Origin of the sequence: Marinilabilia salmonicolor (assembly GCF_003003035.1) — a bacterium.
GTDB classification, from domain to species: Bacteria; Bacteroidota; Bacteroidia; order Bacteroidales; family Marinilabiliaceae; genus Marinilabilia; species Marinilabilia salmonicolor_A.
Map to the genome: position 1 here is coordinate 173,015 of NZ_PVTS01000006.1, position 57,671 is coordinate 230,685.

The window sequence follows — 57,671 nt, forward strand, 5'->3', positions numbered from 1 at the left end:
ATTTCCCCGCGAAATGCTGGAAGAAGCCCCGTTGATTATCGACAACTGCAAAGTGCCGGTTTACAGCAACTGGGATTTTCTGTTCAATAATTTCATCGTGGGAGGAGTGGTCATCAGAGGCATACACCAGGGACGTGAAGCAGCCTCTATTATGAAGGAAACATTAAACGGAACCTACTGCAGACCCTGGTTAACGCACGGACGGGAAATTCTGGCGCTGGATTATCGTCAAACAAACCGCAACGGACTCAACTTTAACAGCCTTACACCTCCGGGTATATTACTTAATAAACCGGAAAATCCTTTCCAAAGATTCAAACAGGAAATTATAATAATTATTTCCGTCCTGGGTTTTCTGGTTATTGTGATTATTGTTCTGCTCCGGGTGCTCAACCAAAAGAAAAAAGCGGAGAAAGAACTGGCCTACAGCGAAAGCCGTCTGGAACTGGCTTTGGATGGAGCCAACGAAGGACTCTGGGATGTGGATTTTATTAATGGAGAAGTCTTTCTCAGTCACCGGTTTGCCCGCTTGTTAAAATACAATAATCCCAACGAAATCGGGTTTAACACCACCAATTACAAGAACTTTTTTCATCCTGATGACCATCAACAGGTTTCTGAAGCTTTTCAAATGCACAAGGGAGGGCTGGCAACCGTTTTCAGGTGCGAAGCACGACTCATCAACAACAGAGATCAATATGTATGGTTCTCCGTTCATGGTAAAATAACCGAAAGAGATCTGAACCGTGAACCTCTTCGCATGGTAGGAACCATCACGGAAATTCAGTCACAAAAAGAGTTTGAAAATCAACTCAGAGATGCCAAAGAAAAAGCTGAAGAGAGTGATCGCCTAAAATCGGCTTTTCTGGCAAACATGTCGCATGAGATTCGCACCCCCATGAATGCAATATTGGGATTTACCGACCTGATATTAAACGATCTGTTAGACAAAAATGAACGATATCAATATTTGAGGGTCATCAAAAACAGTGGCGAAAACCTCCTGAATATCATTAACGACATCATTGATATTTCCAAAATTGAATCAGGACAACTGAAAATCAAGGATGAGAAATTTGATCTTCACATGGTACTTCAAAATATTAAAAATATAGCAGAGAGCTTATTGGTTCAGAAAGATAAAAAGATCAGGTTTTTGCTTTCTCCCGGAAGCAGAAAAGAGGTATTTACCATCGTCACCGACCAGTACCGTCTTCATCAGCTTTTATTGAATTTGGTTACCAACGCCATTAAATTTACTACCCATGGCACCATCGAAGCCGGTTACACCATCCGGGATGAAAAAACCCTCGTTTTCTTTGTGAAAGATACCGGACACGGCATTGCTCCCAAATACAAAAACATTATTTTTGAACGCTTCAGGCAGGTAGATGAAACACCCGTGCGCAAATTCGGCGGAACAGGCCTGGGACTTGCCATCACAAAGAGCCTGATTGCAATGATGAAAGGAGATATTTGGTTTAATTCGGAACCCGGCAAAGGGTCAGAATTCTACTTCTCCCTACCATGCGAATTCAATCAATAAAGCATATGCAGATTTTTTACGAGCCCGAAATACTCACCAATGGTGGTGTGCTAAACGAAGAGGAATCCAAACACTGTATCAAAGTACTCAGGCACAAAGCCGGCGATCAGATTCATGTAATCAACGGCAGGGGAACAAGGGTTTTAGGCACCATCACAGAAGCCTCACCAAAGGCATGCAGTATCAAAATTGACCAAACAGAAACCGCAGAGCCGGATGCTCCGGCTTGTCACATTGCCATAGCGCCCACCAAAAGCATTGATCGTTTTGAGTGGTTTTTGGAAAAATCGACCGAACTGGGTGTTGACAAGGTTACTCCCCTGCTTTGCCATCAGTCGGAACGCAGACAGATAAAACTTCCCCGTCTGGAGCGGGTGATTACAGCAGCCACCAAACAATGTCTCAGGCTTTGGCGGCCTGAAATCGACGAATTAACCAACATTAAAAAATTTCTGGAAGCAGATCATCCCGGGAAATACAAATTCATCGCCCACTGCATGGAAGGTGAACGCAGGGAACTAATATCAGAACTAACAAAAAACAGCGCAAAGGAAGATGTCCTGATTTTGATTGGCCCGGAAGGAGATTTCTCTCCGGAAGAGGTAAACATGGCCGTTAAAAACGGATTTGTACCGGTGGTAATGGGCAAAAACCGATTACGAACAGAGACTGCAGGGATTGCTGCCTGTTTGTCGGTAAAAATGGCTGAATACTATAAATAATCCTGCAGCGTTCGCCCGGCAAGATAATCTCTGATTTCGCCTGATACGCGTAACGACATATCTCCTAAAAGACACTCACCAAAAGGACAAGTGGGACGATCCATCGGGCAGGTCTGCACCGATAAAGGCCCTTCAATGGCTTCGTAGATGTTCAACAACGTTATTTCGGAAGGCAATTGCTTTAACACAAAGCCTCCGGAAGGACCTCTGTTGGACGAAACAAAGCCTGCTTTCGACAAGCGTTGCATAATTTTGGCAACATGATGTTTAGAACTTCCGATAAATTCAGAAATCTTCAAAACATTCAACACCTCATCAGAACGGGCAATTAAAACCATACTGTGCAGTCCTATTGAAGCTGCTTCGGTTAAGGCAACAATATTTGACATCTACATCTAATTATTTAGTGTTTGACAGTTATTGGGTAAGTATGAACCATTGTTCGAACAAAAATAACAATAAAAACGAAAAAACCCGCTTCAGAGCAATTAGCCTGAAAGCGGGTTGAGTGTAATTTATTTCATCAGTATATAATTAAACTAAGTAATTGATCTGATGGAACTCGCATGTAAGAACTTATACATGTTCTCTTATGGCAATCGTTGCCATGCTCGTTTCATTTGCGGCTGTTTTACTTCTCCAGCTGCAATGTTTTGGTCGTCTGATCACAAACTTCAGTGGGTCCGAAGTACTGAATGGGTCCGGGATAAACAAACTCGGTGTTTTCTCCCCATTCTTTACGGCTTTCGGCAAAAGTTTTAAACGGCTTACCATCCAGTTTAACCAGTGCTTTCTGAATCACAGGCTTCATGGCACCGTGACGACGCTCCATATTCATCAACATCGTAACAGGAACACCCCCGGCAATCCACTCATCAGCAGGAGCCGTGAGGTTTCGAACTGAAGCCATGTAACCGGTTTTTCCGTTGGCAATCAATACTGCAGCAGTACGTCCCAGCGAGTAAGTATAATCTGCATCGAAGTTTGACGGTGCAGCACAACGTCCTTCATATCCAAAGAAGTGAGACTGGCCGCTGAATTTTCCATTGAACTTACCTTCTTTCTTAAGCTTTTTAACTCTCGACTTAACCATATCACTGAGTAACTGCTCGGTATCAATCATAGAAACCTGAACGTTTCCGTGAGGGTCACGGTCAAGCAGCAACTGATTGGCAAAGCTGTTGGGCAGTCCGGTAAACACCTTGGATGACTCTGCTGAAAGCTTACCAGCAACAAACTCACGGCGCTCCTTGTTAGAATCCAGTGCATTCACTTCATTCTCGTACTTAGCCAGCATATCGTTCAACTCGGCAATCAAAGCTTTCATGGCAGGAATGAATTCAACCAAACCTTCGGGCACAAGTACCACACCAAAGTTTTCTCCCTTTTCGGCACGTTTCACCACAACCTCAACAATCTGGTCAACAACCTGATCGAGGGTCATATTTTTAGCTTCCACTTCTTCAGAGATAATGGCCACATTCGGCTGAGCCTGCAATGCACACTCCAATGCAATGTGAGAAGCAGAGCGTCCCATCAGTTTGATAAAGTGATAGTATTTCTTTGCAGAATTGGCATCACGCTGAATGTTACCAATCAACTCGCTATATACCTTACAGGCAGTATCGAAACCAAAAGAGGTCTCAATCATATCAGTTTTAAGGTCACCATCAATGGTCTTGGGAACACCAATCACCTGAACACCTGCATTCTTAGCAGCAAAATATTCGGCCAATACAGCGGCATTGGTATTGGAATCATCTCCACCAATAATCACCAGTGCTTTAATGTCAAGCTTTTTACAGTTTTCCAACGTCTGATCAAACTGCGACTCTTCTTCCAGTTTGGTACGTCCCGATCCAATGATATCAAAACCACCGGTATTGCGGTACTCATCAATGATATCAGAAGTTAGTTCTTTATATTCATTATCAGTTAACCCGCTGGGGCCTCCCAGGAAACCAAACAGTTTACTATCGCTGTTGAGGGTTTTCAAACCATCAAAAAGACCGGAAATTACGTTATGTCCACCGGGTGCCTGACCACCTGAAAGAATTACCCCAACATTCATCGCAGGAAAGTTCTTCTTCTCATCTGAAGCTTCAAATGACAAAATAGGCATTCCATAGGTATTGGGGAACATTTTTTCTATCTCGCCCTGATCGGCAACCGATTGGGTCTTGTCTCCTTCTACTACTTTCACACTGCCTTTTAATGCAGCCGGAACCTTGGGAGCATATTTTTCCCTGGCAATCTGAAGTGGGCTTTTAATCTTCATCGAATTTGATTTATAAGATTTTTAAACAAATATTCTTCAAAAGTAACAAATTGAAACTATAAAGCGCATTAATATTTAATACTTTATAACTTCTCTCCTTTCGGACTGCAAATTTGTCAATTTTTTTTCAGATTAGAAAAAACGGGAGGGAAAATTCCATGAATTAGTGCCTGTCTATAACAATAGATCGTTAGATTTTAGAAGTTAGAGATTAGATAAAATCGTAAGATGTTGACATTCTGTATTTTATCAAAAACACTCATTTAAACTTAAAGATTTAATTTCCAGAGCTTTGAAAAAGTTTAACGGACTATTGTATAAACTATAGACAAATTTTATTTCTGGTTATGTGTTTGTCAAGAAAGTGCCAATTGCAAGGCTTGCGACCGCGTGCCGCCTAAAGCTTTAGCGCCGTGCCGTCGGCAAGCCTTTGGCGACCGATGGGTGGGGCAAGCCGCCAAAAACAGAGTTTACTAATCGTAAATGAGTATTTTGGCGGCAAGCATAACAGCCTGCCCCGATCCTTCGGGGACGCAAGTGGTACTTTATAGACAGATTCTGTTAGAGTTTTTCTATAAACTAAGCAAAGTTTGTTTTTAGTCATGTGTCTGTTCAGAAAGTGCCAATTGCAAGGCTTGCGAAGCCGCCAAAAACGGAGTTTACTAATCGTAAATGAGTATTTTGGCGGCAAGCGTAACGACGCAAGTGGTACTTTATGAACAGACACTAATTATGTATAATCGGATGATAGGTTATATCCAGCACAACAGGATTTACGAGCCGCTGATAATTTTTGTAAGAGATCTGGATCAGCTCCGAGTGATTGCAGGCATTGAATGAAATGAATGGATCCTGTGTAAGTTCTGTGGATACAAACACATCCATATTGTAAAGATTCCCAAAGGGCGGCATTGCCCCTACTTCACAATCCGGAAAGTTGTCTTTGAATTCAGGCTCTGTGGCCAGTCTTACCTCTTTGGCTCCGGAAGCCTCCTTTAATGCTCTGGTATCCAGAGATCCGGATGCGGGAATAACAGCCATACACAGTCGTCCGTCTATTTTTATCATAACGGTTTTGGCTATCTCCTTTCCTGAAATATGAGCATAGGCAGCTGTTTTTTGAGCAGTATAGGCGCGTGAGTGAATGATTCGCCGGTATTCGACCTGCTCTCTTTTCAAATATTCTTCCAAATGTGTCATTGTTGGTCCTCCTTGTTGGTTTTGTTTAACTGAAGTTACAAAGGAATGAATGAGATGGCAAGACATTATTGGCTCGTAGGTCTTAGCTCTTAGCTCGTAGGTCAAGACCTCAATTCTCATCCCTCACCTCCCTCCCCTTGGATCGGGCTGCAAGGGCAATGGGGCCATCTTGGCCACCTCTATGGAAGGCTGTCCAAACTCACTGACAATTTTCCCCAAAATAAGGTAAATACCATGCCCCTTAAATGGCCATCGCTTCAGTGTTTGAGGGAAATGAACCGTATCAAAGAACTCTCCGGCGGCATCAATAAATGTGGCAAAATGCATTATTTGTCTGTTCACGGTTCGTACGTATTTGATGGTAACCAACTGGCCAACCATACGCACCTGCTTACCCACATGCTGTTCCAGATCCCCGGCTTTGAATTCGCCCCGGAATGAAGTCTGAAGCAGATCGAAAAGGGAACAACTGACAGGAAAACCCAGTAATTCAATCTCATCATAAGCATCTTCGATGTGTTTCTGCTCAAATTCCGGCAGCCGGTAATCGGGTGTCGCCGCATGAAAAAGTCGCTCTCCCTTTGTTTGCTTCCGTTCGCCGGCAAGCAACAAATGAGCTTCCCACAGCAATTCCGGCTTTGTTTTTCCGGTAAACCGCAACGCTCCCAGGCGTATCAAAAGAATCAATTGTTCCTTTGTTGTACCCGTTCGCCGGATAAAATCACCCAAATCATGATAATTGCCTTTTCTGTTATGTTCTTCAACAATCCGGCGGGCTGTTTTCTGCTCCAGGTCCCGCACATGAACAAATCCCATAAAAATATCCTTCCCGGTAATGGCTGTAGCATATTGCCCCCGGTTGACACAGGGAAGATGAAGGACTCCGCCCCACCTGCGTGCCTCATTCACATACAACCAGGTATCGTAAAACCCGCCAAAATTATTGATCACAGCTACCATAAACTCCAACGGGTAACGGGCTTTCAGATAGAGACTCTGAAAACTCTCCACTGCATACGATGCAGAGTGTGCCTTGGAAAAGGAATACCCTGCAAATGATTCAATCTGACGCCACACTTCAGCCGTCAGCGATTCGGGATATCCACGCTGCTTGCAATTCTCAAAAAACTTATCCACAATGGCCTGAAATGCAGATCTGGAACGATACTTTCCGCTCATGGCACGACGCAGCACATCGGCATCTGCCAGATCCAGTCCGGCAAAATGGTGACACACTTTAATGACATCTTCCTGATAGACCATCACGCCGTAAGTCTCTCCCAACTGCTCTTTCATCACCGGATGGGCATATTCAAAGTCATGGGGCTGATGGAAACGCCGGATGTATTCCCGCATCATCCCCGATCGGGCCACCCCCGGCCGGATAATCGAACTGGCCGCCACCAGCGTCAGATAATCATCGCACCGGAGTTTTTTCAGCAAGCCACGCATGGCAGGACTCTCGATGTAGAAACATCCGGTAGTCTCCCCACTGCGCAAAAGTTCTTTTACCTGTTCGTCCTGCTTAAACTCCTCCACACGGTGCATATCAATTTTCTCACCTCTGTTTTCATGTACAATATCGATGCACTCACGAATGTGCCCAATTCCCCGTTGCGACAAAATATCAAACTTCTCGAACCCGATATCCTCAGCGGTGTACATATCCCATTGAGTGGCCGGAAATCCCTTGGGTGGCAGATCCAGTGCGGTATAATCTGTTATAGGTCGATCAGAAATCAAAATACCACCGGCATGAATGGAACGCACATTGGGAAAATCGGCCATCTGCCGGCCCATCTGCAAAATCCGCTGTTCGGGAGAGCCGGATACGAAACCGGCAGGCTGCACCACCAACCGGTCAATCTCCTCTTTGGGCAGTCCGTAAACTTTGCCAAGCTCACGAATGGCAGCTCTGGACTGAAATGTAGAAATAGCCCCCAGCAGCGCCGTATGTTTTTGACCATAACGCTTAAAAATATAGTTCTGCACCTCTTCACGCTCACGCCAGGAATAATCGATATCAAAATCGGGAGGTGATGAGCGTTTAGGATTCAGAAAACGCTCAAAATAGAGGTTCAGCTCGATGGGATCCACATCCGTGATTTTCAAGCAATAAGCCACTACACTATTGGCTCCACTCCCCCGTCCCACGTGATAAAACCCCCGTGCCAGCGAATAGCGGATTATGTCCCAGGTAATCAAAAAATAAGCCGAAAATCCCAGTTTGTTGATGATCTCCAGCTCCTTCTCCACTCGTTGCCGGGCTTCCGAATGAGCCAACCCGTATCGTTCTTTCAAACCATCCAGCGCCAACTGCCGCAACAGATGCTCGTCATCGCGGCGACTACCGGTATAAGTACGCTTGTTCTTTATTCCGGAAAAATCAAAATCAAAGGACAAGTTCCCCTTCAACTGCTCAGTGGTTTTGATGATTTCGGGATAATCCTGAAAAGCATCCATCAGTTTACCCTCCGGTACCATCCAGTCGTAGGCCGATGCCACATCGTCAGGGGTGATGCGGTCGAGCAGCGTATTGCGGTCGATGGCCCGCAGATGCCGGTGCAATTCCAGCCCCTTGCGATCGGCAAAAGTAACGGGCTGCCAGACAATCAAACGATCCTGATGATATCGCCATTTGGAGGTAAGCAACTGTCGCTGCTGAAAATGGCGGATTCCGACATATTCATGCTCCCGAAGTTGCGATGGCTCCCGCTCTCCCCAGGGCCACACCACCACCGCATGCTCAAACACAGGCGGCTCCGCCGGCAATGGCAGGTGCTGCAACCGGGAGTGACTCAGAAAACGATTCAACTCCCCAAAACCGTCAAAATCCAGGGCAATACCTGTGTACAACCATCGGTTATCGTTGCGAAACTCTATGCCTGCCAGAGCCGAGACCCCCTGTTCCCGGCAGGCTTTCACAAACTCAAACATCCCGGAGGTGTTGTTGATATCGGTAAAAACAAGCGTATCAATACCCTTAGCGGCAGCCTGTGCTGCCAGCTCTTCGGGCGAAAGTGTCCCGAACCTGAGACTATAGTATGATTTTGCAGTTATCAATTATCGTGTTTCTTGTTGAGATTTTCTTGTTCCTCCTTCTTTTCCGAACGAGAAAACTTAAACTACCTTATACATAAAACAATATAGCAGGGAATACGGAAACAGGCTGAAAGCCTGAGAGCAACAGCCCTGGGCAACGCCCTGGGGTTGCAATTCCCCTCCCAACCCCGCGGTTTATTGGTCGCGTCGCGACCAATAAACCGCGGGTAGAGAGGTATTAAAATTTTCCTGGGGCGTTGCCCCAGGCTATTGCTTAAAGACCTTCGGCCTTTTAAAAACACAACAATATTATTGCTGCCAAACTATCGCCCCGCCAGGGCTGACCCACCATGAAAAGGAAAAATAGAACTATAAAAAGTCAGCCTCAGCTCTTTGCTCCATTCACCTCGCTCCATGCCCCTACACCGCTCTTCCCACAGCGCCTGCCCCATACCTGTGTCGCACATAATCCAGCGCCCGGTACAACTGCACCTGACGGGGTGTATCCTCAAACAGATCAAGTTGAGGGGCCCCACTCACCAGGTGTGAGAGCTTCACTCCTATAAGGCGTATCATCACACGGCGCGTATAGAGACGCGTCAACAACTCCTTGGCAATGGGAATAAGCAAATGGTCGAAGGATGTGTAAGGAACTGTTTTTTGAAGCGTGCGGGTATCAAAATCGCTATACTTAATCTTGACTGTGATACACCCGGTCAATTTCTCCCCGGCGCGCAACTGATAGGCCAGCTTTTCAGTCATTTTAACCACCAGCCCCATCAACATCTTCATATCTCCGGTATCCTGCTCAAAGGTGCGCTCACTGCTAATGGATTTCCTCTCCGTGTAAGGCTCCACCGGTGAAAGATCTATGCCATTGGCCCGTCGCCAGAGTTCCAGCCCGTTCTTCCCCATAGCATGATGCAGCATCTCGGGAGGCATGCGTCCCAGCGTTTCAATACGCTCAATGCCCATCGATCGGAGTAACTTGTAGGTGGCAGGCCCGATCATCGGTATTTTACTGATGGATAGTGGCCACAAAAAGGGTTTTACCTCTTCAAAAAGCACCTGTTTCTCCCCGTTCGGCTTGGCCTCACCTGTGGCAATTTTCGAGACGGTTTTGTTTACCGACAATCCGAAAGAAATGGGTAAGCCCGTCTCCCGGATGATCTTGTTGCGCAATTCATGACTCCATTTCAGACAGCCGTAAAAACGATCCATCCCCGTAAGGTCGAGGTAGTGCTCATCAATAGATGCTTTCTCGTACAGGGGTGCCGACTCATCAATGATCTGTGTCACCATACGTGAGTAACGGCTGTATTCATCCATGTCGCCACGCACATAAAAGGCATGGGGACAAAGACGACGGGCCAGCTTCATGGGCATGGCGGAATGCACTCCAAACTGCCGGGCCTCATAACTACAGGCTGCCACCACTCCCCGGTCGCTCATCCCCCCCACAATTACCGGCACCCCGTTAAGACGACTGTTCATCAACCGCTCCACCGATACAAAAAATGAGTCCAGGTCAAAATGTACAACATGCCGATTATCAGTCTTCATTGATTCTTTTTGATTATTTATTAATCTTTTAGTCGATTACAATTTAAGCATCAAAAGGAAGATATGAAAGGAAAAAGAGGGATTTATTAAGTGAACAGAGAGAAAGAATGAGGCTGGAGGCTGGAGGTTAGAGGTTGGAGGCTGGCAGTTAGAGAAGGGAGGCCATTTCAGGAATGTTCGTTGGCCCCCTCCGGGGACCCGGATTGCTCACGTTCAGGCTACCCCGGGATGCCCCCGGGGTTACTCATATTTGCCCCCTCCGGGGACGTAATCCATAACTAAGACAAACTCTTTAAAAGAAGTGAAAAACATATGGTATAATGGTGTCTATTTGTTGCATTGTAAATCTCACGTCCCTGAAAGGGGCAAATTTGAATCGAAGATCGACGATAGTCAATAACCCCGGGCCAGGAAGGCAAAGCCGGAATGAGCCCGGGGTTAATCGACCGACACCACATGGTCTCTGAAAGAGGCCAACAATAACTAAAACAGCGAACAATCCCGATTAAAACACCTCTCCTCATGTCCCTGAAAGGGGCAAATTTGAATCGAAGATCGACGATAGTCAATAACCCCGGGCCAGGAAGGCAAAGCCGAAATGAGCCCGGGTTAATCGACCGACACCACACGGTCTCTGAAAGAGGCCAACAATAACTGAAAGAAAGAGAACAATCCCGGTAAAAACACCTCTCCTCACGTCCCTGAAAGGGGCAAATTTGAATAACCCCGGGCCATGAAGGCAAAGCCGGAATGAGCCCGGGGCTTGAGCAATGGCATTACACGGTCCCCGAAGGGGGCCAACTACTAATCATTCAGAAAATACCGATAATCAATATCTACCCCACTTTCAATAAGAAGTCGCTCATACTCCGCCCTGAAGGTCTCCTTTTTATGATGAGACTGCTGATTTTTAATATATTCTATTATGCCATCCTTATCTTGATATCCACAGGTAAGTGCGCAGTATCCAACTCCCCAGCCGTTAAAAAGTGGAAAGCCCCCCTGGTCCTTAATCCAACTGGAAGAAGCTGTTTTTATATCTCGAACAAAATCGGCAAGAGCAATGGAGAGATGTAAATCTGTCAACAAATGAATATGATCTTCAACACCATTGATCCGGTATAAATGAGATTGTTTCTCTTTCACAATTCCCCATATATATCCGAATAGTGAAGAACGGCCATCTTCAAATAATACCCGCTGACTATTCTTGGTGCGAAAAACAAGATGATAATAGATTTGACGATAACTGGACATAGGAATAAGATTAAGTTAATTTCTAAGGTTATCTTAAAGATAGTAATTTCTAATGACTTAATTTGTTGGCCCCCTCCGGGGACCCGGGTTCTTGTAGTCATGCACACCCCGGGATTCCCCCGGGGTTACTCATATTGGCCCCCTCCGGGGACGTAATCCATAACTAAGGCAAACCCTTTAAACAAAGTGAAAACAAACTTTGTAAAAAAGCATCCATCTGTTGTATTGTAAACCTCACGTCCCTGAAAGGGACAAACATGAATCGAAGATCGACGATAGTCAATAACCCCGGGCCATAAAGGCATCGCCGGAATGAGCCCGGGGTTTATCGACCGACACCACACGGTCTCTGAAAGAGGCCAACAATAACCGGAAGAAAGAGAACAATCCCGGGAAAAACACAACAACCAAATCTCTTTCTGTCACCCCTCCGGGGCTTCATCTTTTATATTGTTACATTCTCTACCATACTGTCGCCCCGCTGGGGCTGGAGCAAATACATCGATAATTGCGGATGTTTTCAGGAGGAATCTCCTTACCAAAGAAAATAAACAGCTCACATCATTTTTTCCTGACTGAATGTTACAGCCCCGGATGGGGCGGCAGTTTGGCAGATAGATTGTTCAAGTTAAACGAAATAAGCCCCGGATGGGGCGACACGTACAAAACATTTTTCCCCTGATACAAGTTTGATTGACCGAATCAAAAACATTTTTCCTCAATATTAGCCTCAGCCTCAGGGCTCAACCTCTTCCATCCTCTACCGCCCCGGCCAGAAAGAAAATCCCGGAAGCCTCCCACACAAAAAAAGGGACAGCGCCCGAAAGCACTGCCCCTCACAAAAACTATTACGGGAAATAATAGCCAGATTAAAAATCTTTGCTTATTCCATCCACCACATGGGCGTATCCATAGCATCGCCTCCCATATTAAATATAGCTTCATCCAAGTTAAATGAGTTTACACTCGCCTCATTTAAAAGGTAACTCACTCTGGCGGGTAAGTCAGTACTCAAATCAACAATCGGATCAAAAGTAAATTCCTGTTCAAGAGTTTCAAGTTGATCCTCATCATTATAGAACTGAGTAGTCACAGTATAAGTCTCATTTGGTTTTATCAACGTTGTTGGATATCCGGTGCGACGAAGATCGGTCCATGCTTCATAAGGTTGCATATATAAGGCAATGTATTTCTGTGTCATCACATTTTCTTCGGAAGCCGGAGGAAGATTATCCAGATAAGACTGTATATCAGTCCCGTCAACTCCCCACTTTCTCATAGAAGCTTCAACTCCCTGTTCATACCAGGTTTGATCCCACCCGTTAAGTTCACTCATGATAAAGCATACTTCTGAATACTCCATATATACTTCTCCATAAGTAGATGAAAGAACTTTATCACCAGGAAGAGATTCATGAACATAGGTTCTGACAGGACCGTTTCCACTTGCCAAAGGTACACCATAATAAAACCCATCTCCATTGGGAGCAACATAGATTGGCAAACGAGGATCTTCCATACCAAACGGACCACGATTACCTTTTAATAGTTCCACGAAAGAATAAGAAGGTGCAAAGTCGGTTCGATTTTCAACATAGAAAGCCCGATACATCGGGGCCCCATTCAATGCAGAATTTTCAAAGTTAATTACAGCATTATCCCCGTTTGACTCAAAAACACCGGCATCAAGAGCCCCGGTAATGTGCTCATTAGCCAGAGTCGGGTTAGCACTCTTTATCCGGTTAGCAATTCTTAGTCTAAGAGAATTGGCAAATTTTTTCCATTGAACAGCATCGCCGCTAAAAAGATTATCTCCGCCAATCATATTTGCATTTTCAATAATCATTGCCTGAGCCTCGTCCAACTCTTTCAGTAAATCGGCATAAATATCAGCCTGACGGGCATAAGAAGGAGAAAGTACATCAGCATCACCTTGCAATGCCGTGAAATCACCATTTCCGGCACCATAAGAATAATAAGGAATATCCCCCCAAACATTAGTTGCAAGCTGAAAAATATATGCAAGCATTATTCTTGAAGCGGCAATTTGATTGTCGTTAGGTGCGTCAAGCGCAGCATCAACTTTAAGTTCAGGATCGGTATTTATATCAATAATCGATTTTAGATCACGTGCATTACCATAAATATCATCCCATCCGGCTTTATTTACAGTTTCACGATACTGAAAACGATCTTCTTCGGTATAGTTAACCTGATTCCAGTATTGCACCCAGAGGAGTGCCATACGTCCCGAGAACCATTCATCACGGGTATCATTCATAAGCTGCTTCTGAACGCGGCTCATCAATCCGGCAGTAGGAGGCACTTCCGGTTCATTGGGGTTCTCAATGTAATCAACTTCACAAGCCGAAAACAAAAAAGCTCCCAATACTAAGAATGTTATATATTTTGAAATTCTCATAATTTACTTCTTTTAATGTTTAAAATGTAATTTGAACATTCATCCCATAAGAACGGGTTGCGGGAATCAAGCCGCCTTCCATTCCCTGAATATTACCGGATCCTCCTACTGTTGATTCCGGATCAACACCTTCCTGATCCAGTCCCCAGACAAAAAGGTTTTGTCCGTAGAAAGAAACCCTTGCTTTTTCAACAAAATCAGCAAATTTCGGCAAAGTATAGCCAAATGTCACCTCCCTTAACTTCACATAAGAGGCATCAAAAAAGCTTGTGGCACTAGGCGTTCCCATACCATGGTAATGATAAGCACCATAATCTTCGGCAGCAATTGTTATATCATTAGGTTCTCCTGAAGGCAATACACCGGGCACAACAATTCCATCTTCACGTATTGTATTTCCACCAGATGTAGGTTGTGCAGTAGCTTCCAACATACCTGAATACATCCCCCACATATGAGAAAGCGAGTAGTAAGTTCCTCCCTGCTGAATATCCAACAATACACTAACATCAAAATTTTTATATTTAAAAGCATTCCGGATTCCCAAATTGTAATCAGGCAAAGCAGAACCAATCTTCTTCAAAGCTGATCTCTGATAAAATCCGGTATCAGGATCAACAATTTTATTTCCACTGTCATCATACACATAGTCATAGCCCCACAACATCTGATAAGGATCACCAACTGAAGCATTCAGGTAAGCTCCTCCAAAGGGGGCAGCAGCAATCTGAAGTTTATCAAGACCGGCAGGAAGTTCAACAACTTCATTGTCATTTTTAGAATAATTGACACTTATATCCCATTGGAAATCGGAAATTTTCACGGGTGTACCATAAACTAAAACTTCAACCCCCTTATTCTCAATTTCTCCGGCATTAATAACCTTTGAAGTAAAACCGGTGGATCCACTTATCTCAATTGGTACAATCTGATCCGTAGTATTTCTCTTATACCAGCTAAAATCAAATCCGACTCTGTTTGCAAGGAAAGCTCCCTCCAATCCAAACTCTATCTCTGACGTAGATTCAGGTTTCAGATCAGGATAATTGAGGCGTCTGTTATTAGAAAATTGCCGGGTATTATTAAAGGCATCACCAACAAGATAGGTTTGGATTACACGATAAGGATCGGTACCATTACCTGTACGTGAGATATTAAACCTTACTTTGGCAAAGTTCATCCAATTAACGTCAATAACCTCTGAAGGAATAAAACTAAATGAAGCAGCAGGATAAAAATAACTATTATCTCCATTTGGCAAAGTAGAATCAAAATCTTTTCGGGCAGTAATATCAACATATGCTAAATTTCTATACCCTACACTTGCCATAGCAAACCAGCTGTTAACTTCACGTTCTTCCTTATATGTCTCAACAATCGGCATGTTATTGGAGTTATTTACATTCCACAAACCACCAACTGCCAATCCTCCATCGGTCTCGGAAGTAACCCTGTTATATTCAGAAACTCGTCTATTAGCTCCCAGCGTCCCCATTAAATTCAAGTCGCCAAAATTGTCATTGAAACTAATCTTTCCTTCATAATTGGTTTCAACAAACTGGCGGGTACTGGATTCATAAGCCGACAAAGCCTGTGATCCCGGAGCCACACGCTCCCTGGTATTAAAGGTATAAGTATCCAGATAGACATTTCCTTCAGCACTTAAATAATCAGTGATATTAATTTTCAGCCCAGCGGTTCCATAAATCCGTTTTCTGTCATCATCTGAATAGTTTTCATTAACAGTCCAGTAAGGGTTGTCTGAATACAAAGGATTTGGATTATTTACCGAAATTCTATTCCAGGTTCTTTGAGTGCCATCAGGATTTTTATAATTACTGAGTTTATCCATATCCAGCTGACGCTGTCCCCATTGAAAGAACTTCTGAAAAACTGAATTATCATGATACCCGAAAATAGGCCGGCCTTTTGTATAGGTATCAACATAATTAACGGTTGACTTCACTTCCAAAACTTCATCAAAGAAACTTGATGAACCATTGATGTTAAATGTGTGCTTATCCTGGCTGGAATTAGGGATGGTACCTGTCTTATTAACATTGCTATACCCGACCCGCAAAGCAGAATTTTCACTGGAAGTACTTACAGAAACAGAATTTTGATAAGCAACTCCTGTTTCAAAGAAATCTTCCACATCATTTTCAGGAGCTTTCCATTCTCCCGTTTGCGGGGTTGATGTAATCCCCTGTTCGTAGTCAGATATACCCCACCAATGCAAAACCTGTTGCCCTTCATATCTGGGGCCCCAGCTTTCATCGGTATCATACGACACCGTTTGATATTCTACTCCGTTGATAGTGGTAGAACCAAAACCACCATATCCTCCACCATATTCTCTTTGCAAAGGAGGCAAAACTGAAATTTCCTCAAATGTAACACCCGAATTAACTTCCACACTAAAGTCTTTCCTTCCTCTGGTACCTGACTTTGTGGTTATCATTATCACACCATTCTGTCCACGGCTACCATACAGAGCAGAAGCAGCACTACCTTTAAGTATATTCACACTTTCAATATCATAACTATTCAGGTCATTGACCATTGATCCATAATCAATTCCACCACCTCCTGATTGAGTGCTGGTAGTATTAAAGTTTTGATTATCCAACGGCACACCATCAACCACATAAAGCGGCTGATTGTTCCCTGTCAGCGAACTTGCTCCACGAATCAAAACATTTTGTGAACCGGCAAAATTAGATCCTGAAATCTGAACACCTGCCACCTTACCTGCAAGGGCAGAGATCGGACTTGAATTATTTGCAGCAGTCAACTCCTCTGCATTTACGTTCTGAGCCGCATACCCCAAAGATTTCTTCTCTCTTGAAATCCCCAATGCAGTTACCACCACTTCATCCATGGCAATGGCCTCATCAACCATTGCTAGATCAACGGTGGTTTGTCCGCTGAGAGCAATTTCCTGAGTCTGCATACCAATAAAGGAAAAGACCAAAGTTTCTGAACCTTCAGGTACATTCAAAGAATAAGCACCATCAATATTGGTAACTGTACCAATAGTAGTGCCTTTAACGAATACGGAAACACCCGGAACAGGCTCCCCGGTTTCACTTCCCGTAACAGTTCCACTTATGGTTTGGGCTTGTGCCAGAACAGACCCCAGCCCAATTACCATGAGGAACGAAAGTGCTAAAAGTACTTTCTTCATAGATTAATAGGTTTAAAATTAAAAATATAGGACAATGAAATCAAATTACAATTTCTGAAAACAAATGTCAATTTTCATCAACAATAATGTCAACAATAAAGTCTCTAAAGCTCTTGACAAAACAATAAGTCGTGGTTATTGTTTGTTACAAAATTAGGCTTTTTTTCAACAACTCAAAATATTAAAAGTATTTTTTACAGCAAAAAACAATTTATAAAGCCTAAATTCCTCCAAATAATTACCTTTTTGCTGAACCACCCCTTCATTTTTTCACTCCATCAATCTGTTTAATACAAATAATTGATCGCCACCCCCTGTTTTTATATGTTTCGTTTAATTTTTTCATTAAGCCTTTATTTCAATTACTTACAAAATTTTTTGGTTTCATTTTATTACCCCTGAAAATGAAATAAAGAAAAGCAACAATCCTCTCAAAACCTCAAAACACCTAACAAAAGTTAAATATCCTATAAAGAGTAATAGCAGAAGAAATCAGCAGATAGGTGTAAGCTCATCTAAAATAATAGAAGGAAAGAAAATCTCTAAGATTAAAACCCGGGAAGGAATGATCAATAGATCTTTAGACATTAGAAGCTATAGGTTAGATAAAATCGTAAGACATTGACATTCTGTGTTTTATCAAAAACAATCATTTAAACTTAACGATTTAATTTCAGATCTTTGAAAGACAACCCCTGCCCAGGAAGGCAAAGCCGGAATGAGCCCGGGGTTAATCGACCGACACCACATGGTCTCTGAAAGAGGCCAACAAAAACCGAAAGAAAGAGAACAGCTCCGATTAAAACACCTCTCCTAACGTCCCTGAAAGGGGCAAATTTGAATAACCCCGGGCCATGAAGGCGAAGCCGGAATGAGCCCGGGGATAATCGACCGACACTACGAGGTCTCTGAAAGAGGCCAACAATAACCGAAAGAAAGAGAACAGCTCCGGTAAAAACACAACAACCAAATCTAATTCTTTCACCCGTGCCGGGGCTTTACCCTTTATCCTGTCATATACAAGCTACCATGCTGTCGCCCCCCGGAGCTGGAACAAACGGATTGAAAGGTAGTTTCATCACCATACTTTTCCTTTATCCTGGGAGAAAAACAAAGTTCATTCGTTTTGCTGGCGAAAACGGGACAGCTGGATGAAGCGGAAGTTTGGGTTATCAGTCAACAAAAAAGCACCGACAAAAGATCTTTGCCGGTGCTTCCTATATCAAAATGAACATCACTTTACCAAAATCAGGCAAATAAAACGTTTGTCGAACGGAACTAGTAAAATCAGTTTTTTCTACTCTCCAAAAACATCAATACAACCATATATAAATCAAAAAGGGACCGTTTCATTAAAACTGAAACGATCCCTTTCCTTAATCAAATATCGAAATAATTAAAAAATCACACTATTTGGCAGGTTCTTCTTTAAAGATTTCTTAGACATTTTATTTCCCTGAATTGAAAAATCAGGACCGGATACTACATCTTCGGTTCTTTCCTTTAAGGTAGAGAAAACAGTAAGACCTCTATAACTTCCTGCTTCTACACTAGCTGATTTCGTTTCTTCCTCAACAGGTGTGAATACCAAGTCATAATATCCATCAACCCAGCCACCTGCGGCTTCACTATCAATTAAATATCCATCACCTACACTAGACTCAGCAATAATAAGGTTGCCTTGCATGTTGAAGGTAAAATCAATCACTGAGGTAGTACTAACACCACCGGCATCAGTAGTGTAAAGAGTTGCATCATAAACGCCACTACTCAGTTCAAAATCAGGCAAAGTTTGTGGAGCAATAGACAACATACTGTTTGCAGCATCAAAATCAGCAATGATTTCAACGGCATAATCAACACCAGTAATAATCAAAGAGCTTTCATCGCTACCTTCTGAAATTGAAACTTCCATTTCTGTAGGACCATCACCAAATTGAGATTCACCAGACATTATAAAATCACCCATAAAGTCCGATTTACTATAAGAAACAGCTTCTTCAGAGTAATAAAAGATCTCAGAGAATTCGCCGAGGATGGTACCATCTTCATAATGGAACATCAGTCCTAAAGAATAAATGGTTACACCTTTTGAATTAACTTCAACAGAAGTATCAATATCACCGCTGGGTGAAACGTAAACCATTTGTCCCATATACTCTAGGCCGGTAGCCTGATTTTCAGGAATTATAACCTTGCCATCTTCTTCGTAATAGTAAAAAGCAAGTCCGTAACCGCCAGCATATAAATCAGAGAGATAGAATAAGTTTTTGTATTCACTCTCCTCATTATCAGGATCAGCATCTATTGCTGCGGAAATAGATTGACTCCAAACATCACTATAAGCATTAGATTCATATTCTCCTACTTCACCAGGAATCTCTTCATATTCGACATCATTGAAGTCTTCAATTTTTAGGTTAGCAGCAATGAAAGCTTCCTTGGTCATATAAATAATAGTTGGACTTGAAGCTCCATAAGCAGCACCATTATTATATCCAGCTTCACTGAAATATAAAGATGATGCTGGAAATGTAATTACATCTCCATTTTTCCTCCCAAGTGGATTTGCATCTTTATCATCAGAGATATTTCCAAACAATGATCCTATAGAAATCATTCCATACCCCCAGTCAACACCAATCTCATGGGCAAACATAAAAACTTCTCCTGTTGCATTATCAATCTCAATTGTAGTAGTATAATCTTTACTTTCATCAAAATCGCCTGGATCGTTATACGGATATCCGTCATGAATTCCATCTTCATCAGTGCCAGTAGCTACGTCATAAACATTTTTAAACCTATAACGTACAGCCCCTGAGACTTCTGCTTTTTCTGCCTGAACATACATTGGATAAGAACTTACTCCATATCCTCCGGAAAATGCGCCATCCACATAAATCATTGGCTCATCAACAGAAACCCATTGAATCCTTGTAGCATTGGCTTCAACATAGGGTATTTGAGAAGAGTAAGGATTTACAAATTCATCTCCTTCAACAGCAAGTTTCAGGTTATATGTTGTACCTTCAGCAGCCGTCGGAAAAGTAACTTTAAAATCCACTTCTGTCTCGCCATCTGCAAAACTAACTGTTTCAGGAACCTCGAATACATCATCATCATTTATTTCCTGAACAATAGGAACCTCTACTGCACCTGAAGAAACCTCACGCGCTATAGTAAGAGTCATCTCTGTAGCTTCAGTTGGCTCCAATTCTATCAATTGGGGATTAGATGCAGGAAAATAAACTCCCTGACATCCTTCCGGCACTTCAGGACTTGGAGTAACCGAATCTTCAAAATCATCACAGGCACTAAATGTAAAAACTGCCAGGACTGAAATTGCTATAAAAATTTTATTTAGTTTCATATTTGAATATTCTTTAGGGTAAAACATTAAAGATCAGCAACCGGTTCCGGAGCAGGAACAGAAGGATTATTATCGCCTTCTGACAATCCAGGATTGGCCTGAATCTCTGACTCAGGTATTCTCCACAACAAAATCGGATCATCCGGTGCAATATTAAACACCATGGTAGCATTTGGAAAACCACCACCTCTACGATCAACACCTGTTTCTAACCGCATAACATCAAACCAGTTTAATCCTTCTCCCCACAATTCAATGCGACGTTGACGGAAGACTTCTTCCTGAATTCCATCTGGAGAAGTGGCCTCACAAACATAAGCTGGATTTCGGTAAGCTTTAACAAATTCCTCCAGTGTAGTCTTTCCAGCATCAGGAGCTCCACCTTTTGCCTGTGCTTCGGCTTTAATCAAATACATCTCCTCAATACGCATCAAAGGAATATCACTGGCATTAGTTGAAGAACCAGCCTCTTCATTATACGGTGCAAATTTCACTTGAGTAAAAGGGGCAAAATCATAATCAGCAATTATTCCTTCATAAGCATTATTAAGATTCGGAGATTCTTGATATTCATCTAACCACCAACCTTTTCTAACATCATCCTCTTCAATAGTTTCATAAAGAGCTTTATTGATTTGTTTTCCTTTCGAATACCAGGCATATCCATAATTTAGAGATCCCATATGAGATAACCAGTTCACAATACCTGAAGTAACAACATCGTCAGTTTCTGCTATTTTAATTCCCCACATCCAGTTTGGCTCGTCCATGGTCCAGAAAGAAGGCTTGCTAACATCAGAAATCCCGGCAGGACTAACACCATCCGCCATGGCATTTTCAATTGCCTTAGTGGCATCGGCGGCAGCTTCAGTCCATTTCTCCATACTTAAATTAATACGTGCTCTAAGGCCATAAGCAACATATAAACTAAAGAATCGTTTATCCTCAGCCTTTTCTGTTATAACAGTTCTGGTTATTCCAGACTGTTTTGCACTTTCCAGTAATTCCAAAGCTGCTGAAATGTCAGAACTAATTAAACTATATACTTCTTCTACACTGCTGCGAGGTGTTCCATTTTGGGCAGCAACTTCAGCATTTTCATCAGTTATAATAGGAACACAAGGCTCTTGCTGATGCCCAACATATTTAAACTGATATAGTTGGGCCAAAACCCAATAATTGAAAGCCCGGGTTGCCAACCCCTGTGCCAAATAGAACTGAGAAGTAGGATCCTCAACATCAGCTGGAATGTTAGCAATAACATTATTAGCTGCATAGATCATTGAATACATATCGTTCCAAATAATCTGGCTCTCATAGGAAGTATAGTCTCTATCGGAGTAATCCAGGCTGTTACCTGTCCAGTTATAACCATTATCTTCACTCACCACATCATAACCATTGGCATCAGTGAATAACATAACAGAGGGATACCCGAAATCATTATGACGCTCAGCACCAATTGCATCCTCATTGGGCATATACTGACTAAACTGAGCAAAAATGGCATTCACCCCAGCAACAGCTTTATCGGGATCCTTACTCACAACTTCCTCCTTCTGATCAGAGGTAATAATGGATCCTTCCGGTTGCGTATCAAGTTTATCCTCACATCCAACAAACAGCGAGATGACAGGAACCATTAACGCAATAATATATTTTTTATTCATAGTACAAATCATTTAAAATTATTAGAATACTAAGCTAAGACCTCCTGATATTGTTCTGATTGGAGTATAACGCGCAGTAGTTGCAGCGGTAAAACTCTGACGGGGGTCTAACCCTTTACGACTTGTAAGTAAAGCAACATTATCGGCACTAAAATATATACGAAGCTTCTCAATATTAAATGTGCTAACTAAGTCGGAAGGAAGCGTATAACCAATTGTAATATTATTAATACTTAAATAGTCTGAACTGGTTAAGAATCTAGTAGAGGTTGAGTTCGCATACCTGTCATTAGCATCCAGTCGAGGCACATCTGTGTTTTTGTTATCGGGCCTCCAGGCATTGTAAATATCTTTATGCCAGTTATTTCCCGCAAAGCTTGAAGTCCCACCATGCATCAATCGAGCATAACCTGAATCGTAAATATCACCACCCAACTGATACGAAGCCTGAACAGAAGCATCAAAACCAAAGGCTTCAACTGAAGTTCCAAGACCTCCATAAACGGTAGGCAAGAGATCATCAGTCATTACTTTGTAAGACTGAGCTAATGTATAATCAGCTGTCCTTATCCGGGTACCTTCTTCATTTTCGGCCCAATACAACGCCTCTCCGGTTTCAGAATCTACACCGGCATAATCTACCAGATACATATGATACATAGACTCACCCTCTCTGTAGATTCTGGATCCATCAATCATTTCCCCTTCAAGATCAGGATGCAATTCATTAATCTTATTTTTTACAAATGTGGCATTGGCATTAACATTCCAAACCAGGTTATTTCTGTTAAAAATATTGTAGCTGAGATCAACTTCAATACCGGAGTTGGTCATTGACCCAATATTCATAGGAACAGATGTATACCCATTACTTCCGGCAACCGGTTTGTAATAAAGCATATCGCTTGACTTTCTTCCGAAATATTCCACAGTCCCAATTAATTGGTTGCGAAGCATTGCGAAGTCAAGACCTACGTTGTATGACGTTGAAGTTTCCCATGTGATATCCTTATTCCCTTTATAACTTAAAGCACCATCAGAGAATACACCATCGGCACCAGACATTCTGAATTGATCAAGATAGGCATAATAGTTACCAATATTATCATTACCCTGCTCGCCATAAGAGGCTTTCAATTTGAGCATATCAAGCCAGTCAGCTGACAAAAAAGGTTCCTTGGTAATAATCCATGCAGCACTCGCAGACCAAAAATCACCCCATCTATTATCGGGGTGGAAACGACTTGAAGCATCACGGCGATAAGCAACATTACCAAAATAAGTTTCCTTATATGAATAATTCACACGGCCAAATATTCCCTGTGTGGCATAAGTATCTAAAGCGCCACCACCATTGACATTATCAATCACATTATTAACATAGTAACTTTCAGGGTTATATAAATTTTGTCCGTTAGCATAAATGTACTCCGTTCTATAGTCATAACCGTCATATCCTATAGTAACATCAATACTATTATCCTCTCCGATTGTCTTTTGATAACTTCCAATATACTGTTGGTTAAATCCAACTGTCCGGGTTTGTTCTTGATAAGCAGTACCTCCATAAGAAGCACTTTGTCCCATATAAGCATTTCCTAAATCACCATATCTGGTATTATCCACATTCAAACCATACCTGGCAATTAACTTCAATCCTTGAACAGGACTTAATTCTGCATGCCACGAACTGTTAACAATATCCATCAAATAATCTGTCTTATTGTAAGTCAAGTCACCAGCAGGGTTAGCGATTGACATGAAAGATCGTGAATAATTTGTGCTCACACCATCACCATAATCATAAACTTTACGCCCATTATTAATCATAATTTGGCCATTTTCGCCATCACGAACATACAACGGATAGACTGGCGCGATATAGTTGGCAACAAAAAAAGCGTTTCCGCTGGAACTGGTATTGGTTTGTTCCTCAGGATAATCGCTCTGTACATTGTTATAATTAACATTAGCACCAACTTTCAACCATTCAGTAACTTCATGGTCTCCTTTAAAACGGCCAGAAAACCGTTCAAAACCGGAACCTGAGATTACTCCCTGGTCATCCAAATAACCGAAAGAAACATAATAACTCTGTTTTTCGGTTCCACCGGAAATTGAAATATTATATTCCTGCCGTGGATTATTTTGGAAAGTCTCATCAGCCCAATCATCGGGGGTATAAAAATACTCTCCATCGCTATACCCCAAAGTAGCATGTGGATTTAACTTTCCATTCGCTCCAATTAATAATTCCCCATCAGGAACAGTAAACACGGTATAGCCCAATCCACCTTCAGTTTCAGATGTTATTGTTGAATTGGCATAAATATTAGCATCAACCGGTGAATAGCCAAGATTATAGATTCCAGCATTATAAATAGCTCTATAAGCAGTTTCCATATAATTTTTGGAACTGGTCAAAACATCATAGTTTTCAACCGCGCGTGAATTAAAACCATATTTAACATTCAAGTTAACTTTAGCTTTACCACTACCCTCTTTGGTGGTAATCATTATAATACCATTGGCCCCACGAGCGCCATAAAGAGCTGTAGATGCGGCATCCTTCAGAACAGTCATTGACTTAATATCGGAAGTATTGATAGAAGACAAATCTCCATCAAACGGAATTCCGTCAACAACATATAACGGATCAGTACCGGCATTAATAGAACCGACTCCACGAACCCTAACTGTTGCTTCAGAACCGGGCTGACCATTATTACTCAACACCTGCACACCTGCAACGGCTCCTGATAATGCTTGCGAAACATTAGAAACCTGACGTTTCTCAATTTTTTCAGAACTAACCTCAGCTGCAGAACCGGTAAATGAACCTTTGGTAGAAGTACCGTAAGCTACTACAATTACTTCATCCATAGCAAATGATTCATCAACCATTCCGACATTTATAGTGCTCTGCCCTTCATAAATAACCTCCTGGGTTTGCATTCCAATAAATGAGAAAACAATAGTTTCTGCATCTTCCGGTACATTTAATGAGTATGTACCATCTACCTGGGTAACTGTACCCACAGTAGTTCCTTTAACAAAAACGGAGACACCGGGTATCGGCATACCGTCTTCACTTCCCGTAACAGTTCCTGTAATAGTTTGTGCTTGTGCTAAAACACTACCAAGCCCAAAAACCATGAGGAACGAAAGTGCTAAAAGTACTTTCTTCATAGATTATAGGTTTAAAATTAAAAAATAGAACAATAAGAAAACATTCCAATTTAGGAAATGTTTCCAACTTTTATTAGAATTTAACACATGATTTTTATCACAAAATTCTGCTCAAAAGCAGAATCATGACCTTTATCAGGTCTTTTCAAACATTTCGTTAAGGCGAAGGGAGGTTTTGGCAAGTTTCTGTCACAAATATATAACTTTTTGCTTTCAAAAAATAACCTAACCTGTTTTTTTTGATTTTTATCACAGTTTTACCCCCTATTCTGCCAAACAGATAGTCGTTTTTTTAACTATTATTCAGACTACACCCCTAAAAAATGGGGTAACATAACACAAACAAGCCTTTTTATCTTGAGTCCACCCTACATAAACGAAGCTTGCACAACAGCAGGTATGTTTTTTTTCTGCTGTAACCCTAAAAAAACAAACAATAGAAGATTTGGTTTAAATGTTAGTGAGATTTTGGTGAGTAGTGAGTAGTCAGTAGTCAGTAGTCAGTAGTCAGTAGTCAGTAGTCAGTAGTCAGTAGTCAGTAGTCAGTAGTCAGTAGTCAGTAGTCAGTAGTCAGTAGTCAGTAGTCAGTAGTCAGTAGTCAGTAGTTTGTTATCAGAAGAGTAGTTGATGTTTGAGAATTTGGAGGTTGGAAGTTGGAGGTTAGAATACGGGGTCTGTCAGCTCTTAGCTCACCTCTCACTCCTCAACTCTCAACTCTCTCCCCTCACATTCCCCATCTCATCGAAAGCCATTCGTTTTGAAAAAAGGATACTCAGAACAAGCGTTAACGTACATCCCACAAATATGGCCAACATAATCATCACCTGATATTTAATGGCAACGGCGGGGGAAGCTCCACCAAGAATTTGTCCGGTCATCATGCCGGGAAGTGAAATAAGTCCAATTACTGACATCGTTGCAAGTAACGGATTGAGGCCTTTTATTAGAGCATCCTGTATAAAAGGCCTCAGAGCAAGTCGGGAACTCCCGCTATTGGTCAGGAGAAAGTAATACAACTCTCTGTCCTTGTGAAGTCCTTTAAAGAAGGCCGTTAAACCGACTATATTATGATTAAGAGAGTTCCCAAGTACCATTCCCGAGATGGGGACAAAGTAACGGGCATCAAAGAAATAACCGGACTTTATAACCAGTCCCAGGAAGAATCCGTCAATAATAGTCATGGATATTAACCCGGCAATGATAAAAGGAAGCAAAAATTGCTTCCAGGAGATTCCCACTCTTTTTACCACGGTTGCTCCTCCAACCATAACCATTATTAAAACCCAGGCAGTGTTAATCCATGCATTGTTTTTCTCAAAAATCCATTCCAGGTAAACAGCGACCAAAAAAAGTTGGACAATCATCCGGAGCACACTTATTATAAGATCACCGTTTAACGTTACCTTATAATAACGGAATATCAAAACCGGAATAACCAAAATTGAAAACCCTAAAAGTAAATCCCAAAGTTTTATATCAATCATAGCAATTTATTATAGTTCTTGGCTCTTAGCTCATTCCTCAACCCTGTACCCCTAACCTCACCTCCTGCTCCATGGCTGCCCCCCATTCATGATGATGACTGGAAGAAATAACCGTTTTATCTTTAAGTCCACTGACAACTTTCAATAGTTTAAGGATGGCATCATCATCTAAGGAGGAAGTGGGTTCATCCAGTAAAACAATATCCCGATCCAACGAAAGACAAACCGCTATAACCACCCGTTGTTTTTGTCCTCCACTCATTTCATCGAAGGGGCGCACAAACATTTCCTTTTCCAACCCCAGCTGCCCCATAAGTAATTCAACGTCCCTTCGTTTGGATGAAACATTCAACATCCTGGTCAGTTCATCCCCATTGGAAACAGGTAAATTGATGTTTTGGGGAACATAAGCAATCTGTGAGCGAATATCTTTCACGGTATCTCTTCCCAGTTTCATCCCTCCCACTTGCACCGATCCACTATGAGGCTTCACATATCCCTGTATGATTTTCAGGACTGATGATTTGCCGGTACCCGAGTGGCCTGTAATACAAACTTTACTTCCTGCCTGCACAGAAAAAGAAAGGTTTTCAAAGATGGTTCCGGTTGAATATTTCAAAGTAACATTGTCAAATGATATCATATTATAATGTGTGGTCTATAATTATTTACAACAATCAGAAATACCGAACATACAAATATTTAGTGTCTTACTTCTAATATTCGTGTTTTTTTTGGCAAAATATTTTTAAAATGGCTACGCCATTTTCTTTGACGTCCACGAATTCTTGCAAGCAAGCGGCATAGCCGAGCGTCACGAATTAAACGAATTTGAGTCGCACTTGAAGTGCGACTTTAAACGGCTTCGTCGTCAAGAAAAGCTGGTTTTCAGCTTTTAATTCGTGGACAAACAAAGTAATAGTTTTTCCCTGACACCTTTCTAGAAAATATAATCTCACCTCCCTGACAGGACTAATCTCAAACACTCACGCCATCCTCAGCTCTCATTTCTCAACCTCAACCTCAGCCTTAACCTTAGCCTCAACTCTCAATTCTCAAGCTCAGCCTCAACCCCCAACCTCCCTCCTGCCCATTTTTATTTTCCCCGCCTTATGTTTATCTTTGCACGTTCGAAAAGACTTTAAACAGATAACTAATGATAAAAATAACATTACCTGACCAATCGGTACGTGAATATGCGGAAGGCATCACCGGTGAGGAAATCGCCAGGGATATCAGTCCCCGCCTGGCCAAAGAAGTACTGGCCATCACTGTGAACGATCAGTTGTACGATCTTCACCGACCGATTAAAGAGGACGCCAATATCAAACTCCATAAGTGGGAAGATGCAGAAGGCAAACATGCATTCTGGCACTCATCAGCCCACCTGTTGGCCGAAGCTTTAGAAGCGCTCTACCCCGGAATCAAATTTGGTATCGGTCCCGCCATCGAAAACGGTTTTTATTACGACGTGGATCCGGGCGACCGGGTAATTACAGATGCCGACCTGCCAAAGATTGAGAAAAAAATGCAGGAGCTGGCCCGCCAGAAAATGGAGTATCAGAGACGCGATGTCACCAAACAGGAAGCCATCGAGTTTTTTGAGAAGAAAGGTGATCCCTATAAAGTGGAACTGATCAGCGAGCTGGAAGACGGTACCATCACATTTTATGAGCAGGGAAATTTTACTGACCTTTGTCGTGGACCTCACCTGCCCAACACAGCATCCATCAAAGCCATCAAACTTCTGAGTATTGCAGGAGCTTACTGGCGCGGTGATGAGAAACGCAAACAGCTTACCCGTGTTTATGGTATCACTTTTCCAAAGCAAAAATTACTGGAAGAACATTTGCAAAAGCTCGAAGAAGCAGCCAAGCGGGATCACCGGAAATTGGGGAAAGAGCTGGAGCTTTTTGCCTTTTCACAACGCGTAGGACAGGGACTGCCATTATGGCTACCCAAAGGAGCTAAACTGCGCGAACGTCTGGAAAATTTCCTGAAAAAAGTCCAGTTAAAATACGGCTACGAGCAGGTGATCACACCACATATCGGACAGAAAGAGTTGTATGAGACCTCCGGTCACTATGCAAAGTACGGAGCCGATTCTTTTCAGCCTATTCACACACCCGCCGAAGGTGAAGAGTTTCTGTTGAAACCCATGAACTGCCCGCACCACTGCGAGATATACAACGTTAAACCCCACTCCTACCGTGACCTTCCGGTTCGTTTTGCCGAATTTGGAACGGTTTACCGCTATGAACAAAGTGGCGAGTTACACGGTTTAACACGGGTACGCGGCTTTACCCAGGACGATGCCCATATTTTCTGTCGCCCCGATCAGTTAAAAGATGAATTCAAGAAAGTGATTGACATCATCTTTTACATTTTCAAGGCGTTGGATTTTAAAGATTACATCGCTCAGATTTCTTTACGCGATCCCGACAACAAGGAAAAGTACATCGGGTCTGATGAAAACTGGGAAAAAGCAGAGCAGGCAATTATCGAAGCTTGTGATGAAAAAGGTCTGGAAACAGTGGTTGAAACCGGAGAAGCAGCCTTTTACGGGCCTAAACTGGACTTCATGGTGCGTGACGCCATAGGACGGAAGTGGCAGCTGGGAACCATTCAGGTGGATTACAACCTGCCCGAACGGTTCAATCTGGAATACATCGGTCAGGATAATCAAAAGCATCGTCCCATCATGATCCACCGGGCTCCTTTTGGAAGTATGGAACGTTTTGTGGCCGTATTGATTGAGCACACAGCAGGAAAATTCCCGTTGTGGCTGACTCCTGAGCAGGTAGTTATTCTGCCCATCAGCGAAAAATTCAATGAATACGCAAAAAATGTTTCAAATTTCCTGAATAATTCCGATATTCGCGCCGTATTAGATGAGCGTAATGAGAAGATAGGTAAAAAGATACGCGATAATGAATTAAAGCGCATCCCTTACCTGTTGATTGTTGGTGAGAAAGAAGCAGAAAACAACCAGGTATCTGTACGCAGACAAGGTGAAGGAGACCAGGGTGTTATGTCGCTCAAAGAATTTGCTTCCTTCATTAAAAATGAAGAGCAGAAACTTTTGGAAGAAATAGAAAAGTAAGACCTCAGCAAAAGAGGTTACAGAATAAATTAACCAAATCGAATTGTTTAACTAAAAGGGATCTTTAAAACAGGCAATATTCAGAAGATGATTAAAATTTAGGATGATTACCCTGATTTTTTCGGATCAAAGCGAAAGTTTGCATTTTTAAAGATTACCTAAAAGTAAAGGAGGGTTTAGATATAGGAAGACCAAGAAAAAATACCGGACGCAACCCCAAAGATGAACTCAGGTACAGGACAAATCGTCAAATCCGGGTGCCTCAGGTACGACTGGTAGGCGATAACCTTGAGAATCCGGGGGTTTACCCGACACAGGAAGCCATGAAAATGGCTGATGAACTGGAATTGGACTTGGTGGAGATTTCACCAAAGGCTGATCCTCCAGTATGTCGGATCATTGATTATCAAAAGTTCCTCTATCAACAAAAGAAGAAACAAAAGGAACAGAAGCAGAAAGCAGTTCAGGTTTCGGTTAAGGAGGTCAGATTTGGCCCCAACACCGATGAACATGACTACAATTTCAAGCTGAAACATGCGGAAAAATTCCTCAATGACGGCGATAAAGTGAAAGCTTTCGTATTCTTCAAAGGACGAAGCATCCTGTTTAAGGAAAAAGGCGAGATTCTATTGCTCCGCCTGGCTCAGGACCTTGAAGAGTTAGGAAAAGTGGAACAGCTGCCCAAACTGGAAGGAAAACGCATGACCATGTTTCTTTCGCCCAAGAAGAAAAAGTAGTTGTCTATTTTTTGAACTAAATATATAGAACAATGCCAAAAATGAAGACGAATTCCAGTGCGAAAAAGCGTTTTTCAATCACTGGAAGCGGAAAAATCAAGCGTAAGCACGCTTTTAAAAGTCACATTCTGACTAAGAAATCGACTAAAAGAAAGCGTAACCTGACTTATTTTGGTGAGGTACACAAAGCTGACACAAACAACGTGAAGCTTCAGCTTGCCATGAAGTAAGTTAGAGGTTAGGGATTAGAAGTTAGAGATTAGACATTAGAAAATGCCAATTTCCGTGAAAGCTTCTCAAATCTCAATAACCAGTTGCTTACAAAATTATTTTTAATCATTGAATGAATTAGCAGGAAGAGCCCGCAGAAAGGGACGCTAACCATTCTAAAAAACAGTAAAAATGCCTAGATCAGTAAACACTGTTGCTTCAAGAGCACGAAGAAAAAAGGTGATGAAACTCACCAGAGGGTATTTTGGCCGTCGTAAAAACGTATGGACAGTTGCCAAAAATGCCTGGGAAAAGGGTATGGTTTATGCCTACCGTGACCGTAAAGCCAAGAAAAGAAACTTTCGCTCATTGTGGATTCAGCGTATCAACGCTGCTGCACGTCTCGAAGGCGTATCTTACAGCCGCCTGATGGGAATGATGAAAGATCAAAACATCGACATCAACCGTAAGGTTCTTGCCGACCTGGCTGTTAACCACCCCGATGCTTTCAAAGCTGTGGTGAAAAAAGCCATGAACAAGAACTAAACGTTCAGATAACATTTTTAAAGCCCGCAATTATTTTGATTGCGGGCTTTTTTTGTCTCTCTGCATTTCGTTTCCCCTGCCCCTCTGCCCCTCGTTTCCGAACGAGGGGCTTTCCTTCCGTCGTCTCCTGACGACAAAACTCAGGATATCAGCACACCGCTTTCTAAATAATTGATATCATTCGGAATTCTCGTCAGAGACAAGGGGTTGCAGCCCCCTCGATCGGAATCGAGGGGGAGAGAGCGGATTCGGACTTATATGTGAACTTTGAGTACTTTCTTTTTATCAAGGAAAACAAAATTTCACATAACATAGAAATTGAACTAATGAGATAATTCCCTCTTTAGTTCAACATATAATGGATTAGTAGAAAGTACATAACCACCCTCTTCAATTTCCATATTAAATTCTGTTTCGATTGTCAATTTCTCTTTTATTTTTTGAGAGAGACTCACAAATTTATTAAAACAAATTTCAGGTTCTCTTTCTGCAAACATAAAAGAAACACTTTCAACCTTTCCGGTGGATGTCGAAATACATTGTACACTACACTTGCTTTCGATAAGTTCATCAATCTCCTTCGGATTGAAAATTTCTTTGATAGAATTAATTATTAAACTTTTGGGTTTATAGTTGAATACTACAGGTTCAGGAATTTGTCCCGCAGCAGTTCTTGGACGAGGCAACTCATTAAATTCCCCATCAAAGTTTACATACTTATAAATTGTATCATTATCAAAAACAGATATCGTTTTTATTAGTGTATCTCCTAAAAAATGACTCTGACTTTTTGTGGTAATTCCAAATATAAGAACCAGGACTATTATAATTGAAGTTCGCATAAATGATGTTTTTTAAAAACAGTTTGATATATTAATAATATGGTCTATTGCATGAGGATAGCTTAAATTCGAACTTAAAGGTGAACTATACGAGTTGGTATATTGATTAAACAATTTAAGCCATTTTTGATAATCAGTTGAAGTTATGCTAAAAGGATTTTCCTGAAGAGATTGAATCCATCTTGTATATTGATCTTTAACCGATTGCGGCGCAGAGCTTTCATAAAATGCCATACAACAATTTGCTGCAGTAATATCCCTATACAACTTCGCCTCAAACTCAATATTAACATTTCCCGCCGCGTTATAATACTGCGAAATCCCTCCGGCATAAAAAGCATCCTGAAAAGCATGAAAAAACTCCTCTTTCAGTTTGCCTGATGAGATGGCATCATTGTTCCGAAAAGAAAAAGTTTTAGATGCGGGATCATAACCGGCAAAACCACCTAATGAACTATCCATCTTGAAATTGAATTTCTTTCCTTGAGCCACCAGTTCATTGTAGATGTATTCATCTGAACAGACTCCTATCAACTCATCCAATGCATCCTCCAATAAAAGAGTCTGAGACGGAAGTAGCATATTGTTTAAGGCAATACTATTGGTAAGTGGTTGTAATGAAGCTGAAGGCAAATATGCTCCTCCTCCACCTCCTAAAGTCCCAAATTCGGAAGAAGGTCGGGTAAACAAAGAACTACCACCACCTGCAGAACTAAAGGCTGCTGTGAAAACATACTGATCTTCGGAATGACAAACCCTCTTGGTAGAAGAATAACCGGCATAAGAGACTTCTAAATTGTAACAATACCTTATATGTAAAATTGTTACACTTTTCAACAGATTAGATGATTGATTTCTACTAGGCAAAAAACAATTTTTCACTTCTCCCTCCTCATACTTCCATCCATTGGCAAAACTACCATCCAAATGATTGAAAACAATCAAACCCGAGAAATCAGCTCCACGGTAATAATAATCGATGGAATCGATGCTTCCACCCGAAGCCAGGTATTCCTGATCAGGAATTACGGTCATCATAAAGCCGCGGGTGGTTCCGGTTTCTTCGTTGGTCTGAACCACAAAGCGGGTGCGGGAAGGCAAATCTTCATCTTTAGGACCAGACTGGCCACTTTTTAAGTCACCTATGCCATTTAAGGCCTCGATGTACGCCTCTTCATCCTACACACTATAAACGGGAACCTCCACATTCCTGATATGCTCAATACGGCGGGTCAGGCCACTTTCCCAGTCGCCAAGCAATGGAAGAGTCTGCTTTGGGCTGCCGGTGCTCTTGGTCTGAGATTTAAACTCCATTAGAACATCTCCACCTGTCTGACTGTAAAACCAGTCACACGCCGAGGAGAGGGACTCATAGTCAGGAACCACTTCTTCCTGAGCAGGATCAACTATTAATTCATCTTGTTCACAACTGATAAAAAACACGGAAAGAAAAAAAGAACAGGCCACACCTGTGGCGGAAAGAATCTTTTTCATGGGTATTAGGGTTTTAATTCAACAATAATGAGTAGTAAAATAAAGAAATTTTGAAATAAATTACAAGTTTTGGTTTTACCGATTAATTAATTTTTACCTCATCCTTTCTCTCACTGCCGCATGAGGTAATTTTCTTCGGTCCAAATCCAATAACAGAGATTATACATAAATCTCACACCATCTGTTCTGGTAGAATTTCCCATTCCCATGAACCATCGACCAAAATTCTCTATTTTCGGCCCTTAAATTTTCAAAAACAGAGAAATCCTATCCATTTGACATTCTCCCCCAAAAGAGCAAACTTATGTCAAATTATTTTTTACTAACAACCGAAAGCAACAAACATAAAACAACTAAACAACAACTACCTTCAACCTAAAACCCAAAACAATGGCAAATACATATCACCAAATGTATGTGCAGACTGTATTTGCAGTCAAATACAGAGATGCAGTCCTGGAAAAGAAATGGAGAGGAACCTTTTTCGGTGTTATGGGAAACCTAATCAACGAAAAAGGTTGCAAGAACATCATTGTCACCGGAGTGGAAGATCACGTGCATTGTTTTATTGGTCTCAAACCAACCTGGGCTGTTTCCGACCTGATGAAGATAGTTAAGGCAAAATCATCCAAATGGCTCAATGAAACCAATTACTTAGTTTCTGTCCATAAAGTCCCGTTTACTGCGTTACGCCATTAGCGGAAATTGCTCATTAACTCAAGTAAACTCCCCATTTCCGTTAATGGCAAGCCTTGTAAACGGAACCTTCTGAACAGAAACAGCGAACTTGAGAAACTTTACTTAGTTTATTGACGGACTCTACTTAAGCCATCGTTTCGAATGGCAAACAGGTTTTGGATGCTTTACCTACAACCAATCTCACATCCACCGGGTTTACCGATATATCCAAAACCAGGAAGAACATCACCGGAAAAAACAATTTCTGAAAGAATACACTCAATTACTGCAAGCTTTCAAGATAGATTATGATCCCAGATATATTTTTGATGAGTTGAAATGATGTCCTATGTCCTATGTAAAATTTGATTTAATAATTACCTGATTTCCATTAAAGCTCCATAGGAGCGAACCATATTATAATCCTGGAATTTATTCCAGGGGATTCCGGAGGATAAAAACCAAGCCCCAATAGCCACCTACCCTTTGCCCCCACTTATCATATTTTGTTATCTTTGTGTTTTGTCAATCTAGTAATCACAAAAACCTTACAATATGAAGATAGCATTGATTGGATACGGAAAAATGGGGAAAGAGATTGAAAAAATTGCTCAGTCGCGCGGTCATGAAATTGTGTCACGCATTGACCCTGTGGCCACAGGAGAGGACTTTGGCGATGGCAATTTTGAGAAGGCAGATGTGGCCATCGAATTCACCATTCCCAAAGTTGCTTTTTCCAACTATCAGAAATGCTTTGAGTACAACAAGCCGGTGGTTTCCGGAACTACCGGATGGCTGGATAAATTGCCCGAAATAAAAAAGGCATGTGAAAAGGACGGCCAGACGTTCTTTTATGCCTCCAATTTTAGTGTGGGAGTAAATATCCTTTTTGAACTTAACCGTCACCTGGCGAAAATCATGAACGATCTCGACGATTATGATGTGGAGATGACTGAAGTGCACCACACCCAGAAACTGGATGCCCCCAGTGGAACTGCCATCACCCTTGCTGAAGATCTGCTGGAAAATATCGATCGGAAGAAAGAGTGGAAACTCGACAAAGGAGAAAAAGAGAGCGATCTGGTTATAAGGGCAGAACGAGAAGGCGACGTGCCGGGAATTCACACCGTAAAATACGAATCGGAAGTGGATGAAATAACTATTCATCACAGTGCCAAGTCACGTCAGGGATTCGCTCTTGGCGCGGTTCTTGCTGCGGAATTCGCAGCTAAAAACAAAGGCTTCCTGGGCATGCGCGACATGCTTAAATTCTAACAATACAACACAGAGGCACAATGTCATACCGGCATTGTGTCTATGCGTTCAACAAAAACATAACCTACAATGATAAAACTGCAGAATGTAAAAAGGGCAAGTTGGATAAAATTCAGTTTAGCGGCCCTTTTATTTGTTTTATGGGTCATCTGGTTGGAGAACTTCTGGTTTTTACTGGGACTTCCTGTTATTTTTGACCTTTACATCACAAAGTTTATCCCCTGGGATGCCTGGAAAAAAACCAAGGACGGCAGCAAACCACCAGCATGGAAAGAGTGGCTCGACGCACTGGTTTTCGCTCTGGTTGCAGTTTATCTTATCAACATCTTTTTCTTTCAGAACTACAAGATTCCAACCTCCTCGCTGGAAAAAACGCTACTGGTTGGGGACCATCTTTTTGTGAGCAAGATGAGTTATGGTCCGAGAATTCCTCAGACTCCCCTCTCCTTCCCGTTGGTTCAGAATACGTTTCCGATCATCAATACCAAATCGTACAGTGAAAAGCCACAATGGGATTACAGGCGCCTGGCAGGTTTTGGAGAGGTCGAAAGAGGAGACATCGTGGTCTTCAACTTTCCTGCAGGAGATACCGTGGCATTTCTACAGCCCAATCCATCCTACTTCAACATCATCAGACAATACGGTCAAAGCCGCCTGAGAGGATCAGAAAATGGAGACTATCAAAATCTTCCGGAATACCAGCAACGCCTGATGGAACGAAAACTGGGTGCCGATTTTGTAAAAAACAATCCCAACGATTTTGGAGAAGTAATTGGTCGTCCTGTTGACAGACGCGACAACTATGTAAAAAGATGCGTAGCACTTCCGGGCGACACCTTTAAAATCAGGAATAATCAAATTTTCATCAACGGAGCATTGTTTGAGGAACCAGAAGGTGTTCAGCACAATTATCACATTATCACCGATGGAACCACGCTGAACAAAAAGTTTTATGAACGTTTGGATATCAGCGATCCGGAGCGGTATGCCGGACGACAGGGCCCTTACTACTCGCTGCCTTTGACACAGTCCATGGTGGACGAAATAAAAAAGATGCCTTTCATAGAACAGATTGCCATTGCCGAATCGGAACCTGACAGTTCCGGAATGCAGGTATTCCCCTACAGCAAAAACTTCCCCTGGAGTCGCGACAATTACGGTCCGGTTGTGATGCCTCAGAAAGGAACTACTGTTTCCATTTCGATGGAAAATATTCTTTTATATGAACGAGTAATCCGCAACTACGAAGGGAATTCACTGGAGGTAAAGAATCAGCAAATATACATAAACGGAGAACCGACTGAAGAGTACACCTTCCAGATGGATTACTATTTCATGCTGGGTGATAATCGCCACAACTCAGCCGATTCGAGATACTGGGGGTTTGTGCCCGAGGACCACATCATCGGCAAGCCGCTTTTGGTTTGGCTCTCACTGGATAAGAACAAGTCCTTTCCGATGAATATCCGCTGGAACAGATTCTTCAAATACGCAGGAGAATAAAATGATCCGACTGATTTACACAATAACGCTTTCAGTATTCATTATTTTTGCTGCCCTGTGGTTCCACATCATCTGGATACCACTGGCAGCATTAATTTTGTTATGGCTCAAATGGAGATACCGACACAGGTATGCCACATTGAAAAGTGATTTTGTACGAAATCATCCCAAGGTATTCACTACCCTGTCAGCTCTCTGGATTGCAGGGATAGGCTTAGGAATAGGACTTTTAATATATCGCTTCGGCGTGGAACTTATTTCAGTCCCTTCCGCATCCATGGAAAAAGCCATCAATCCCGGCGACTACATCATCGTCAATAAATTGATACCCGGACCGAGAAGGTTTCCTGAAGACCCGGAAAAATACTTCCGGATGAAGGGAACGTCGGATCTGAAAAGAGGTGATGTCATTCTTTTCAATTTTCCGGAAGGCGATACCATTCTGGAGAACAGACCCGATGAAAGCTATTACTACCTGAAGCGTCACTACAACAATTTTGACCGGCTAAGACAGATTCGCAAATGGGGCAACCTGGTTCCGTTGAAAGTCAAGAACCGTCCCCGTTTTGTAAAACGTGTTGCAGGGCTGCCCGGAGATACCATTACCATTTACAACGGAGTGCTGTTGATAAACAATCAGGAAGCCTATCTTGCCGGCACGGTCATAAAAAAATTTCGTTGGGACAATACGGAAAAGGCTTTTAAAAAAGCTGAACAACGCAAGTGCTTTCTAAACCATTATCAACAATCCGGCAATCTCATTGTAGAGATGACCCGGGAAGCTTTTCAACAATTACCGGACAGTATCAGTCAGCATCTGAATCCTGCCTTGCTCGAAAGAAATGTTCCGGACATTCACACCTTTCCCTTTGATAAATCAACCGGCTGGAACACCGATTTCATGGGGCCGGTAATTATCCCGGGCCGGGGAACTACCATTGATGTCTCACCTGAGAACATAAATATTTACAAACGTGCCATTACCGTTCATGAAGGGAACAGCTTATCGCTTAAAGAGGGACAGGTCTTTATTAACGGCAGGCCCCGAAAGAATTACACTTTTAAAATGGATTATTACTGGGTGATGGGTGACAACCGGCCAAAATCCTTCGACAGCCGATTTTGGGGGTTACTCCCCCAAAACCACATCATTGGAAAAATACCTGAAAAGTTTATACATTTAGGGGGAGAATGAGGGATGAGCAAAGAGAAATGAGTTTTAGGGTTTAGGTGCTCCTCTAATCACATCCAATAAATCATTCAACCGGACACTCATGATTTACAACATAATAAACCATTAAATACCACAACCATGCGCAAACAGTCATTTTCACTTTGGGGCTTTGTTATAGCGGCTCTGATACTTGTTTTCTTCTCTGTGCAGAATGCCGGTGAAGTTGCCTTTAAGTTTTTTATATGGGAACCCTACCTTCCCTTATCGGTATTGCTCATTGTGGCTTTCCTGCTGGGATTAATTGTGGGTATGATCTTCTCATTCCGTTCTTCCGGAAAAAAGAAAGAAAAATCCAAAGAAAAACCAATTGAACCTCCAAAGGAAGAAGATATCAAACCGGAATGGACGGAAAACACTGAGAAAGAGTAAAACTGAGAAAGATTACCCTATGTTGGAAACACCATTGCTTTGCCAGGCCTGCTTTGGGCCTGTGGAATATTTTGCGCAATTATCAAAGGGCAAAGCCATTATTGAGAAACATTCTCACTACACCAGACAAACATACCGGAACCGCTATAACATCATGGCGGCAAACGGTTCTTTATCCCTTACCATACCGGTGGAAAAGGAGAAAAACAGAAAGGTACATGACAAAGATATAAAAATTGCCTATCACACCCCCTGGCAACACAACCATTGGCAATCGTTGGTCTCTGCCTATAATTCGTCTCCTTTCTTTCAGTTCTATGCCGACGAGATTGAACCTTTTTTCACAAAAAAATATTCCCGTCTTTTTGATTTCAATCTGGACTCCACAAACCTAATCTGCGATTTACTGGGAATTGATGTTGAAATCAACTTCACTGAAGAATTTGTGAACTCGCAATCAGACGAAATACTGGACCTGAGAGAACATATCCATCCCAAAAAAACAATCAATCCTATACTCACCGGCACCTCAACAGTTCCTTACAAGCAGGTATTTGATGAGCGCCACGGGTTTCAGCCCAATCTGAGCATTCTCGATTTATTATTTAATAAAGGCCCCGAAGCGTTTTTGGTTCTTGAGGAAATGAAAGGGGAATAGAGTTTTGGGTTCTGTGTTGTGGAGTAAGTGGTGAGAAATGAGGGATGAGAGTTGAGCTATGAGCTTCTGCCTTCTGCCTCCTACCCCCTATCCTTCCCATCCATTTTCTCCCACAGTTCCACGCCCTGATTTACAATTTCTTCATGATCAAAAGCCAGTGGGGGCAACTCCTCAAGCGGAAACCATCTGGCATCCGATGCGTCATCAGCCCCTTTTACATCAGCAATCCCCTCCAGAGCCGATAAAAATGCCACAGTAACCGTTCGGTGACGGGGATCCCGCCCGACTTTTCCAAAAGCACCAATCTGATGAACTTTGCCCCCTCGAAGGCCGGTCTCTTCTTCCAGTTCACGAACAGCAGTGGTCTCAATGTCTTCATCCATTTCTGCAAAACCGCCCGGCAAGGCCCACATATCCTGAAAAGGGGGTTTCTCCCGTTTAATCAATAAAAGTTTTGCTTCCTTCAGAGAACTACCTGCCAATGCGACCACATCGGCTGTGACGGCAGGACGGGGATAATCGTAACAATATTTTTGTTGCATCAGACGAAATTATGACTTATTCGGAGGTTTGAATGATTCGTTTTATAACTCTTAGATGGTGAGTATAAGCACGTTCCTCTTTATTGTAAATGCCCTGATGATCAAAAGCATCAATGCGAACGGAACCACTGGCATGCAATATGCGCCCCTGACCAAGACACAATCCAACATGCACAATTGCTCCCTCCTCATTATCGAAAAAAGCCAGATCACCGGTTCCCGCTTCTTCCACAAAGCTCACAACTTCACCATAATTAATTTGCTGAGAAGCATTCCTGGGCAAAAACACACCGCCGGCTTTATATACATTCTGAACCAATCCGCTGCAATCGATGCCATAAAAAGTTCGCCCACCCCACAGATATGGGGCATTTAGGTATCCACGGGCCACTTCTTCCAAGTCAAAGCGTCCGGAAGGCAGCGTTCCCTGCCAGAAATATTCGTCAGAACCGATTCTGATGGCATTGCGATCATCGCTGTTAAATACCACACGGCTCCCGGATGAAAGGAGCATAGGTGTAGAATCGGACTCCCGAATTACTTTTACAAATGGCTTTGTGACAATATGTCCTGAGGAACGATTCCAGTGCTCAACATCCCGCTCTTCCATTTTGGTAACCAGTTTGCTGTCAATCCAGCCCCTATAGCCGTCATAATGACATTGTATCTGAACCCACCCGGGCTGATGTTCCAATATGTCAAAACTTTCACCAAACAATATCTGGGTTTCCAGTTGAGCCCCTTCCGATGGCTCTGTGCGTACCGGAATAAATCCGTAAGTACATATGGATTGTGTCATTTATAATGAATTTTTAATACCGTGCCGTCTTTTAAAACAAAAAGCAGACCAAAAAGTAGAGCCAATGAACCATCGGGCTGAACCTTTTCACTATATTAGTACTTTAAATTAAGAAAATAAAGTCACATTACCGCAGCGCGGTTCATTTTTATCAACCGGCCCGGGAAACCAAGGTTTTACAAGACAAAAACAACAGATAGTATGTCAGGTTTTTTCTCTAATATCAAAGATAACGCTACAGCCATCTACCGGATATTAATATTTCTATCCGCCATTGCATTGGTGGTTTATATCCTGCCGCGTGAAGGAAAATTTCCTTATGAGTACAGCAAAGGGAAACCCTGGAAGCATGAAATGCTCATTGCCCCTTTTGACTTCCCCGTATATAAAAGCCAGAACGAATTACAGAACGAAAGAGACAGTATTCTTGATAATTTCCGTCCTTATTTCAATTTCGACACGCTCCGTAAAGCAGAGCAAACCAACAGAATCCGGATTGAATTTGACAATAAAAAGGATGAACTGACAGAAAAATATCCTTTCCTGCTGGATACTCCGGCGAGAAAAGATTCCAATCTCTGGAGCATCATCAAGGAAACCACAAAAAAGGAACTGATAAAAATATACAACAAAGGATTAATCAACCTACCTGAACAATACATCAATGCAAGTCCTGCTTTTGAGTTAATACTGGTCAGGAATAATTTCGCAGAACCTTCCGGACTCAGTGAATTCCATAATTATCAGAGTGCCTATCAGCAAATTACACTACACATATTCAGGCAGATGAAGGAGTTAACAGAGGTGGATCAGCAGGTGCTGGACAATCTGGTTTCCGACCTTCAGATTAATAAATACCTGGAGCCAAATATTAATTTTGACCACGAAAGAACAACCCGTGAAAGAGATAAGATACTCAAAAACATGAGCCTTACCAGTGGCATTGTGTTGTCGGGACAAAGAATCGTAGATACCGGAGAGATCATTGACGACAAAACAGTAAAAATACTGGACTCACTAAAGAAAGAGTACGAAACATCTCTGGGAAGCGGGTCGGGCTATTACTTCATCTTGCTGGGCCAGGTACTTTTCACATTACTGTTTATGGGATTGATTTATCTGTTCCTTTATTTCTTCAGACGAGATGTTTACAACAACCTGCTGTCCATATCCTTTATGCTGATCATGGTAATTGGAATGTTGTTGCTGGTAAGATTATCCAGGTTGTTCGATTTTTTTCCGCTTTACATCATCCCGTTTGCCATATTGCCCATAATCATCCGGACCTTTTTTGATTCACGGCTGGCCTTCTTCATGCATGTAATCACCATACTGATGGGGGCTTTCTTCACTCAAAACAGTTTTGAGTTTGTGTATATGCAGGTACCAATCGGGCTGATTGCCATTTTCAGCCTGTTCAGAATGGTTCGCCGCGAACAACTGGTGCGGGCATCCATTTTCATTGTACTTGCCTACTCGGGCTTCTACACAGCCATGGCTATCCTGCAGGAAGGGGATCTGCAAAACATCGATTTATCTTTGTACGGTCAGTTTTTCATTAACGGTGCCTTTATACTGCTGGTATATCCTCTTATTTATGTGTTTGAGAAAGCGTTCGGATTTATTTCGGATGTAACACTGGTGGAGCTGTCTGACACCAATCATCCTCTGCTGCGCAAACTGGCAGAGAAAGCCCCGGGCTCTTTCCAACACTCACTGCAGGTCGGAAACCTGGCCCAGGAGGCGGTATATCGTATTGGTGGAAATCCATTGCTGGTAAGGGCCGGTGCTATGTATCACGATATTGGCAAAACCGTCTCTCCCATCTTCTTTACGGAAAACCAGAATACCGGCTTTAATCCTCATACCAATCTGGATTATGAAAAAAGTGCCCAATCCATCATTCAACACATTGAAAAAGGAGTGAAAATTGCCAGAAAGCACAAACTACCCGAACAAATCATCGACTTCATCCGGACGCATCAGGGAACCACTAAGACCAAATATTTCTACAACTCCTATCTTAATGAAAATCCTGACAAAAAACCGGACATTTCTCAATTTACCTACCCCGGCCCTACACCTTTTACCAAAGAGACGGCCATATTGATGATGGCGGATGCCGTGGAAGCTGCTTCAAGAAGTCTCAAAAAATATACCGACGTGGAAATTGAGAAACTTGTGGAAAACATTATTGAAAGTCAGATTGATGAAAACCAGTTTGTCAACGCCCCCATCACATTCCGTGAAATAACGCAGGTAAAAGAGGTGTTCAAGCAAAAACTCAAGAACATCTACCACGCCAGAGTGGAATATCCTGAGTTGAAAAACCAGGATACCCCGCAGACTTCAGAAAACAGGGAACCGCAAACCCCTCCGGATGCGCCGGATGAGTAAAGGGGAACAAGAGATGAGAGGTGAGCTACGAAGCATGAGCTACGAGCTATGAGCTTAAGTCTATAAGACAGACAACGGGTTTGAATAGCTATCCAGGCAGAAGGCAGAAAAATTCAAACGGCCTTAATGCAATCTATATTAACTTTCACTATTGTCCGAAAAAAACCATTACAATAATTGTTTGGCAGGGTTGGTAGGGGTTGATTTTCGGCAAAGCCGAAAATCAACCCCTACCAACCCTCAATATCCTGCAAAAGCCTGTCATTGCGAACATAGTGAAGCAATCTCAATTTTTTAACCGGACACCAATGATTAACTTTATAAAAAAGTTACCAGTAATAAACCAAAGAAAGCCTCCTATAGATGAAAGAGATCATTTGTGACACGAATATTTGGTACGATCTGGGAAAAGGATTGATTCAAAAACCGAAGAATGTAAAACTGATAGCTACTTGGGTCAATATAATTGAGCTAGGTTTCTCCCATCCAGAAATAAAAGAAAAACTAAATCCAGATGACACCATTAATGCAGCAAAAGCAATATTGAACTATTCTGACGAAATTATAGAACAGAATGCATTTGCTTATCCTTGCGCAAAAGTTGAAAAAGGAGTAGAACTTAAATCACAACCTTCAATCCTTTCGATACTTAAAGACATAGCAGATACTGGCTTGCCAAGTAATTCGACATATCACACACATAAATATAGATATGATTACTTTATTGATATGAAGAATAATTTTGCTGATACATATAATAGAGAAAAGAGGAATATTCGTTCCAAGGAAATATACAATAGAGCTAGCAGAGAAAGTTTTAAAAAATCAGATTCAGCTCAGATTGAAGAACATGTTCTAGGTTTGCTATCTGATATTAGGGATTATCTTAACAAAGAGCAACAATTAGAGATCGTTTTCCCTGATGATGATAGTTTTCATAGAACATTAGAAACAATTAAGATTCAATTAGAATGCTTCATTTACACAAGACAGACTTTTGCAAAAAAAAGTATCCTTGAGAAAAATATGAAAATACAACCAAATGATTTCTTCGACTTGTTAAATTTGATTTATGTTGGAAATGATAAACTCTACTGGACAAAAGATAAACGCTGGATAACATCAATTAAAGAAGCGAAAATGGAAAAATATTTGTATAATTAATTACTACTGCTACACGCAATATAACCAATGGCGGGCCAGTAGTAGCTTGAAAATTTCCATGTTATGAATAAAAACACTTCAATATAGTTAGGAAATTATTTTGATAGTTTTATTCAAAGTAGAATCTCTGCTGGAAGGTTCAAGAACGCAAGTGAAGTTGTTAGAGCAGGATTAAGACTGTTGGAGGAAGAGGAGAATAGAATAATTGTGCTTAAAGAAGCTATTAAAGAGGGACTTGACAGTGGAGTTGCCTCTGATTTTGATCCACAGACACATTTGCAAAAACTAAAAGCACAGAGAAATCTAAATGGGTAGATATAAATTCACAAATAAAGTTGTTATGCGCCAACCGTGGCATCCACAGCACATTGAAAGTTTTGTTCTATCCTCTCCCATGCTCTCAACCAGATAAAGTCACAGCTGCCCTGAAAACCAAGAGCTAAGGCATACAGCCAATAAAAAGGCGGGAATTGCTTTCCGGTTTTCCAAAAACCAACACCCGCCTGTATTATTTATTGAAAATCAATAGATCTCGACATTACCTGATTAAAATTTCTCATAATCTTCTGTTCCAAAGTCACCCAGATCAAAGTCGGGAGTTTTGCCTTTCGCCCTGGCTTTCATCTGACTCTGAGAAACAGCGCAGGTTGCTCCCTCCTCTTCACCAGAGGCAACTGAAGCATTCGTTGATTCTTCAGATGCATCAGAATTTTCAGAAACATTAAAATGCTCCTGACGTTCATTCTCCGACAAACTAAAAACAGAGATGGCGCGTTCCAGACGTTCAGAAAGTTTTTCAATTCTTTGAGCAGCAGAGTTGATCTCCTCCGAATTGGAGGCATTTCTCTGGGTTACCTGATTCAATTGCTGGAGCGCATTGTTGATCTGCTCAACCCCTGTAACCTGTTCAAGCGATGCCACGGAGATCTCCTGAATCAAACCGGCTGTTTTTTCAATTTCCGGGGTAAGTGCCAGCAACATCTCACGCGATTCCCTCGAAGAATTAATAGTCATTGCTGAAACCTTGTTGATATCATTTGCTGCCTGCTGACTGCGTTCGGCCAATTTGCGCACTTCGGCTGCAACAACAGCAAATCCGCGACCTTCAACACCTGCCCGGGCTGCTTCAACAGCTGCGTTCAGCGCTAATATATTGGTTTGAAAAGCAATATCTCCAATTACTGAAATCTTGGAAGTGATCTCCTCCAGATATTCAGCCGCTTTTTCGGTAATTTCATTGCTGCTGTTCATATCCTCAGAAGCTTTGCGGGCAATGGATTCCGTTTGTTTGGCATTATCCGTATTTTGCTGAATGTTGGCATGCATCTCTTCCATGGAAGAGGAAACCTCCTCGGCAGCAGATGCCTGCTCGCTGGCACCTTCAGCAAGCTCTGTTGATTCGCGGGAGAGAGAAGTACTCGCCTCCACCATCTCTTTTGTTCCTTCGGTAATGTCGGCAATAATAATCCGCAAGTTCTTTACCATATTATCCAGAGCTACCCCTAATCGACCAACCTCATCTTTGCGATTGGTATCAAAACGGACGGAAAGGTTTCCTGCTGCAATTTTCTCTGCCAGACCAACCCCTTGAATAATAGGGTTTGCAATAGACCCGGGAAGAAAAAGGGCAAGAATTAACCCGACCAATAAAAGCACAATAAGTGCGGCAATAACCAGTGTTTGAATATTGTCAACTATACGCGCACTTTGATTTCCCATTCCTTTAATATCACCCTGCCCCATATCGGCAATGGCCCGGGTATCCCACATGATTTCCTTCCCAAGCTCGTATCTTTTTACTTCTGCCAACCGTGCCGCCTGATAATACTCAATAAAAGCGATGGAAGAAGAAACAAAGTCATTCAAAACTGAAGTTACGGAACCCGATAAATAAGCCGTATTGATATCATTCTGAAGAGTTCTGGCCAGCGACAATTCACTGTCGAGCGCCACAGATTCCCGATTGTAATCCTTTGACTGTACAATACCCCAAAGTCCCAAAGCTCTGTTGAAATATTGCTGATAACGGATATTTGACCTATAATTATCTGACAACTCCACCAACTCTTCTCCTGCAGCTCTCATTAAAATACGCTGGTCGGAAGCTCTTTTTTGAGCCTGACTGTAATCTTCATAAATATCAGCGTAAGCCTCCAGTTTATTCTTCAAAACACTAAACTCCTCACTGCGTGAGCCCTCCCCCTCTATTTCTATCAAATTATTCAGGGCTACCATCATTTGTGTGTAATAACGGTCAAAAACCTCATCAAAATAGGGTTGAGAAGAGAAATCGTATGAACGGGTCACTTCAGTAAGTTTTCGCCAGTTTTGATCGACTAAACTGGCCTCATTAACCGTAGGGATGTACTTATCTGACAAATCATTGACCCCACTGCCTATTTCAAAAAGACTGTACAAAGTGAAACCTCCCATCAAAACGGTCAGGATTACAACGGCCCCTATACTTCCTCTGATTTTGCTGCTAATACTCAAATCTCTCCAATTCATCTCTTGCGGATTACATTTTATATTATATCAAAAAATACGGATTGTGCCAATTTGTCGGCAATTAACATCAGCGGGTTAACGCAAATATCAAAAGTTAAGATTGATAATTTTAACCATAAATTTCATTGATGTTCATGATCATGGGTGTAGGATAAAAGGTTGATATTGCTTTGCTACACAGGATATAAACCTGTATTTCAACATCTTAGTCAATAGTCGGATCATTCTTTGCATTTACAAAAAACACCTCATCGGTTTTAGAAGAACCTAAGTACCTAAACACCGTGTTTGTGCAGATACACCGAAGTATTTTTTATCGAAAACAATGATTTCGAAAAATAATTCCTCAAAATTTTAAAAATTTTCCACCATTTCAAAATAAAAAGGTAAAAAAGGCTTATTTTCGCTCAAAATACCTTGAAACTACCTGCCTTATTCATAAGACAGGTCAGTTGTAAACAGGCTGAAAGACTGAGAGCAATAGCCTGAGGCGTTGCCAGGGGCTCTTGCTTAAAGACCTTTAGCCTTTAAAAAACGCAACAACAATACGTATTCCTTAAAAAAGGAAAAGCCTCACTTAAAGGAGGACTGCATTATTTTTTTATCAAAAGCAACAGAAAAATGAATACAAAAAAACTGTTTTCTTCGATTTTTTCAATAACCCTATTACTTATACTGTTTACCTGCCTTCCGGGTTGCAAAAAAAGTGAAGGAAAGAAAATCGGTTTCCTTTACAGTTCAAACATTACCATAAGGTTCAACAAAGAGAGCCAGTTTTTTAAAGAGCGGGCCGAAGAACTGGGAGCACAGGTTGTCATTGATCATGCCGCTGATAACGATGCCGTACAATATGAGAAGGCCATTCAGATGATGGAAGAAGGTATTGATTTATTGACACTGATTGCCGTAAATATCAACACCGCCGAAAACATTGTTAAGGAAGCTAAGGCAAGAGACATTCCCGTAATTGCCTACAACAGGCTGATTGCCAATTCGGACCTGGATGTTTACATCAGTGGAAATAATGATGAACTCGGAAAAGACATGGCAGGCTATGCCTTAAAACAAAGACCATCGGGAAACTATGTAATCCTAAATGGTGACCGCTTTGACCGAAATGCCGTGGAGTTGATGGAATCTATTGATAAAACCCTTAAACCACATATTGATGCGGGTAAAATCAACATCCTTTACAAAACTTATATTGAAAATTGGAATCCTGACCATGCAGCGCACGAACTAAATCAATTCATGAAAGCCAATCCCGAACCTATTGATGCCATTATATCCGGCTTTGATGGGATGTCGGTTGCCTGCATAGATGTGTTGGAAAAATATGATTTAGCCGGCAAAGTTATCGTTACGGGACAGGATGCTCAGATAGAGTCATGTCGTCGCATTGTGGAAGGCACTCAGCACATGACCATGTATCACCCGCTCAAAGAAATAGCCTACAAAGCCGCAGAAGTTGCAGTGGATATTCTGAACGGAGAAAAGCTGGACAAAAAACATGAAATATCCTACTCCAACAACGGTTTTAAAGATGTCCCCACCATTCAGATCAGTTCCATCCCCGTTACCAAAAAGAACATTGATGAAGTGCTGATTGAGAGCGGTTTTTACACACGCGAAGAAATTTATTAGCATTGTACCACAAGCAAAAAAGGACACTCCTTTTCCGGTGATGTTTGAAAAGGCTTAATCAAAAAATGAAAACGGATTGCACGATTGCAGTCCGTTTTTTATTTGAATACCGACACTTCAGGTACAGATTATTGGACTTCAGTAATTGTTTTCTTAAATTAAGTAGCTGATAAAATACTTTTGCACGCAAACACGAAACAAGTAAACGAAAATCAACAATGAGAAACCCTGTAATGCTCAAGATCTGTATTGTTTTCGCAATACTCATTTTTACATCCTGCACCCAACAGCAGAAAAAAAAGGAACTTCCGGTTTTTGTAAAAACAACGGAAATCCGGAAAATTGAATCGGTTCTGACAAAGAAATACCCCGCAAGAATCAAGTCGGCCTCCGAAGTTAAATTATCCTTCAGAGTGGCCGGCCCCATTTTAAAAGTCAATATTGAAGAGGGAGATACGGTAAATAAAGGAGATGTTATCGCACAAATAGATCCGCGCGATTACCGGATTCAACTGCAGGCAACTGAAGCAAAATACCATGAGGTAAAGAGTGAAGTGGAGAGAATCACCGCACTGTATCAAAAAAATAAAATTTCGGAGAACGACTACGACAAAGCCGTTTCGGGATTAAAACAGATTACGGCCAAATATGAAGCACACAAAAACGCACTGGAAGACACCAAACTGAGGGCCCCCTTTTCCGGGCACATCAGCAAAATATTTTTTGAGCAGGGAGAAACCGTGGATGCCGGAATGCCCATAATATCTATTTACAACAATAAAGCGTTTGAGATTATTGCCCACCTTCCTGCATCTGACTTTCTGAAAAAGAAAGACTTCACCCGATTTTCCTGTCAGTCTTCGTCCCTCCCCGGAGAAGAATGGCCGCTGGAATTGAGAAATATCGTCTCTCAAGCCAATCTTAACGGACTTTATCCTGCTTATTTTAGTTTAAAAGCAGATGCCGGAGAGATCATCCTTCCAGGGATGAGTGCGGAAGTCATAATAGAATACGAAACAGACAAAGAACCGATTTTTGAATTGCCATCCCCGGCCATATTTGAGCAATCGGGAAACGCCAGTGTTTGGATTTTTAATGAAGAGGACGAAACCGTCACCACCAAAACAATTGAGATTATAAAAGTGAATACATCCGGTACTGCAGTGGTTAAAGGGGACTTTGAGGGAACCGAAATCATTGTCACCGCAGGAGTAAACAGTCTAAAAGAGGGACAGAAAGTCCGCCGGTTACCCGAGCCGTCTGAAAGCAACGTGGGAGGACTGTTGTAATCATTTACTTTCTTAAAAAGAAAAAACAAACAAATAGCTCTGCTCAACCATGACAGAATTTGCATTCAAAAACAAAATACTCTTTTACTTTTTTCTGGTAGTTCTCGCAGTTGGAGGAATCATGTCCTTTCAATCGATGAGTAAATTGGAGGATCCTGAAATAAAAGTAAAACAAGCCCTGGTAGTAACCATTTATCCGGGAGCTTCGGCGCATGAAACCGAACTGGAAGTGACCGATGTGCTTGAAAAAGCCATCAAAACAATGGGTGACATCAAAAAGATAGAGTCCCGTTCGGAAGCTGACTACTCAGAGATTACCGTAGAACTGGATCCGACCATTTCACCGGATGAAATAGAACAAAAATGGGATATTCTGCGTCGGAAGGTACAGCGTGCAGCATCTCAACTGCCTGCAAAAGCCAATCCTCCCATCGTAGTGGATGATTTCGGAGATGTTTACGGGTTGTTTTATGCCATGACGGCAGATGGATTCTCATATGATGAGATGCATGACTACGGGATGCTCATCAAACAGGAAATAGAAAGCCTTCCGGATGTTAAACGGGTAAAAATTTTCGGAGACCGCCCCCCCTGCATCAACATCAATATCCATCAGGAAAAAATGGCAAATCTGGGAGTTCACCCATCCGAGGTATTGATGACCCTTGACAGTCAGAATGAAACCGTCTATGCAGGGTATTTTGAAGCAGGCCGGGAGCGAATCAGGGTGGATGTCACCAACGATTTTAATAACATCAATGACATTCGAAACCTGATTATACAGGGACACGAAGACGATCAGGTTCGGTTGGACGACATTGCTGACATCGAACGAACAGTTGACACTCCCTACCGGGAAGCTATGCGCTATAATTCTCAACCAGCTCTTGGCATCTCCATTGCCATGCAGAGTGGCGGAAACGTCATTAAACTCGGTGAATTGGTTGATCAGCGTCTTTCCGACCTCCGGCAATCTGGAATTCCGGCCGGTATTGACTTTAAGAAGGTGTTTTTCCAACCCGAGAAGGTTAGCAATGCCATCTCCACATTTATGTTCAACCTGGCACAATCGGTGGCCATTGTCATTCTCATCCTGATGTTGTCAATGGGCTGGCGCAGCGGAATTATTATCGGAAGTGGCCTTTTGCTGACAATTCTGGGTTCATTTGTGGTTTTGAACCTGTTTAACGGCACGCTTCAACGTGTTTCGCTGGCATCTCTCATTGTGGCCATGGGTATGTTGGTGGACAATGCCATCGTTATTGTTGACGGCATCCTCATTGACCTGCAAAACGGCATGAAAAAGAAGAAAGCGCTTATCAACACAGCCAAAAAGACAGCATGGCCACTGTTGGGAGCTACGCTCATCGCCATCTTTGCCTTTCTTCCTATCTTTCTTTCCCCTGATACTTCGGGAGAGTATGTCCGTGATTTATTCATAGTACTGGCTGTTTCGCTCCTTCTGAGCTGGGTATTGGCACTGACCCAGGCACCAATAATGGCCGACAAGCAGTTTAAACAAAAAGAGGAGTCTGACGGAGAAAAGAAAAAACTCTACAGCACTAAAATTTACAGCATTCACAGACGATGGCTGAGTTACCTGCTTTATCATAAAACCGTGGCCATTGTAATTGTCACTTTGTTAATGGGCGGAAGCTTGTTGTTGTTTCCGCTGATTCCCCAGACCTTTTTCCCGGATCTGACCTACAATCAGCTCTATATTGAATACAAAATGCCGGCAGGAACACGCATAGAAAAGATAGATGCCGACTTAACCGAAATAGAGCAATACCTGATGGAGCAGCCTGAAATCACCAATGTCACCACCAGTCTGGGGGGAACTCCGTCACGCTACAACCTGGTACGCTCCATTGCAGAGCCGGCAATGAACTATGGTGAGTTGATTGTGGATTTTGCAGATGCCGATGAACTGCCGGATATGTTGCCGAAGCTACAAAAGCATTTGAGCGAAAACTATCCACAGGCCTATGCCAGAGTGAAGCGTTACAACCTGATGTATAAAAAATTCCCCGTGGAAGTACTCTTCACCGGACCGGATCCTGCCGTATTAAAAGAACTCACGGCACAGGCAAAAAACATCATGGAAGAAGAACCGGGAGCTATACTCGTAACGGATGACTGGGAACCCGCATCGAAGGTACTTATGGCGAAATACAATCAGCCGATGGCTCGCCGCGCAGGACTGACCCGTCCGGACATAGCACTTTCACTTCTGACAGCCACAGACGGTCTGCCTATCGGAAACTTCTACGACGGCACACGCTCCATTCCCATTTATGTAAAAAGTACAAAAAACAACGGAGAACCGGTGGAGAACCTGGAAACATCACCTGCTTTCAGTATGCTTCCGTCACTGAGCAACCTGGATCCGGATAATCTTAAAGCAGTGATGTCGGGTGCCATATCCATTTCAGAAGTGGTGGAATCAACAGTTGGGGCTGTTCCCATGAACCAGGCGGTAAACAGCATTGATATCGGTTGGGAAGAACCGGTGGTACGAAGATACAATGGTCAACGGGCCATTAAGGCACAATGCAATCCGGTACCCGGACTGACCGCCGAAGATGTTCGCAAAAGCATTCTTCCGGAGATAGAAGACATCCCTTTACCGGCAGGATATAAGATGGAATGGCAGGGAGAATATGAAGCAAGCTCAGAATCTCAGAAATACCTCTTTATGTATCTTCCTCTGGCCATTGTTTTGATGATTGCTGTTTTAATTGCCCTCTTTAACGATTATAAAAAACCGCTCATCATCATTTTTAGCCTTCCTTTGGCAGCCATAGGGATTGTGCTAGGAATGCTGGTGTCGGGAAAAGAATTCGGTTTTGTGGCCATCGTCGGAGCCCTCGGACTCATGGGTATGATGATTAAAAACGGAGTGGTACTGCTCGAGGAGGTAGAATTGCAGGTTAAAGAAGGAAAACACAGGTTTGCAGCCCTAATGGATGCCTCTACATCACGACTACGGCCGGTTATGATGGCATCACTGACCACAATTCTGGGAATGATACCACTGATTACAGATGCGATGTTTGGCTCCATGGCGGTCACTATGATGTCGGGTCTGCTCATAGGAACAATCATTACTCTTTTGATGATTCCTGTGCTTTATGCCCTGTTTTACAACGTTATTCATCCACTAAGCAAAAAAGCCAAAAAACAAGAAAATGCCTGATTCAATGAAAATCAATAAATACATCACAATCTTTGCGCTTCTCCTGTTGACATCATTAACAGCAACCGCTCAGGTAGAATTAAATCAGCAGAAATGCCGGGAAATGGCACTGGATTATTCACGCCAGATTAAAATTTCGGAAAACCGCCATCAACAGGCCGTTCTTTCGGGTAAAATTGCCAAAGCTCAGCATCTGCCAAAGCTCAGTGCCTCAGGATTGTATTTCTACAAACCTGATCCGCTGGAATATTCTCTGGAGGGCGGCTACCTGCCCACCTATACTCCGGGGCCAAACGGCGAAATGCAGCCCAACGTTCAGATCAATCCCAATACCGGAGCACCGGTTACCGGTCCCGATGGCAACCCGGTATTCAACATGTATGCCATGATGCCCGACATGAATCTGAATATCGGACTGGAGGGAGTTACTACCGCAGGCGTTCAGATAGAACAACCCGTATATATGGGAGGCAAAATCAGAACTGCCAACAAACTGGCCAATACAGGCATTGAGGTTTCAAAAAAACAAATGGATTTGAAAAAATCTGAAGTCATTGCCAACGTGGATGCAGCCTGGTTTCAATATTTGGCCGTCAAAGAAAAACACCTTGCAGCCAATGAGTATAAAATATTGCTCGATTCACTGGAAGCAACCATCGAAGCAACCAACAGGGAGGGTATGTCCACCCGAAATGAGCTGTTGAAAGTTCAGGTAAAACGCAATGAGGCAATACTGCTGAAACAGAAAGCCAACAGCGGGCTACAGCTGGCTCAAATGAATCTGTGTCGCCTTATCGGGCTGCCGCTGAATACAAATCTGATCATAGATGCCCCGGAAGAGACGACACTCCCCGACATTCAAATCATAGAAGACAACAACCCTGCTGATCGCCCGGAATATCAGCTCCTCAACGATGCCATTGAAGCAAAACAGTATCAGGAAAAAATGGCGCGGGCCGGGATGTTGCCCCAAATTGGTATTTCTGCGGGTTACAGCTATTTAGGAGGGCTGGAAATAAATGGTCAGGAAACAGATGAGATGGCATTTTCAGCTATGGCATCCGTTAAAATTCCTATTTTTAAATGGTTCGAAGAGCAAAATAAGCTATCAAAAGCCCGCCTTGAAACGGAAGTGGCCCGAATGGAGCTGGAAGAAAACGAGAAACTCCTGCAACTGGATATTGCACGAGCCCGTTTTAACCTGGAGGAATCATTTACCCGCCTTCAACTGACAGAAAAGGCATTGGAGCAGGCACAGGAAAATCTGGAAACCAGCGAGTCTCTTTTCGAAGAAGGAATGGAACCGCTGGTCAATTTACTGGAGGCTCAGGTACAATGGCAAAAGGCCGAAAGCGAATATATTGATGCAAAAACTTCGGTTAAGCTCATGCACACCTACTATTTAAAAGCCACAGGACATTTATCTGAATAATAAACAACAGGGATGAAAAAACAGCCCAACCAAATACCGGAAGAATTCACCAGACCACCCGTATCGATAATCGGAAAAGGTATTAAGCCTACCCTTTTCCGGTTTCTGATTGTTTCGGCCATTGGGTTCTTCGTAATTTTGCTGGTCTATTTTTTATATGGAGAATCTCCTGAGCCCCTGGCTCCTCCATTCATCATATCTGTTATCGCCTTCAACCTTATCAGCGAAGGCAACATTATCATCAACAGGGTTCTGGACAGGAAATCTCCATGGTTTTTCAAGATAGCCTTACGAACCCGACAGCAACTGGGATGGAGCATATTGTGGACTCTTTTTATAGGGATAATCGCTTTCAGCAGTCTCCCAGATGACGTTTACCAGCAGCAACACTTTTTCATGTCGGCATTGCTGGTTTTTATCTTCGGATTAATTTTTGTACTCCTATTCAACAGCACCCTGTTTCTCAAAAGTTTCTTTCTTAACTGGAAAAAATCTGTTCTGGAAGCTGAAGCCCTCAAACAGGCCAAACTACTATCCGACTATAAAGTATTACAAAACCAACTCAATCCCCATTTTCTTTTCAACAGTTTCAGCACTTTAATTTCGGAGATTCATTACAATCCGGAAACGGCCATCGAATTCGCCCAAAAACTGGCTGACGTTTACCGCTACCTTCTGCAAAAGAAAAATGGCCTTACGGTACCTGTGCGGGAAGAACTGGAGTTTTTAAAAGATTTTATCTTTCTCCACGAACAACGAATGGGCAACTCGTTGAAAGTGCTTATCCATATTCCCGAAGCCTTTTTGGATCATCACCTCCCTCCCATGTCGTTACAATTGCTTATTGAGAATGCCATTAAACACAATCAGGCTTCGGAAAAGCATCCGCTGACCATTCAAATTGGAATAAAAGACCAGCAAAACCTAACGGTATGCAACAACCTGCAACCCAAAACAAACATTCACGGAACAGGTACAGGTCTGGAAAACATCTCTAAAAGGTACGAAATGCTTACAGGAGACTCAGTGAAAATAACGAAGACCGAAACCTCCTTTTGTGTGGAATTTCCACTTCTTTATCAATATGAATAAAACCAAAGAAATATGAGAATTCTGATTGTCGAGGACGAATTCTCAACCCGCCGCCTGCTCAAAGATAGCGTAAAAAAAATACGGCCTGAATGGGAAATTATCGGTGAATCCGATAGTGTGGAAGGAACCATTGAGTTCCTTCAGAAAAACCCACAACCCGATTTAATATTCATGGATATTCAACTATCGGACGGCAGTAGTTTCGAAATATTTGAAAAAACCGAAGTGACCGGAATGATTATATTTACCACTGCTTATGATGAATATGCCATTCAGGCCTTTAAAGTCAACAGTATTGATTATTTGCTGAAACCCATCAACCAGAAAAAACTGACAGACGCCATCGAAAAATACGAACGGCTCTTTCAGGATAAAGAGATCCCATCCAATGCGGGTTTTGATTACGGTTCCCTTTCCAAGCTATTGGCCTCACAAAGCAGCACTTACCGCTCCAGGCTGCTGACCAATCTGGCTGACGGATTTCAAAAAGTGGATACAGAAAAGGTGGCGTGGCTGGTCAGTGCCAATAAAATCACCACGGCAGTTACTTTCGACTCGCACCATCACATCGTGGACTTTACTCTCGACAAGCTTGAAAAAGAGCTGGATCCGACCATGTTCTTCAGAGCCAACCGCCAGTATATCCTCAACATCGATGCGATTCATAAAGTGGAAAACTGGTTTAACGGAAAACTAATCGTGAAAACCAAACCCGATGCACAGGACAGGATTGTGGTCAGCCGCGAAAGAGCCAGGAGTTTTAAGGAGTGGATTAATCAGTGAGGGTTGAGAGATGAGGGATGAGAGGTGAGGGATTTCTACGAGCCTTACGTCATAAAAAATGCAGCAAACCATCAGGAGTGCTGCATTTCTTTTATTCTAAAATCCGGGATTCCGTTAAACCGATTCCTGAACCTGTTTAAATTGCCCCAGGTCATTCAACGACGAGTTGGCAATAAACTCAGCACGTGCACGGTTCTCGGCCCGTCCCATCTGGATATAAATCTCTGTAGAATTGCGGAATTTATCGTCACGTTCGGTATCAAGCAAAAGCAGATACCCCATAATGATATGTCCGGCCATCTCCACCAAACGACGGGCATGGAAATCCAGATACTCATTGTCCTTCACTGCAACAACAGCTTTAACGGCCTTTTCATACTCCTCGGTCATGCCGATAAGCGTACGGCGATAACCGTGCAACTCAGGGCGCAAAGACATAGCCTCGAACTCACGAATTCGCTTCAGGTATCCGTCGGTTGTCACTCCACGAATGGCAGCAACCACCTGAAGCTGTGTGGTACCTTCATAAATGGTGGTAATCCGGGCGTCACGATAGATGCGTTCAATGGGGTAATCCTTCATGAAACCACTACCACCGTGAATCTGTAAAGCATCATAAGCCAGTTGGTTACAATATTCACTACTCATTCCCTTAAGCAGAGGAGTAAAGAAATCAGCCAACCGCTGATAGTACTTCATATCATCACGTTCCTCCTTGGTCAACTGACGTTTCTCGGAAAGATGCATATAGGCCTTATAGACATCCACGTAACGGCTGGTCTCATAAAGCAGGGTACGGGAAGCATCCAGCTTAGCTTTCATAGTGGCCAGCAATTCATAGACGGCAGGAAACTTAATAATGCTTTTGCCAAACTGCTCCCGCTCTTTGGCATATTCCAACGCTTCACGGTAAGCCGCTTCGCTGATACCAACTGACTGCGCACCGATTCCCAGGCGGGCACCATTCATCAAGGCCATCACATACTTGATTAGCCCCAATTTACGGGATCCCACCAATTCGGCAGGAGCATCTTTAAATACCAGTTCACAGGTAGGTGATCCTTTGATACCCATTTTATTCTCAATCCGGCGTATTTTCACAGCCTTGTGGGCACGGTCATAGATAAACATGGACAACCCCCGGCCGTCAGTAGTTCCCTCTTCAGAACGGGCCAAAACCAGTGAAACATCGCCATCACCATTGGTGATAAAGCGCTTTACTCCGTTGAGGTACCATTTC

The 57,671-nt window shown here is 42.4% G+C and carries 40 protein-coding genes and 1 pseudogene (2 of these 41 running past the window's edge); 21 read left to right on the forward strand and 20 right to left on the reverse strand.

Features of this window, described 5'->3' with window-relative positions; all coding sequences use genetic code 11:
* Both BY457_RS08020 and BY457_RS08025 read left to right on the forward strand, forming a co-directional pair.
* On the forward strand, positions 1 to 1,546 hold the 3' portion of the coding sequence (locus BY457_RS08020) for an ATP-binding protein (protein WP_106152811.1). The gene continues 698 nt to the left of window position 1, outside the view; only the last 1,546 of its 2,244 coding nucleotides appear in the window; the start codon falls outside the window, past its left edge; it ends in the stop codon at positions 1,544 to 1,546.
* 5 nt (positions 1,547 to 1,551) lie between these two features.
* Positions 1,552 to 2,268, forward strand: a complete 717-nt coding sequence (locus BY457_RS08025; protein ID WP_106152812.1) for a 16S rRNA (uracil(1498)-N(3))-methyltransferase — start codon at positions 1,552 to 1,554, stop codon at positions 2,266 to 2,268.
* Here BY457_RS08025 and BY457_RS08030 read toward each other — a convergent pair.
* From BY457_RS08030 to BY457_RS08100, 13 genes are all read right to left on the reverse strand, one after another.
* Positions 2,259 to 2,657, reverse strand: coding sequence for an RrF2 family transcriptional regulator (locus BY457_RS08030; RefSeq protein ID WP_106152813.1), 399 nt, complete (start codon positions 2,655 to 2,657; stop codon positions 2,259 to 2,261). The two genes, BY457_RS08025 and BY457_RS08030, sit on opposite strands and share 10 nt — an antisense overlap.
* 242 nt (positions 2,658 to 2,899) lie before the next feature.
* Positions 2,900 to 4,546: a diphosphate--fructose-6-phosphate 1-phosphotransferase gene (locus BY457_RS08035; protein ID WP_106152814.1), complete on the reverse strand. Its 1,647-nt coding sequence runs from the start codon at positions 4,544 to 4,546 to the stop codon at positions 2,900 to 2,902.
* Positions 4,547 to 5,272: 726 nt separating this feature from the next.
* Complete coding sequence (locus BY457_RS08040) at positions 5,273 to 5,746, reverse strand: aminoacyl-tRNA deacylase (protein ID WP_106152815.1); 474 nt, start codon at positions 5,744 to 5,746, stop codon at positions 5,273 to 5,275.
* 123 nt (positions 5,747 to 5,869) lie between these two features.
* Positions 5,870 to 8,809 carry a DNA polymerase III subunit alpha gene (locus BY457_RS08045; protein ID WP_106152816.1) on the reverse strand — a complete coding sequence of 980 codons (2,940 nt, stop codon included), beginning with the start codon at positions 8,807 to 8,809 and terminating at the stop codon, positions 5,870 to 5,872.
* 399 nt (positions 8,810 to 9,208) lie between these two features.
* Positions 9,209 to 10,351 carry a DNA polymerase IV gene (gene dinB, locus BY457_RS08055; protein WP_106152818.1) on the reverse strand — a complete coding sequence of 381 codons (1,143 nt, stop codon included), beginning with the start codon at positions 10,349 to 10,351 and terminating at the stop codon, positions 9,209 to 9,211.
* A gap of 804 nt (positions 10,352 to 11,155) precedes the next feature.
* On the reverse strand, positions 11,156 to 11,608 hold the full coding sequence (gene tnpA / locus BY457_RS08060; RefSeq protein ID WP_106152819.1) for an IS200/IS605 family transposase: 453 nt from the start codon (positions 11,606 to 11,608) through the stop codon (positions 11,156 to 11,158).
* Between the two features lie 883 nt (positions 11,609 to 12,491).
* The gene (locus tag BY457_RS08065) at positions 12,492 to 14,030 is read right to left on the reverse strand and encodes a SusD/RagB family nutrient-binding outer membrane lipoprotein (RefSeq protein ID WP_106152820.1); all 1,539 of its coding nucleotides are present in this window, start codon (positions 14,028 to 14,030) and stop codon (positions 12,492 to 12,494) included.
* Between the two features lie 19 nt (positions 14,031 to 14,049).
* Complete coding sequence (locus BY457_RS08070; protein ID WP_106152821.1) at positions 14,050 to 17,217, reverse strand: SusC/RagA family TonB-linked outer membrane protein; 3,168 nt, start codon at positions 17,215 to 17,217, stop codon at positions 14,050 to 14,052.
* 1,396 nt (positions 17,218 to 18,613) lie between these two features.
* Positions 18,614 to 20,590, reverse strand: coding sequence for a hypothetical protein (locus BY457_RS08080; protein WP_106152823.1), 1,977 nt, complete (start codon positions 20,588 to 20,590; stop codon positions 18,614 to 18,616).
* A gap of 26 nt (positions 20,591 to 20,616) precedes the next feature.
* Entirely contained in the window at positions 20,617 to 22,260 is a 1,644-nt protein-coding gene (locus BY457_RS08085; protein ID WP_106152824.1) for a RagB/SusD family nutrient uptake outer membrane protein, read from the reverse strand.
* Positions 22,261 to 22,281: 21 nt separating this feature from the next.
* Positions 22,282 to 25,449: a SusC/RagA family TonB-linked outer membrane protein gene (locus BY457_RS08090; RefSeq protein ID WP_106152825.1), complete on the reverse strand. Its 3,168-nt coding sequence runs from the start codon at positions 25,447 to 25,449 to the stop codon at positions 22,282 to 22,284.
* A gap of 710 nt (positions 25,450 to 26,159) precedes the next feature.
* On the reverse strand, positions 26,160 to 26,933 hold the full coding sequence (locus BY457_RS08095) for an ABC transporter permease (protein ID WP_106152826.1): 774 nt from the start codon (positions 26,931 to 26,933) through the stop codon (positions 26,160 to 26,162).
* A 37-nt stretch (positions 26,934 to 26,970) separates the two neighbouring features.
* Positions 26,971 to 27,576 (reverse strand): ABC transporter ATP-binding protein, encoded by a 606-nt coding sequence (locus BY457_RS08100; protein WP_106152827.1) that lies wholly within the window; start codon positions 27,574 to 27,576, stop codon positions 26,971 to 26,973.
* 513 nt (positions 27,577 to 28,089) lie between these two features.
* Here BY457_RS08100 and thrS point away from each other — a divergent pair.
* The 4 genes from thrS (at position 28,090) to rplT (ending at position 31,529) form a co-directional block, all read left to right on the forward strand.
* Positions 28,090 to 30,036 (forward strand): threonine--tRNA ligase, encoded by a 1,947-nt coding sequence (gene thrS / locus BY457_RS08105; RefSeq protein WP_106152828.1) that lies wholly within the window; start codon positions 28,090 to 28,092, stop codon positions 30,034 to 30,036.
* Between the two features lie 182 nt (positions 30,037 to 30,218).
* On the forward strand, positions 30,219 to 30,773 hold the full coding sequence (infC, locus tag BY457_RS08110) for a translation initiation factor IF-3 (RefSeq protein WP_106152829.1): 555 nt from the start codon (positions 30,219 to 30,221) through the stop codon (positions 30,771 to 30,773).
* Between the two features lie 41 nt (positions 30,774 to 30,814).
* Positions 30,815 to 31,003: a 50S ribosomal protein L35 gene (gene rpmI / locus BY457_RS08115; protein ID WP_444542987.1), complete on the forward strand. Its 189-nt coding sequence runs from the start codon at positions 30,815 to 30,817 to the stop codon at positions 31,001 to 31,003.
* Between the two features lie 172 nt (positions 31,004 to 31,175).
* Positions 31,176 to 31,529 (forward strand): 50S ribosomal protein L20, encoded by a 354-nt coding sequence (rplT, locus tag BY457_RS08120; RefSeq protein ID WP_106152830.1) that lies wholly within the window; start codon positions 31,176 to 31,178, stop codon positions 31,527 to 31,529.
* A 323-nt stretch (positions 31,530 to 31,852) separates the two neighbouring features.
* Here rplT and BY457_RS08125 read toward each other — a convergent pair whose 3' ends face one another.
* From BY457_RS08125 to BY457_RS08135, 3 genes are all read right to left on the reverse strand, one after another.
* Positions 31,853 to 32,371, reverse strand: coding sequence for a hypothetical protein (locus tag BY457_RS08125; protein WP_106152831.1), 519 nt, complete (start codon positions 32,369 to 32,371; stop codon positions 31,853 to 31,855).
* A gap of 12 nt (positions 32,372 to 32,383) precedes the next feature.
* Positions 32,384 to 33,472, reverse strand: a complete 1,089-nt coding sequence (locus BY457_RS08130) for a hypothetical protein (RefSeq protein ID WP_106152832.1) — start codon at positions 33,470 to 33,472, stop codon at positions 32,384 to 32,386.
* Between the two features lie 78 nt (positions 33,473 to 33,550).
* Positions 33,551 to 33,865: a hypothetical protein gene (locus BY457_RS08135; protein WP_106152833.1), complete on the reverse strand. Its 315-nt coding sequence runs from the start codon at positions 33,863 to 33,865 to the stop codon at positions 33,551 to 33,553.
* A gap of 390 nt (positions 33,866 to 34,255) precedes the next feature.
* Between BY457_RS08135 and tnpA (BY457_RS08140) the strand changes: the two genes are divergently transcribed.
* The 6 genes from tnpA (BY457_RS08140) (at position 34,256) to BY457_RS08170 (ending at position 39,582) form a co-directional block, all read left to right on the forward strand.
* Positions 34,256 to 34,564: an IS200/IS605 family transposase gene (gene tnpA / locus BY457_RS08140; protein ID WP_258176668.1), complete on the forward strand. Its 309-nt coding sequence runs from the start codon at positions 34,256 to 34,258 to the stop codon at positions 34,562 to 34,564.
* A gap of 534 nt (positions 34,565 to 35,098) precedes the next feature.
* Positions 35,099 to 35,818: a 4-hydroxy-tetrahydrodipicolinate reductase gene (dapB, locus tag BY457_RS08150; protein ID WP_106152834.1), complete on the forward strand. Its 720-nt coding sequence runs from the start codon at positions 35,099 to 35,101 to the stop codon at positions 35,816 to 35,818.
* A gap of 69 nt (positions 35,819 to 35,887) precedes the next feature.
* Positions 35,888 to 37,321 (forward strand): signal peptidase I, encoded by a 1,434-nt coding sequence (gene lepB / locus BY457_RS08155; protein WP_106152835.1) that lies wholly within the window; start codon positions 35,888 to 35,890, stop codon positions 37,319 to 37,321.
* A 1-nt stretch (position 37,322) separates the two neighbouring features.
* Positions 37,323 to 38,516, forward strand: coding sequence for a signal peptidase I (gene lepB / locus BY457_RS08160; protein ID WP_106152836.1), 1,194 nt, complete (start codon positions 37,323 to 37,325; stop codon positions 38,514 to 38,516).
* 117 nt (positions 38,517 to 38,633) lie between these two features.
* Entirely contained in the window at positions 38,634 to 38,924 is a 291-nt protein-coding gene (locus BY457_RS08165; protein WP_106152837.1) for a LapA family protein, read from the forward strand.
* Positions 38,925 to 38,943: 19 nt separating this feature from the next.
* Positions 38,944 to 39,582, forward strand: a complete 639-nt coding sequence (locus BY457_RS08170; protein ID WP_106152838.1) for a WbqC family protein — start codon at positions 38,944 to 38,946, stop codon at positions 39,580 to 39,582.
* 80 nt (positions 39,583 to 39,662) lie between these two features.
* On the opposite strand, the gene BY457_RS08175 is transcribed toward BY457_RS08170, so the two are convergent.
* Both BY457_RS08175 and BY457_RS08180 read right to left on the reverse strand, forming a co-directional pair.
* Positions 39,663 to 40,124 carry an NUDIX domain-containing protein gene (locus BY457_RS08175; protein ID WP_106152839.1) on the reverse strand — a complete coding sequence of 154 codons (462 nt, stop codon included), beginning with the start codon at positions 40,122 to 40,124 and terminating at the stop codon, positions 39,663 to 39,665.
* A 16-nt stretch (positions 40,125 to 40,140) separates the two neighbouring features.
* Positions 40,141 to 40,923 carry a C40 family peptidase gene (locus BY457_RS08180; protein WP_106152840.1) on the reverse strand — a complete coding sequence of 261 codons (783 nt, stop codon included), beginning with the start codon at positions 40,921 to 40,923 and terminating at the stop codon, positions 40,141 to 40,143.
* Between the two features lie 201 nt (positions 40,924 to 41,124).
* Between BY457_RS08180 and BY457_RS08185 the strand changes: the two genes are divergently transcribed.
* The 3 genes and pseudogenes from BY457_RS08185 to BY457_RS19350 all read left to right on the forward strand — a co-directional run.
* Positions 41,125 to 43,320 (forward strand): HD family phosphohydrolase, encoded by a 2,196-nt coding sequence (locus BY457_RS08185; protein WP_106152841.1) that lies wholly within the window; start codon positions 41,125 to 41,127, stop codon positions 43,318 to 43,320.
* A gap of 363 nt (positions 43,321 to 43,683) precedes the next feature.
* Positions 43,684 to 44,484: a hypothetical protein gene (locus tag BY457_RS08190; protein WP_106152842.1), complete on the forward strand. Its 801-nt coding sequence runs from the start codon at positions 43,684 to 43,686 to the stop codon at positions 44,482 to 44,484.
* A 99-nt stretch (positions 44,485 to 44,583) separates the two neighbouring features.
* Positions 44,584 to 44,799 (forward strand): annotated as a pseudogene (locus BY457_RS19350) (type II toxin-antitoxin system ParD family antitoxin); the annotation flags it as partial.
* A gap of 231 nt (positions 44,800 to 45,030) precedes the next feature.
* On the opposite strand, the gene BY457_RS08200 reads toward BY457_RS19350, so the two are convergent.
* Entirely contained in the window at positions 45,031 to 46,992 is a 1,962-nt protein-coding gene (locus tag BY457_RS08200; RefSeq protein WP_106152843.1) for a methyl-accepting chemotaxis protein, read from the reverse strand.
* 621 nt (positions 46,993 to 47,613) lie between these two features.
* Between BY457_RS08200 and BY457_RS08205 the strand changes: the two genes are divergently transcribed.
* The 6 genes from BY457_RS08205 (at position 47,614) to BY457_RS08230 (ending at position 56,431) form a co-directional block, all read left to right on the forward strand.
* On the forward strand, positions 47,614 to 48,636 hold the full coding sequence (locus BY457_RS08205; RefSeq protein ID WP_106152844.1) for a substrate-binding domain-containing protein: 1,023 nt from the start codon (positions 47,614 to 47,616) through the stop codon (positions 48,634 to 48,636).
* 218 nt (positions 48,637 to 48,854) lie between these two features.
* Positions 48,855 to 49,925 carry an efflux RND transporter periplasmic adaptor subunit gene (locus BY457_RS08210; protein ID WP_106152845.1) on the forward strand — a complete coding sequence of 357 codons (1,071 nt, stop codon included), beginning with the start codon at positions 48,855 to 48,857 and terminating at the stop codon, positions 49,923 to 49,925.
* A gap of 49 nt (positions 49,926 to 49,974) precedes the next feature.
* Positions 49,975 to 53,124, forward strand: coding sequence for an efflux RND transporter permease subunit (locus BY457_RS08215; RefSeq protein ID WP_106152846.1), 3,150 nt, complete (start codon positions 49,975 to 49,977; stop codon positions 53,122 to 53,124).
* On the forward strand, positions 53,117 to 54,556 hold the full coding sequence (locus BY457_RS08220; RefSeq protein ID WP_106152847.1) for a TolC family protein: 1,440 nt from the start codon (positions 53,117 to 53,119) through the stop codon (positions 54,554 to 54,556). Before BY457_RS08215 ends, BY457_RS08220 begins: the two co-directional genes overlap by 8 nt.
* Before the next feature lie 12 nt (positions 54,557 to 54,568).
* Positions 54,569 to 55,648, forward strand: coding sequence for a sensor histidine kinase (locus BY457_RS08225; protein WP_106152848.1), 1,080 nt, complete (start codon positions 54,569 to 54,571; stop codon positions 55,646 to 55,648).
* Positions 55,649 to 55,660: 12 nt separating this feature from the next.
* Positions 55,661 to 56,431 carry a LytR/AlgR family response regulator transcription factor gene (locus BY457_RS08230; RefSeq protein ID WP_106152849.1) on the forward strand — a complete coding sequence of 257 codons (771 nt, stop codon included), beginning with the start codon at positions 55,661 to 55,663 and terminating at the stop codon, positions 56,429 to 56,431.
* 114 nt (positions 56,432 to 56,545) lie between these two features.
* Here the strand turns inward: BY457_RS08230 and BY457_RS08235 are convergent, their stop codons facing one another.
* Positions 56,546 to 57,671, reverse strand: partial view of an acyl-CoA dehydrogenase family protein gene (locus BY457_RS08235; RefSeq protein ID WP_106152850.1) — the 3' portion only. It continues 593 nt past the right edge of the window; the window shows 1,126 of its 1,719 coding nt (coding positions 594-1,719); its start codon lies beyond the right edge, outside the window — the gene reads right to left on this strand; its stop codon occupies positions 56,546 to 56,548.

Coding starts and splice junctions, on each gene's coding strand:
- BY457_RS08025 (WP_106152812.1), top strand. CDS start 1,552: ATGCAGATTTTTTACGAGCCCGAAATACTCACCAATGGTGGTGTGCTA.
- BY457_RS08030 (WP_106152813.1), bottom strand. CDS start 2,657: ATGTCAAATATTGTTGCCTTAACCGAAGCAGCTTCAATAGGACTGCAC.
- BY457_RS08035 (WP_106152814.1), bottom strand. CDS start 4,546: ATGAAGATTAAAAGCCCACTTCAGATTGCCAGGGAAAAATATGCTCCC.
- BY457_RS08040 (WP_106152815.1), bottom strand. CDS start 5,746: ATGACACATTTGGAAGAATATTTGAAAAGAGAGCAGGTCGAATACCGG.
- dinB (WP_106152818.1), bottom strand. CDS start 10,351: ATGAAGACTGATAATCGGCATGTTGTACATTTTGACCTGGACTCATTT.
- tnpA (WP_106152819.1), bottom strand. CDS start 11,608: ATGTCCAGTTATCGTCAAATCTATTATCATCTTGTTTTTCGCACCAAG.
- BY457_RS08065 (WP_106152820.1), bottom strand. CDS start 14,030: ATGAGAATTTCAAAATATATAACATTCTTAGTATTGGGAGCTTTTTTG.
- BY457_RS08070 (WP_106152821.1), bottom strand. CDS start 17,217: ATGAAGAAAGTACTTTTAGCACTTTCGTTCCTCATGGTAATTGGGCTG.
- BY457_RS08080 (WP_106152823.1), bottom strand. CDS start 20,590: ATGAAACTAAATAAAATTTTTATAGCAATTTCAGTCCTGGCAGTTTTT.
- BY457_RS08085 (WP_106152824.1), bottom strand. CDS start 22,260: ATGAATAAAAAATATATTATTGCGTTAATGGTTCCTGTCATCTCGCTG.
- BY457_RS08090 (WP_106152825.1), bottom strand. CDS start 25,449: ATGAAGAAAGTACTTTTAGCACTTTCGTTCCTCATGGTTTTTGGGCTT.
- BY457_RS08095 (WP_106152826.1), bottom strand. CDS start 26,933: ATGATTGATATAAAACTTTGGGATTTACTTTTAGGGTTTTCAATTTTG.
- BY457_RS08100 (WP_106152827.1), bottom strand. CDS start 27,576: ATGATATCATTTGACAATGTTACTTTGAAATATTCAACCGGAACCATC.
- thrS (WP_106152828.1), top strand. CDS start 28,090: ATGATAAAAATAACATTACCTGACCAATCGGTACGTGAATATGCGGAA.
- rpmI (WP_444542987.1), top strand. CDS start 30,815: ATGAAGACGAATTCCAGTGCGAAAAAGCGTTTTTCAATCACTGGAAGC.
- rplT (WP_106152830.1), top strand. CDS start 31,176: ATGCCTAGATCAGTAAACACTGTTGCTTCAAGAGCACGAAGAAAAAAG.
- BY457_RS08125 (WP_106152831.1), bottom strand. CDS start 32,371: ATGCGAACTTCAATTATAATAGTCCTGGTTCTTATATTTGGAATTACC.
- BY457_RS08135 (WP_106152833.1), bottom strand. CDS start 33,865: ATGAAAAAGATTCTTTCCGCCACAGGTGTGGCCTGTTCTTTTTTTCTT.
- tnpA (WP_258176668.1), top strand. CDS start 34,256: ATGGCAAATACATATCACCAAATGTATGTGCAGACTGTATTTGCAGTC.
- dapB (WP_106152834.1), top strand. CDS start 35,099: ATGAAGATAGCATTGATTGGATACGGAAAAATGGGGAAAGAGATTGAA.
- lepB (WP_106152835.1), top strand. CDS start 35,888: ATGATAAAACTGCAGAATGTAAAAAGGGCAAGTTGGATAAAATTCAGT.
- lepB (WP_106152836.1), top strand. CDS start 37,323: ATGATCCGACTGATTTACACAATAACGCTTTCAGTATTCATTATTTTT.
- BY457_RS08165 (WP_106152837.1), top strand. CDS start 38,634: ATGCGCAAACAGTCATTTTCACTTTGGGGCTTTGTTATAGCGGCTCTG.
- BY457_RS08170 (WP_106152838.1), top strand. CDS start 38,944: ATGTTGGAAACACCATTGCTTTGCCAGGCCTGCTTTGGGCCTGTGGAA.
- BY457_RS08175 (WP_106152839.1), bottom strand. CDS start 40,124: ATGCAACAAAAATATTGTTACGATTATCCCCGTCCTGCCGTCACAGCC.
- BY457_RS08180 (WP_106152840.1), bottom strand. CDS start 40,923: ATGACACAATCCATATGTACTTACGGATTTATTCCGGTACGCACAGAG.
- BY457_RS08185 (WP_106152841.1), top strand. CDS start 41,125: ATGTCAGGTTTTTTCTCTAATATCAAAGATAACGCTACAGCCATCTAC.
- BY457_RS08190 (WP_106152842.1), top strand. CDS start 43,684: ATGAAAGAGATCATTTGTGACACGAATATTTGGTACGATCTGGGAAAA.
- BY457_RS08200 (WP_106152843.1), bottom strand. CDS start 46,992: ATGAATTGGAGAGATTTGAGTATTAGCAGCAAAATCAGAGGAAGTATA.
- BY457_RS08205 (WP_106152844.1), top strand. CDS start 47,614: ATGAATACAAAAAAACTGTTTTCTTCGATTTTTTCAATAACCCTATTA.
- BY457_RS08210 (WP_106152845.1), top strand. CDS start 48,855: ATGAGAAACCCTGTAATGCTCAAGATCTGTATTGTTTTCGCAATACTC.
- BY457_RS08215 (WP_106152846.1), top strand. CDS start 49,975: ATGACAGAATTTGCATTCAAAAACAAAATACTCTTTTACTTTTTTCTG.
- BY457_RS08220 (WP_106152847.1), top strand. CDS start 53,117: ATGCCTGATTCAATGAAAATCAATAAATACATCACAATCTTTGCGCTT.
- BY457_RS08225 (WP_106152848.1), top strand. CDS start 54,569: ATGAAAAAACAGCCCAACCAAATACCGGAAGAATTCACCAGACCACCC.
- BY457_RS08230 (WP_106152849.1), top strand. CDS start 55,661: ATGAGAATTCTGATTGTCGAGGACGAATTCTCAACCCGCCGCCTGCTC.